Raw genomic sequence first — 56,335 nt, 5'->3', positions numbered from 1 at the left:
ATCGCATGGCTGTCCCTGCCAGCACCGCAGCGCCGATCACCACAGCGAAAAAATCTGCCGAACCAGCGCCCTTTCGTTACGACATGCTGCGCATTCTGATCCCGGAGCCCGATGCCACTTTGCGCAGCAGCGCTGGCGAGCTGATCGTCAGCGTCACCAGCGAGCCCGGCCTGCAAAGCGGCCATCGTTATCGCCTGCTGCTGGATGGCAAGGCCACTGGCGAGCCCGGCGTCAGCCCGGTATTTGCGCTGAGCAATATCGATCGCGGCAGCCACAGCCTTTCGATCGAAATCCTCGACGCCGCCGGGCGTACCGTGGAACGCACCGCCAATCAGCCGTTCCACATGCTGCGCATTTCCCTGGCGCAGAAACGTCAGGTCAAACCCTGTGTCGCCGACGATTACGGCGTGCGCCCGGAATGCCCGCTCAAGAACAAACCTGAAGAATCGAAAAATCCATTCCTGCGCTTCTTTTAACGTCCGCCGGGCACGCGCACCCTATTGGTGCACTAAACTGCATCTCGCCCACAACCCAACCCATTTTGGTTCGAAACTTCCCGTTTGAGCTGGCTCCGTGCCATACAAACGCGCGTCAAACGCCTGTTTCAGGGCTTAAACGCTTCTTTTCGGAGCCTTGGTTTGGTTTTTGCATTTTCCCGACATCAGCGCTTTGTTCTCGCGCACGCCTTGCTCCAAAAGGGGTCCAGATGACCATAAGCGACGCTATTCACCGTTTGCTGCTCGACAACCTGACCACGGCGACCATCCTGCTCGACGCCGAGCTGCGCCTGGAGTACATGAACCCGGCGGCGGAAATGCTGCTGGCGGTCAGCGGTCAGCGCAGTCACGGCCAGTTCATCAGCGAGCTGTTCACCGAATCCCCCGAGGCGCTCAATTCCCTGCGCCAGGCGGTCGAGCAGGCGCACCCGTTCACCAAGCGTGAAGCGATGCTCACCGCCCTCACCGGCCAGACGCTGACCGTGGATTACGCGGTCACGCCAATCCTCAGCAACGGCGAGACTTTGCTTTTGCTTGAAGTGCACCCGCGTGATCGCCTGCTGCGGATCACCAAGGAAGAGGCCCAGTTGTCCAAGCAGGAAACCAGCAAGATGCTGGTGCGCGGCCTCGCTCACGAGATCAAGAATCCCCTCGGTGGCATCCGTGGTGCGGCGCAATTGCTCGCCCGCGAGCTTCCGGAAGAGAGCCTGCGCGATTACACCAATGTGATCATCGAAGAGGCCGACCGCCTGCGCAACCTGGTCGATCGCATGCTCGGCTCGAACAAACTGCCGTCGCTGGCCATGTGCAACGTCCACGAAGTGCTCGAACGCGTCTGCCATCTGGTCGAAGCCGAAAGCCAGGGCTGCATCACCCTGGTGCGTGATTACGACCCGAGCATTCCCGACGTATTGATCGACCGCGAGCAAATGATTCAGGCGGTGTTGAACATCGTGCGCAACGCGATGCAGGCGATCAGCAGCCAGAACGAGCTGCGCCTGGGCCGCATCAGCCTGCGCACCCGCGCCATGCGCCAGTTCACCATCGGCCACATCCGCCATCGTCTGGTGACCAAGATCGAGATCATCGACAACGGCCCGGGCATCCCGGCGGAACTGCAGGAAACCATTTTCTTTCCCATGGTCAGCGGCCGCCCGGACGGTACCGGGCTGGGCCTGGCCATTACCCAGAACATCATCAGTCAGCACCAGGGCCTGATCGAGTGTGAGAGCCATCCAGGCCACACCACCTTCTCGATCTTCCTGCCACTGGAACAAGGAGCCACATCGACATGAGCCGTAGTGAAACCGTGTGGATCGTCGATGACGACCGTTCTATCCGTTGGGTCCTGGAAAAGGCCTTGCAGCAGGAAGGCATGACCACCCAGAGCTTCGACAGCGCCGATGGCGTGATGAGTCGTCTGGCCCGGCAGCAGCCGGACGTGATCATTTCCGATATCCGCATGCCGGGCGCCAGTGGCCTGGATCTGCTGGCGCGGATTCGCGAACAGCACCCACGGCTGCCGGTCATCATCATGACCGCTCACTCCGATCTGGACAGCGCTGTCGCCTCCTATCAGGGCGGCGCTTTCGAGTACCTGCCCAAGCCCTTCGACGTCGATGAAGCGGTATCGCTGGTCAAACGCGCCAATCAGCATGCGCAGGAACAGCAAGGTTTAGAAGTGGTGCCGGCGCTGACCCGCACCCCGGAAATCATCGGCGAAGCGCCGGCAATGCAGGAAGTGTTTCGTGCCATCGGGCGCCTGAGCCACTCCAACATCACCGTGCTGATCAACGGCGAATCCGGTACCGGTAAAGAACTGGTGGCCCACGCCCTGCACCGCCACAGCCCACGCGCGGCCTCGCCGTTCATTGCCCTGAACATGGCGGCGATTCCCAAGGATCTGATGGAATCGGAACTGTTCGGCCACGAGAAAGGCGCGTTCACCGGCGCGGCGAATTTGCGTCGCGGTCGTTTTGAACAGGCGGACGGCGGCACGCTGTTTCTCGATGAAATCGGCGACATGCCGGCGGACACCCAGACCCGTCTGCTGCGTGTGCTGGCCGATGGCGAGTTCTATCGCGTCGGCGGCCATGTGCCGGTGAAGGTCGATGTACGCATCATCGCCGCGACCCACCAGAATCTGGAAACGCTCGTCCACGCCGGCAAATTCCGTGAGGACTTGTTCCACCGCCTCAACGTGATCCGCATCCACATCCCGCGCCTGTCGGATCGTCGCGAAGATATCCCGACCCTGGCCCGGCACTTCCTCAGCCGCGCCGCGCAGGAACTGGCGGTCGAGCCGAAGCTGCTGAAAAGCGAAACCGAGGAATACCTGAAAAACCTGCCGTGGCCGGGCAACGTGCGCCAGCTGGAGAACACCTGCCGCTGGATCACCGTCATGGCCTCCGGCCGTGAAGTGCACATCAGTGACTTGCCACCGGAACTGCTCAACCTGCCGCAGGATTCGGCGCCAGTGACCAACTGGGAACAGGCCCTGCGCCAGTGGGCCGATCAGGCCCTGGCCCGTGGCCAGTCGAGCCTGCTCGACAGCGCAGTGCCGGCGTTCGAGCGGATCATGATCGAGACTGCTTTGAAGCACACCGCAGGACGTCGGCGTGATGCGGCGGTGCTGCTGGGTTGGGGGCGCAATACCCTGACGCGCAAGATCAAGGAACTGGGGATGAAGGTTGATGGTGGGGATGATGATGAGGGGGAAGAGGGTTAACGCTTAAGGGTTGTCGTGTACTCAGGATCGATCCCCCTCACCCCAGCCCTCTCCCCCAAGGGGGAGAGGGGGAAGGGAGCAATCTCGGGTGGTTTCGAGGCCTGAGTTCGGCTCGGTATCTCAGGTCGGCGTAACTTGACCGGGCACCTCGGTCAGTCCCCTCTCCCTCTGGGAGAGGGTCAGGGTGAGGGCCACCGTGCACCGCATCAATGCACAATGACCCGCGATCGCGCACAGCCGTATCGCCACAATCACTCCTGAAAAAACTGAAAAACCCTTTATTCAAAAACGCGAAAGCCCCGAGTCCCGGGGCTTTCGCGTTCGCAAAGCGTTTTTTGTTTCAGCAAATTTAAACCTGGCACGCACCCTGCAATACCTATCTCAGGTGATTCGTTTCACCACCCGTTTCGGGGACCTTGGTACAGGCAGGCCGGGGATTCCCCTCTTTACATCGGGCTCAGACCGCAACGGATGAGTCCACCCTTTTGGGATCCTTGGTACAGGCAGGCCGGGGGTTCCCTCTTTATACCGGGCCGATGCTGAACGCGACGCCCATGCTTTTGGGAACCCTGATACAGGCAGGTCAGGGATTCCCGCTTTTACACTGCAGCGCCCCCGCCCCTACTCGAATCTCGGGCGCCCGGGCGCATGATGTGGGGGCTGGTTTTGCCACGTCGGGTCAGACTTCCTTATTTCCTCCTCCAGCCTGTCCAGCATTTTTCCAGGGCTGGCTTCATCAGTTGCAATACGCAGCAAACTTCTTTGCTCACCGTAACTGGCGTTTTGGAAACGCTCGATAAACGACCAGACCCGGCGCTGCAAAAGCAGCCGCTCAACCTGAAATTCCGGCGTACGCACCAGATTTCTGATTTGTTTCATCATTGCGGAGTTCGCTTCAAGGACAAATGCATCCCACAGCGCAGACTTTTCAGCGTGTCGCGCCTGGGGAACATGGTGCATCCAGTGATGGATCCCCAAATCAGCCTCGATTCTTCCCAGCCATAGATCGCTACCCGTCTGCCGACGTGCAGCTATCAGACGTCGCAGAGAAGCGGGGTCGGCAATCGGGCTGCCAGTGAGGTCAAAACCTTTTCTCAGCTCAATGTTTTCAGGAATTGCGCTGATCCCGGTATAGACCAGATCCAGACGCGTCCTGGGAATATCGGATGTAACGCCGTCCGGGAAACTCTTTATACGAGTACGGTTGAGATCGACCTCCAGCAACGCCGTCATTCCCCGCAGTGAAGGCGCCACAGCCAGCCGGCTTTGCGACAAATCCAGTTTCTCCAGCCGCGTCGGACCGCTGGGCAAATCAAGCCCGGGCGGCGGCGAAGATATGTAGCTATGGGCCAGATTCAACTCTCGCAATGCGGACATATGAGTCACATCAGGCGCGTCTGTCAGATCGGGGTTATGGAACAGATCAAGCACCTCCAACCTTGACGCCGCGGGCAATTCACCCAGCCCGTCAGGCGGACGACGCAGGCCACAGGAACGTGCGCGCAAGACCCGCAACTCGGTCATACCGCGCACCGAAAAAGGCGGCCAGATACTGCAGTGCGTCAGGCTCAGCTCCCGCAAACGGGTCAGTTGCGTGAAATGTTCAAGAGTGACCGACGGGAGCCAGAGTGTGGCTTCCTGCATCGTCAGGACTTTCAACGCCGGGAGTTTACCGATTTCGCTTAACAGTTCATGACTCTTGCCTTTGAATCTGCGTACTTCGAGGGTTTCAATGTGGGAAAGCATCGAGAACACATTGCCCAGACTTCTTGAGGGACTTCCCTCCAGGACCAGGGATACGACGGCTCTGAGCGGAACCGAAAAACCCGGCGGCGCGAGATTGCCCCGACTTCCCAGGTCGAGCTCCAGCTTGAAACCGACCAGCCGCCCATTTCGGTAGACTTTTTCCGAGTGTTCTCCCTGCCACTTGAACAACCGGCGCATGTTGGCACCTATTGCCAGCCGGCGCCTGCGCTCTGCATTGTCCTTGCCTTTGTAGCCCGTCTCCCAGGCAGTGATCTCACGGTCCAACCGAGGAAACTCCAACTGAAGCCGCTTGAGTTCCACTTCCGCCAACCCCGCTTCTCCATATCGCGCAATGAAATCATCGGCATGTTGATCCGTCGCGTCAGCAAAATAGCGTTTGACCTGCGCCCGTGTGGTCGCAACCAGAACCGGCGGTTGTGCCCCTGAGGGGCCGGCGCCGGTGAGCCAGGGGCGGTGAAAGTTGAACGGGTTGGCAGGCGCCTGTGCACCGCCGTCCATCCCACCGCGCAAACCGGTGAGCATGGAAACCCAAGTGTTCTGCTCGCTGCGGGTGATAGCCAGGGTTTCACCGCCAAGGCTGGCGCGGTAGATATTCGCGCTGTCGGCAGCGACGGGATCGTTGGGTTTGACCAGGCGCCAAACCCTGTATTCCGGGCGGGAGGCATCCAGATCCTGCATGACCTGATACGCCTGTTCATGGATGACCACATAGAGCCTGCCTTCGTGACGTATCACGCCGTCGCTGCCCGATTGCGCGCCGCTGAGATCCGGCCCGGCATGAAAGCCGTCCAGGCTTTTGGCGGTCAGGGAGTTGGTGCGGGTGCTGAAGTCGCTGTGCGGATGCCAGATGCCGCTCTCGCTATCGCGCAACATCCATGGGCCGGAAGGGAACAACTCGCTGGAATGTCGAGCGCGATACCACCCCGTATCCGGATCCACTGCGACGAGAACGAGGCCACTGTCAGGTACGTCAACATAACAGCGATTTTTGTACATCCTGAAGCCTTCGCTATCAGCATCAGGCAGCTCGATCGCTGACGTTATCCGGTAGGTCTCCAGTGACCGGTTTATGACAGCGGGGCTTGCAGCAAGGTGCGGCGCCGGGCGAACTTCGAGCACCGGCGCCGGCAGGATCGCAACCGGGCCTGCGTCGTCGCCAGGTTTGGTGCTTCGCGACGTCAGATCATCGAGGCCAGCCCAGGGGACCGTGCCATCGCGGACGGGCATATCCGCCGGTATGAAATCCTTGTCGGAGCTTCGCTTCGGGAACGTGTGGACATCCGTATCAACGTGGGTGCTGCCCCCGCGAGGTGGTTTTACTGGCATGTTTTTTCATCCTTGAAAAGTTGCCCCGGCTTTTGTGCAGGGGGTAGTAGTGTCGGCATCGTGCCGCCCGCTGTTCACATCCCCCTAAGCAATACGCGGACGCTTGGGCAGAGGGTGCAGCGGTTGATTCTGTCGCCCTGCGTCATAGCTGCGGATTTCATTCTCCAGCCGGTCCAGCATCCTCCCGGGACTCGTTTCCGTATGAAGAATGGCGTCGAGCCTGGCCCGCTCGGTGACGTCGGCCCTGTCATACATTTCCAGAAACCACCACACGCGCCGCTGCAGCAGCGGGCGTTCGACGTGAAACTCGGGCGTTCGACTCAGCCGACGAAGAATGCCGGTCACTGCCAGTGGCATTGCGGCGTTATGCCTGTCCCACAGCGCTTGTTTTTCCGTTATCTGGTCCTGTGGCACGTTGCGTAGCCAGAGATCGGCAGTTACATCGCTGCTTTCCTGCCCAAGCCAGATATCGGTGCCTGTCTCGGCACGTGCTCGTATCAACCGCCGTAGCGAGGCCGGGTCCGTGATCGGATTGCCGATGAGATTGAAGCCCGCTCTGAGCTCCACGGATTCGGGAATCGACCTGATGTGATTGTCCGCAAGATTCAGTTCTCTTGCGGGAATCCTGTCGGTAATGCCCTCGGGAAATCTTTGCAATCGTGTATTGGAAAGATCCAGCTCCTGCAGTGCGGTCATGTTTTCGAGTGAAAGGCTGTCCGCAAGCGGATTGCCCCCCAGTCTCAACACTTCAAGCTTCGACGCCACGTCGATGGCCTCAAGACCGGAAGGCAGCAGGTGTATTCCGGTGCGGCTCAGATCCAGCACTCGCAGTTCAGTCATCCCTCTGAGGTCAGCTGCCACTTGCAAAAAGGTGACTTGCTCCTGATGCCGCATTTGCATGTCGAGGCTATTCACCGGGGCCTCGAATGTATTGCAAAGCCATAGCTCATGTAGCCTGGCAAGGCCTCGTACGGAAAAGTCAGACGTCAATTCACAGTCCTGCAAGTGCAGCCTTTGCAGACGCGGGAATCTTTTCAATTGCTCGGCAAAGCGCGAATCCAGACTGAATTTTGAATGCACCCAATTAATCACGTCCCATCCTTGAAACCGGCCTTGCACTGCGATTTCCTGACTGGTAATCGTCAGGCTTTCAAGGTTGGGAAATTGTGCGCAAAACACGTCCGGATCCAGCCGGCCACGGCCTCTTAAAGTCAGAGAAACCACTGAGCCGAACTTCAAGGAAAGCGGCTTTGCAACTGGCCAAATCGTCAGATCGATTTCCAGCTTGAAGCCCACGAGCCGCCCATCACGGTAGACGCGCTGCTCGGGCTGGCCCTGCCATCGGTACAACTGGCGAAACGTCGCCCACATATTTCGCGCCTCATGAAACTCGTTGCCCGATGAAATGGAACCTCGACTGATCGGCAGGTCAAAATCCGTCGAGTTCAATAGCGCAAGCCCAAGCTGGATATGCTTGAGCTCAAGCTCTGCCACGTCCTTGTCATCAAACCGGGCGATGAAGGCATCCGCGTCCTCGTCGGTCGCGTCGGGAAGGTAGGTGCGGATCTGTTCCCGGGTAGTTGGCTCCGCGACTTCACGCGCATACCAGAGTCCGCTGTCCACATCGCGCAGCATCACCGGGCCGGATGGGAGCAACTCGCTTGGCCGCCGGGCTCGATACAAACCCGTCGCAGCATCCACGGCGACAGGCACCAGGTCACCGTTGGCCAGGTCTGCGTAGGTTCGCCGACTGATCACCCGCAAACCTTCGCTGTTGACCTGTGGAAGTATCGCTCGGGCGTTGGTGACGTAATTGTCCAGCGAAGGCTGGCTGGCTGTCGGGCCAATACCCTCCGCGATTGCGCGAACTACAACGGCCGCGGCGGGGGGCACGGCATCCAGGGTGGCGTCGGTGGATGATCCGGCGCGCGGCAGCAAATGGTGCTGAGCAATATCCACATCGACGCCTGTGCGACCCAAGTGGCCGGGAAGCGAAGTGTCCACGTCCGCAGACCGATGCGGGCTGCCCGAGGCGTCCACGTGGGTACCGCCACCGCGAGGGGGTTTGACTGGCATATTTTCATCCTTGAAAAAGACGCCCCCTGCATTCCTGCAAGGGGACGACGGGTTTCGGCATCCTGCCGTTTGAAGGGGCGAACGATAACGTGCATGAGCACGTGCTGGAGATGGGAAAGGAAGACGGTCGCAGTGGGAAACGACCTCAAAAAGTGTGGGAGCGCGCCCCAGTGATGAAGAAGTGCCGCTAGGGCTCGCTCAAACGGATCTCCAGTCGCCAGCGATCATCGACCTCGCTGCCGACCCAGTCGCCCCGCAACGGACGCGCTGCCAGCACCGTCAGCAACAATCCGCCATCACTCTTGCGCGTGCGCCAGTTGACGTCCTTGCCGTTGAGCCTGAGCTGGCCTTTCTGCGGTCGACCTTCGGCCTGAAACAGCAGCGCGACGGTGCCGTCGATGATCTCGCCGTGCAGCTTCGGCTCATTGTTGAACCACACCACCAGGCCGCCATCGGTAACCTCGACCTGCTCCAGCACGCTCGGATCCGGCGTGGTCAGCCGGCCGATCATCAAGCCGATCATCAAGCCGACAATCGCCAGCGAGCCGATGACGCGCGGGAATAGTTTCGAACGGTTGTCCACAGGCGGCGTAGAATGCCGCTCATCTTTACCTTCGGAGCCGTGCATGTTTCACGTCATCCTTTTTCAACCAGAAATTCCGCCGAACACCGGCAACGTTATCAGGCTGTGCGCCAACAGCGGCTGCCACCTGCATTTGATCGAACCACTGGGTTTCGAGATGGACGACAAGCGCCTGCGCCGTGCCGGTCTCGACTACCACGAATATGCCACGTTGCAGCGTCACGCTGATCTGGCCAGTTGTCTGGAAAGTCTGGGCAACCCGCGTGTGTTCGCCTTCACCACCAAGGGTTCGCGGCCGTTCCATGATGCCGCGTTCGTGCCCGGCGACGCGTTTCTGTTCGGCCCGGAAAGCCGTGGCCTGCCAGCGGACGTGCTCGACGCCCTGCCCGCCGAACAGCGCCTGCGCCTGCCGATGCGCGAAGGCTGCCGCAGTCTGAACCTGTCCAACACCGTGGCGGTCGCCGTGTACGAAGCGTGGCGGCAGAACGACTTCAAATAGTTTTCGCCTGACCAAAACAATCGCGGGCAAGCCCGCTCCCACAGGAATGTGCAAGACCTGTGGGAGCGGGCTTGCCCGCGATGCGTATCCGAGCCTTTATTGAACGGTCGGAGTCTCGCCGCTTTCCTGCATGCGCTGCAGCTCTTGCGCGTACAGGGCATCGAAGTTCACCGGGGCCAGCATCAGCGCCGGGAACGAACCGCGGGTAACCAGGCTGTCCAGAGTTTCGCGGGCGTACGGGAACAGGATGTTCGGGCAGAACGCACCCAAGGTGTGGCTCATCGAAGCCGCGTCCAGATTCTTGATCAGGAAGATACCGGCCTGTTGCACTTCAGCGATGAAGGCCACTTCTTCACCGTTTTTCACGGTGACGGAAAGAGTCAGCACTACTTCGTAGAAATCGCCTTCCAGCGCTTTCTGGCGAGTGTTCAGATCCAGACCGACCGCCGGATCCCACTGCTGGCGGAAAATCGCCGGGCTTTTCGGGGCTTCGAAGGACAGGTCGCGTACGTAGATGCGCTGCAAGGAAAATTGCGGTGCGGTTTCTTCTTCGCTGGCTGCAGTGTTCTGTTGGTCAGTCATCTCAGATCCTTATCGATCTTGGGTCTTTTAGGGAGTGCTGTACGTGGGTGCAGCCGTTCAGCCCTTGAGCAGCGCGTCGAGTTTGCCGGCGCGCTCCAGGGCGTATAAATCATCGCAACCGCCGATGTGCTTTGCGCCGATCCAGATCTGCGGCACGGACGTGCGCCCGGCCTTTTTGGTCATTTCGGCACGCAGCTGCGGCTTGCCATCGACCTTGATCTCTTCGAAGGCCACGCCTTTGCTGGCGAGCAGATGCTTGGCGCGCGAGCAGTAAGGGCAGTAATCGCTGGAGTAGACGATGACTTCGCTCATGTCATTTCACCAGCGGCAGGTTGTCGCCTTTCCAGCTGGAAATCCCGCCGGACAGCTTGGCGGCGGTGAAGCCGGACTTCATCAGCTCGCGGGCGTGAGTACCGGCGGTCTGACCGAGGGCATCGACCAGAATGATGGTCTTGGCCTTGTGTTTTTCCAGCTCGCCGACGCGGGCAGCCAGTTTGTCTTGCGGGATGTTCACCGCGCCGACGATGTGGCCAGCGGCATAATCCTTGGCCGGACGGATGTCCACCACCACGCCTGCGTCTTTATTGACCAGTGCGGTCAGTTCGCCGGTGCTCAGGCTCTTGCCGCCGCCCTGCATCGTGTGCGCCAGCAACAGAGCCAGAAGTACGACGAAGATACCGACAAGAATGTAGTGGTTAGTGGCAAATTCAATCAGGTGAGCAACCATCGAAGGAGGTTCCAGGGCGTTAAAATGTCGGCCAGTATACACAGCCACTATGGTCGGCCAAACCCCGTCCGGCGGTGACGCGGTCGGAACTTCGCTTTAAACTCCAACTCCGTTTTCCATCGCCCTCTTCTTTATCAGCCACGAGTGGATTCCATGACGACTACGCCCAAACCTTTGGTCCTGATGATTCTCGACGGCTTCGGTCACAGCGACAGCCCCGAATCCAATGCCGTGTTCGCGGCGAAGAAACCTGTGCTGGATCGTCTGTGGGCCACGGTGCCGAACGGCTTGATTTCGGGCAGCGGCATGGACGTCGGCCTGCCGGACGGCCAGATGGGCAACTCCGAAGTCGGCCACATGAACCTCGGCGCCGGGCGCGTGGTGTATCAGGACTTCACCCGCGTGACCAAAGCGATCCGCGACGGCGAATTCTTCGAAAACCCGACCATCTGCGCCGCTGTCGATAAAGCCGTGGCCGCCGGCAAAGCCGTGCACTTCATGGGCCTGCTGTCCGATGGCGGCGTGCACAGCCACCAGGATCACCTGATCGCCATGGCCGAACTGGCCTTCAAGCGCGGCGCCGAAAAAATCTACCTGCACGCCTTTCTCGATGGCCGCGACACGCCGCCGAAAAGCGCCGCTTCGTCGATCGAACTGCTCGACGCGACTTTCCAGGCCTTGGGCAAAGGCCGGATCGCCAGCATCATCGGCCGCTATTTCGCCATGGACCGTGACAACCGTTGGGATCGCGTCGCCCAGGCCTACAACCTGATCGTCGACGGCAACGGCGAATTCAACGCCGCCACCGCTCAGGAAGGTCTCGAAGCTGCCTACGCCCGTGGCGAAAGCGACGAATTCGTCAAAGCCACTTCCATCGGTGAGCCGGTAAAAGTTGAAGACGGCGACGCCGTGGTGTTCATGAACTTCCGCGCCGACCGCGCCCGCGAGCTGACCCGCGTGTTCGTCGAAGACGATTTCAAGGACTTTGCGCGCGCCCGCCAGCCAAAACTGGCCGGTTTTGTCATGCTGACCCAGTACGCCGCAAGCATTCCGGCACCGTCGGCCTTCGCCGCCGGCAGCCTGGAAAACGTTCTCGGTGATTACCTGGCGAAAAACGGCAAGACCCAGCTGCGCATCGCTGAAACCGAAAAATACGCCCACGTGACCTTCTTCTTTTCCGGCGGTCGTGAAGAACCGTTCCCGGGCGAAGAGCGCATCCTGATCCCGTCGCCGAAAGTCGCGACTTATGACTTGCAGCCGGAAATGAGCGCCCCGGAAGTGACCGACCGTATCGTCGACGCCATCGAAAACCAGCGTTACGACGTGATCGTGGTCAACTACGCCAACGGCGACATGGTCGGCCACAGCGGCGTGTTCGACGCGGCGGTCAAGGCGGTCGAGTGCCTGGACACCTGCGTCGGTCGCATCGTTGAAGCGCTGGAAAAGGTCGGCGGCGAAGCACTGATCACCGCTGACCACGGCAACGTCGAGCAAATGGCCGATGAATCCACCGGTCAGGCGCATACCGCGCACACCACCGAGCCGGTGCCGTTCATCTACGTCGGCAAACGCGACCTGAAAGTGCGCGAAGGCGGCGTGCTGGCGGACGTAGCGCCGACCATGCTGATGCTGTTGGGTCTGGAAAAACCGGCGGAGATGACCGGGACTTCGATCCTGGTCTGAGCCGAATCCGGAAAACACCGCAAAAACCCTGTGGGAGCTGGCTTGCCAGCGATAGCAATCTGACAGCCAGCATTTATGTTGAATGTGCAGCCGCCATCGCTGGCAAGCCAGCTCCCACAGTGGTTTGTGCTGGGTTCGAAGATTATTTTCAGCTGTATCTCCAGCCAGTTATCACACAGCCCCAATTGGGCGTTTTTTTTGCAGCCTCGGGCGGGCATACTAGGCCGTCCTCTACCCTGGTGCCGCCCGCCCCTATGCTTCGCGTCCTGATCGCCCTTGCTCTGACCTGTCTGCTCCAGCCGGCCTTCGCCGACGAGCGCGCGCAAACCCAACAGCAGTTGGACGCCACGCGTCAGGATATCGCCGAGCTGAAAAAACTCCTGGGCAAGCTGCAGGAAGAAAAGTCCGGCGTGCAGAAAGAGCTCAAGGGCACTGAAACCGAGATGGGCAAGCTGCAGAAGCAGGTCGACGCGCTGCAGAAAGAACTGCAGAAAAGCGAATCCGAGCTACAGCGGCTCGATGCAGAGAAAAAAAAACTCCAGAGCGCGCGCACTGAACAGCAGCGACTGATCGCCATTCAGGCCCGAGCGGCGTATCAGAACGGCCGCCAGGAATACCTCAAGCTGCTGCTCAATCAGCAGAACCCCGAGAAGTTCGCCCGCACCCTCACCTATTACGACTACCTGAGCCAGGCACGCCTGGAGCAGTTGAAGAACTTCAACGAAACCCTGCGCCAGCTGGCCAATGTCGAAAAAGACATCGGCCTGCAGCAAGCGCAGTTGCTGGTGCAGAAAAGCGACCTCGACACGCAGCGCGAAGCACTCGAGAAAGTCCGCAAGGAACGCCAGCAGGTCCTTGCCAAACTCAATGACGACGTCAAGGCCCGCGACCAGAAACTTGCCGCCCGCGAGCAGGATCAGGCAGACCTGTCTAAAGTCCTTAAAACCATTGAAGAAACCCTGGCCCGTCAGGCTCGTGAGGCAGAAGAAGCGCGGCAGAAAGCGCTGATCGCCCAGCAGGAAGCGGAAAAAAAGCGTTTGCGTGAGGCGCAGGCTGATAACAGCGACGCCCCACGAAAACCCGCCAGATCAAGCCCCGGCGCGCTGGTATCGAGCAGCGGCGAAACCTTTGGCGGGCCTTTTGCTGCAACCCGGGGAAAACTTCCGTGGCCGGTTGATGGTCGATTACTCGCGCGCTTCGGTGAAAGCCGTGGCGACGACGCCCGCACCAAGTGGGATGGCGTGATGATCAGCGCCTCCGCCGGCAGCCAGGTGCACGCCGTACACGGTGGGCGCGTGGTGTTCGCCGATTGGCTGCGCGGTGCCGGTTTGCTGGTGATCCTTGATCATGGCAACGGTTTTCTCAGTCTTTACGGCCACAACCAGACGCTGCTCAAGTCGGCGGGTGATGTGGTCAAGGCTGGCGAGTCGATTTCCACTGTCGGTAACAGTGGCGGTCAGGACACGCCAGCGCTGTATTTCGCAATTCGTCAGCAGGGTCACCCGAGTGATCCGGCGCAATGGTGTCGTGCGCAAGGATAAGCGCACCATCTAATTCAGGAGTTCGTTCGACATGCTGCATTTGTCCCGCCTTACCTCGCTGGCCCTGACGATCGCCCTGGTGATCGGCGCGCCTCTGGCGTTCGCCGCACAACCGGCCCCGACCGTCGCTCCGGCAGGCACTGCCGCGACCGCCAAGGCGCCGTTGCCGCTGGAAGAGCTGCGCACCTTCGCCGAGGTCATGGACCGGATCAAAGCCGCGTACGTCGAGCCTGTGGACGACAAGACTCTGCTGGAAAACGCGATCAAGGGCATGCTCAGCAACCTCGATCCGCATTCGGCCTACCTTGGCCCGGAAGATTTCACCGAGCTGCAGGAAAGCACCAGCGGTGAATTCGGCGGCCTGGGCATCGAAGTCGGCGCCGAGGACGGCTTCATCAAGGTTGTCTCGCCGATCGACGACACCCCGGCGTCGAAGGCCGGCATTCAGGCTGGCGACTTCATCGTCAAGATCAACGGCCAGCCAACCCGCGGCCAGACCATGACCGAAGCCGTCGACAAGATGCGCGGCAAGATCGGCCAGAAAATCACCCTGACCCTGGTTCGCGATGGCGGCACGCCGTTCGACGTGACCCTGGCCCGTGCAGTGATTCAGGTGAAAAGCGTCAAGGCGCAACTGCTGGAATCGGGCTACGGCTACATCCGCATCACCCAGTTCCAGGTCAAGACCGGCGAAGAAGTCTCCAAGGCTCTGGCCAAACTGCGCAAGGACAACGGCAAGAAGCTCAACGGCATCATTCTCGACCTGCGCAACAACCCGGGCGGCGTACTGCAATCGGCAGTGGAAGTGGTCGACCACTTCATCACCAAAGGCCTGATCGTCTACACCAAGGGCCGCATTGCCAACTCCGAATTGCGCTTCTCCGCCACCGGCAAGGACGAAAGCGAAGCGGTGCCGATGGTCGTGCTGATCAACGGTGGCAGTGCCTCGGCTTCGGAAATCGTCGCCGGCGCCCTGCAGGACCAGAAGCGTGCCGTGGTCATGGGCACCACCAGTTTCGGCAAGGGTTCGGTGCAGACCGTGCTGCCGCTGAACAACGACCGCGCGCTGAAGATCACCACCGCGCTGTACTTCACGCCGAACGGCCGCTCGATCCAGGCTCAGGGCATCGTGCCGGACATCGAAGTGCGCCGCGCGAAGATCACCAACGAAGCCGACAGCGAATACTTCAAGGAAGCCGATCTGCAAGGTCACTTGGGCAACGGCAACGGCGGCGCCGACAAACCGAGCGGTTCCGGCGGCAAGGCCAAAGCGATGCCGCAGGATGACGATTACCAGCTGGCCCAGGCCCTGAGCCTGCTCAAAGGCCTGAGCATCACCTCCGGCCGCTGAGGATGTTGCTCCGCGCACTCTGCGTCCTGTTGTGCTGTCTGGCGGGTTTTGCCCAAGCAGAGCCCGCCAGCTCCTCGCCGCACAAAGCCTACCTGACATTGATCATCGATGACCTGGGGCAGAACCTGCCCCGGGATCGTCGCGTGCTCGCCCTGCCCGGCCCGGTCACGGCGGCGATCATGCCCGACACCCCCCACGCCAGCGAATTTGCCCGCGAAGCCCATCGCGCCGGCAAGATCGTCATCCTGCACATGCCCATGGATCCGGCCACCGGGCCGTACGCCTGGCACCCCGAACTGCCCATCGAAGAGCTGCAGAAACGCCTGAATGCCGCGTTTGAAAAAGTCCCGTTCACCGCCGGCATCAACAATCACATGGGCAGCCGCATGACCGCGCAGCCTGCGGCCATGGCGTGGTTGATGGGCGAATTGCAGCGTCGGCACAAGTTCTTCGTCGACAGCCGCACCAGCGCTCAAACGGTCGCTGCGCAGCAGGCGCAGAAAATCGATCTGGCCAGCGTTTCCAGAGACGTGTTTCTCGATGATGAGCGCACCGAAGCGGCCATTGCCAATCAGTTGCAGACCGCGATCACCCTGGCGCACAAACAGGGCTCAGCGGTGATGATCGGCCACCCGTATCCGCAGACCCTGGCGGTGCTGGAGCGCGAATTACCCAAGCTCAAAGCGCAAGGCATCGACTGGATCGATATCCGGCAGATGATCAGCGTGCGCAGCAACCGCGCCATGGCTGGGCATGGCAAGGATGGCGTTTACCGGTAAAACCCTGTGACGCTGGCACATACATAGTTACCACCCGATAACCGTCCCCGTTTCCGATAGTGCGACCTGCAACAGGTCGCGACGCCCTCGCGTCGCTTTCAACTATCAGGAATCATCATGACTATCGAAGACAATATCGCAGCGCTGCCACGGCAAATGGAACCGATCATCCAGGACAGCCTGCTGATCAACTTCACCACGGAATTCAATCGGGTCTGGAGCAGCAACGGCTCGAAAGCGAAACCCGCCACCTTCTGGCGCCCTGCCCCCGCTCCGGATGCACTGCCGGGCTATTTCCCGCTGGGCGATATGCTGATCCCCGGCGATGCCAATATCAACGGCGAAGTAGTCGCGGCCGTGGTCTGCGAGAGGGATTTGAAAGGAGTCGAAAACGCCAGAGGCAAGGCACTGGCGCGTCCGATCGATTTTGAACTGGTCTGGAAAGAAACCGGGGCGCCCAATGTTGCGCGCCTGTCGATCTGGCGCCCTTTGGCACCTGTCGGTTACGTCGCCTTGGGACAAGTCTGCACCACCGATCATTGCAAACCTTCGCTCAACTCAGTGCGTTGCGTCAGGGTCGACCTCGTCGTCGCGGCGAACCTCGGCGAGTTGATCTGGAATGACAAAGGTAGCGGCGCCAAAATGAGTTTCAGTGCCTACGCCATCGAACCGCCGACTGCGGCAGCAGGCGAAATCCTGTTTGCAGCGGGCACATTCGCCGGCATTCAGGGCTACAGCAAGCCTGCGGCACCTTCATCGGCGTACGCGTTGCGCATGCAGATCCCTGTGCAACTGAGCGAACCACCGCAGGTTCCGGTTCTCGGTGGCTATGCCAAGCCAGCCGAAAGCGAACCCGCCACAGTCACACATGTTGCCCGCCTGCCCTGGTTCGCGGTGCGAGACCATGCGCATCCCGGTGAGCAGTTTCGCAACTCACCTTACTACGCACTCAAAAGGACCGACCAATACGTGCTCATCGGTTATGAGCGCAATGAGGCAGACACATACCGCGCGAGAAAATGGACTGCGCCGCGCGCGCAGAGCGCCGTGACGATGCGGATGTTCCATAGCTTCACCGCGATGGAAATTGTAAAAGCCTGGCCATCCGCGCCTTTGAGCGACATCCGCATGACCAGATTCTCGGCTTGCCTGCCGAAGGCCCTGACCCACACTGAAGCGTCTTCCAACGGCTGGCACGAGCTGCGACCGCAGATCGTGATTGCCATGGTGCCAAAACAATCAGCCGTAGCGGTCTATCAGATGCAAAGCCATTACGAACTGGTGAGGGAAGACGGTACTCAAGTGGCGGTCGATTTCGGCTATACCGACGACTCCAGCGTTCTGCTGACGCAATACCCGCCGCAATCCATCGAGTCAGTCAGTTCGTGCCCATCGCTGACGTCGGATATCCCCGCTGAAACAGGCATCGACAGCACCAGCGTAGAAGCGCTGCCATCGCCTGATGTGGATGTGGTCACAGATAGCGCGCCATGATTTCATCGACCACGCCTTCCTTGCGCAACTGATCCAGCGCGGTCTGAAGCTTGTTGACCACCTCATCGGAAACATCCTTGTTCAGCGCCAGGTACAACTCGGCGCTGTTGAAGCGCAGCACGGTCTTCAGGCCGGTCACGCCATCCTGCCGTGCCAGATAACGGCCGGCAGGATCACCCGTGGCCCACAGATCGATCTGGCCATTGAGCAGCTTTCTAGCGTTGTCCTGATCGCGCAGCACCACCACCGGTTTGAGGCCTTGCTTGGTGAGTGTCTCGGCAATCGCATCCCCCTTGTAGGCGCCGATCTTGTATTTGCGCGCGTCGTTGAGGGTGTCGAGGGTGATCTTGCTGTCAGCCTTGGCCAGCAGAATCCAGTCATCCGGGCCGATCGGGCCGACCCATTTGAACAGTCTTTCGCGATCGGGCAGGCGCGCCATGACGAAGGCCCCATAACCGGGATTTTCCAGGGCGAGCTTGTAGACACGTTCCCAGGGGAAACGCAGGGTCAGGCTGTAGGTGAGGCCGGCGCGCTGGAACATCTCGCGAACGATGTCCGTGGCAATGCCGTTGATGTTGTCGCCCTGGGCGAAATTCTTGCCATTCTTCGCCATGTTGTACGGCGGGAAGTTCTCGGTGAGCAGCACCAGATCGGTGTCGGGACTGGTTTCGGCCCGGGCATTGCTGATGAATAACAACGAGGCGCTGGCGAGAACAACAAGCAGGCGTTTGATCATGTCGGGCTACCGGAATCCATGGCGTGCCCAAGAGTGCCTTGGGCGCGCCATGCTGTCCACTGGCCTGTACGCTTTAGCGCATGACGATGCCGCGATGCGACATGTAGGCCTTGGCTTCCTGCACGGTGTATTCGCCGAAGTGGAAAATACTTGCCGCCAGCACCGCACTGGCATGGCCTTCGAGAATGCCGTCGGCCAGATGCTGCAAATTGCCGACGCCACCGGAAGCGATCACCGGAATGCCCAGCGCGTCGCTGATGGCGCGGGTCACGCCGAGGTCGAAGCCGTTTTTCATGCCGTCCTGATCCATGCTGGTCAGGAGGATTTCGCCAGCACCGAGGCCTTCCATTTTCTTCGCCCACTCGACCGCGTCGAGGCCGGTCGGCTTGCGCCCGCCGTGGGTGAAGATTTCCCAGCGCGGGGTTTCGCCGGGGCCGGAGACTTTCTTAGCGTCGATGGCGACGACGATGCACTGCGAGCCGAAATGCTGCGCGGCTTCGCCTACGAATTCCGGGTTGAACACGGCAGCAGTGTTGATCGACACCTTGTCCGCGCCGGCATTGAGCAGGTTGCGGATGTCCTGCACGGTACGCACGCCACCGCCGACGGTCAGCGGAATGAACACCTGGCTGGCCATGCGCTCGACGGTATGCAGCGTAGTGTCACGACCATCGACGCTGGCGGTGATGTCGAGAAAGGTAATCTCGTCGGCGCCCTGCTCGTCGTAGCGACGGGCGATTTCCACCGGGTCACCGGCGTCGCGGATGTTCTCGAACTTCACACCTTTGACGACCCGGCCGTTGTCCACGTCCAGGCAAGGGATGATGCGTTTGGCCAATGCCATAAGACTTAATCTCCGATTAAGAAGCTTCAAGCTTCAAGCTGCAAGAAAGGGCGGATTGCGGTCGCGCTTCTAACTTGCAGCTCGCAGCTTGCAACTTGAAGCTGCTTTTATCTGGCCGCGTAGCCATCACAAAAAGCTTGAGCCTCTGCAACATCCAAAGTGCCCTCATAGATCGCGCGGCCCGTGATCGCGCCGATGATGCCCGGTGCCTTGGCGTCGAGCAGCGACTTGATGTCACCCAGGTTATGGATGCCGCCGGAAGCGATCACCGGAATCCTGGTGGCAGCGGCCAGCGCAGCGGTGAACGGTACGTTGCAGCCCTGCATCATGCCGTCTTTGGCGATGTCGGTATAAACGATCGAGGACACGCCGTCGGCTTCGAACTGCTTGGCCAGGTCAATGACCTGCACGGTGCTGATCTCAGCCCAGCCGTCGGTGGCGACGAAACCGTCTTTCGCATCCAGACCGACAATGATCTTGCCCGGAAACGCACGGCAGGCTTCAGCAACGAACGCCGGATCTTTCACGGCTTTGGTGCCGATGATCACGTAGCTGACGCCGGCCTTGACGTAATGCTCGATGGTTTCCAGCGAACGGATGCCGCCACCGATCTGGATCGGCAGGGTCGGGTAGCGCTTGGCGATCGCGGTGACCACTTCGCCGTTGACCGGCTGGCCTTCGAACGCGCCGTTGAGGTCGACCAGATGCAGACGACGGCAACCGCCCTCCACCCACTTGGCAGCCATGCTCACCGGGTCATCGGAGAACACCGTGGAATCTTCCATGCGGCCCTGGCGCAGACGTACGCAGGCACCGTCTTTGAGATCGATAGCGGGAATAATCAGCATGCTTTTTCCTTCGTCAAAAGAGCGGCAAGCTGCAAGCCATAAGCTGCGAGCGCGCACGCGCGTCTATCTCTTGCAGCTTGCAGCTTGACGCTTGCCGCTGCTCTTAATTTTTTTCGAGCGCCCACAGGTCGCTTTCGATGCTTTCAAACCGTTCCTTGAGGTGGGTCTGCACATCGAAAATCGCCCTGTTGTAATAGTGCGGAGCAATCTCGCGGGTAAACAGCTCAAGAATTTCCGCCGCCTCGAACGAACCCAGGTCCAATTCGAAACGATCTTCCATGAACCGCTGAATCTTGCGACTGGCCTCGCTCTCCTGCTCGGGAGTGAGGGTCAGAATCGGCGGTTTGGATTTCTTGACAGCCATTTACCAGCGACCGTCCCACGCAGCGAAGTTCTGCAGCAGTTGCAGGCCGTGGGTATGGCTTTTCTCCGGGTGGAACTGCACGGCGAAACGCGAACCGTCGGCCAGCGCTGCGGCGAAATCGACACCGTAATGACCGCTGCCTACCACCTGCCGCGCATTGGCGGCGGCGATGTAGTAGCTGTGCACGAAGTAGAAACGCGCCAGATCCGGGATGTCATGCCACAACGGGTGACTGATGTTCTGCTTCACCTCGTTCCAGCCCATGTGCGGGACCTTCAGGTGCTCGCCGTCTTCGTGCAGATCCTTGCCGAAGAATTTCACCGCGCCCGGAAACAGGCCGATGCAGTCGACGCCGGCGTTCTCTTCGCTGGTATCGAGCAGGGCTTGCATGCCGACACAGATGCCGAGGAACGGCCGATCCTGGCTGACCTCACGGACCAGCGAATCGAAGCCGAGGCGACGGATCTCCGCCATGCAATCGCGAATCGCGCCAACGCCCGGGAATACCACGCGGTCGGCTTCACGAATTACGTTCGCATCGCTGGTGATCAGCACCTTGCCGGCGCCGACGTGCTCGAGCGCTTTGGCCACCGAGTGCAGATTGCCCATGCCGTAGTCGATAACTGCAACCGTCTGCATTACAGAACGCCTTTGGTCGACGGCATTTGCCCGGCCATGCGCTCGTCCAGCTCGACGGCCATGCGCAGCGCGCGGCCGAAAGCCTTGAACACGGTTTCGATCTGGTGGTGGGTGTTGGTGCCGCGCAGGTTGTCGATGTGCACGCTGACCAGCGCGTGGTTGACGAAGCCCTGGAAAAACTCCTGGAACAGGTCAACGTCGAAACCGCCGACGGTAGCGCGGGTGTACGGCACGTGCATCTGCAGGCCCGGGCGACCGGAGAAATCGATCACCACGCGCGACAGCGCTTCATCGAGCGGCACGTAGGCATGGCCGTAGCGACGGATGCCTTTTTTGTCGCCGATGGCTTTGGCAAACGCCTGGCCGAGGGTGATACCGACGTCTTCCACCGTATGGTGGTCGTCGATATGCAGATCGCCCTTGCATTCGATATCCAGGTCGATCAACCCGTGACGGGCGATCTGGTCCAGCATGTGCTCAAGAAAAGGAACACCGATATCGAATCGGGCCTTTCCGGTGCCATCAAGGTTGATCGAGGCTTTGATCTGGGTTTCCAGAGTGTCGCGCTCGACAGACGCCTTACGTTCGGCCATCACCAGCTCCGCAAAATCATTGGGCGAAAAAGGCAGCCATTATAGGCACGCAGGAGGCAAACAGAAACACGAGAGGTGAGATGCCTGACGGATAGAACGCCCGGCTGTCGCGGGTAGACATGTCCATACAAGCAAAAAGATCGCAGCCCCCGGGAGCGACTACAGTTTCATCATGCGAACACTGACTGTAGGAGCTGCCGAAGGCTGCGATCTTTTCGGCTTGAAACCAATGCACCTGACACTACCTCTCAGGTGCACCAATGCTTAGTGAAACAGTACCGCCGTCTTCTGCAGGGTCACCCACACACCCCACGCCAACGGAATACCTACAACCAGCCAGGCAGCGATTGCCAGCGGCTTGGTGCCCGGCGCCGCTTTCCACTCCAGAACGGTGCTGGCATCGGCACCCTTGTCGTGGCCCAGCGCCTGTTCGGCGGCCAGTTCGGCGTCGGTCATGAAGTACTTGTCGGCCACCGGGCGCACCATCAGATTGCACAGGAAGCCCAGCACCAGCAGGCCGGCGAGGATGTACAGGGTGATGTCGTAAGCGGCAGCGCGTTCCACGCCGATGCTCAACTGATATTCACGCAGGTAGTTGACCAGCACCGGACCGAGCACGCCGGCAGCGGCCCAGGCAGTCAGCAGACGACCGTGGATCGCACCGACCATCTGTGTACCGAACAGGTCGGCCAGATACGCCGGAACGGTGGCAAAACCACCGCCGTACATCGACAGGATGATGCAGAACGCCGCCACGAACAGCGCAACGTTGCCCAGATGGCCCATGTTCGGAATCAGCGCGTACAGGGCAAAACCCAGCGCGAAGAACACGAAGTAGGTGTTCTTGCGGCCCAGGTAGTCGGAGAACGAGGCCCAGAAGAACCGGCCACCGATGTTGAACAGGCTCAGCAGACCAGTGAAGCCCGCTGCGATCGCCGCGATCGAGGCCAGTTGGCCAGCGTCGAGTTGACCGAACGGTACATCGACGCCCAGCAGTTTGCCGCCGAACACTTCCTGCAACAGTGGCGAAGCCATGCCGAGGATACCGATACCCGCCGACACGTTCAGGCACAGCACCAGCCAGACCAGACGGAATTGCGGGGTTTTCCACGCTACGTTCACGTGGACGTGACGGTTGGTGATCATGGCGTTGGAAGCTTTCTTCGCCGGAGCGGTCCAGCCTTCAGGTTTCCAGCCGGTTGGCGGCACGCGGTAGGACAATGCGCCACCGATCATGAACACGAAGTAAATGGCCGCCATGGCCACGAAGCTCTGCCATACGCCCACGCCTTCTGGCGATGCGAAGTGGCTCATCAGTGCAGTCGCCAGTGGTGCACCGACCATCGCGCCGCCACCGAAGCCCATGATCGCCATGCCGGTCGCCATACCGCGCTTGTCCGGGAACCACTTGATCAGGGTCGACACCGGCGAGATATAGCCCAGGCCCAGACCGATACCGCCGATCACGCCGGAGCCGATCCACATCAGCCAGATCTGGTGGGTATAGATACCCAGCGCGGAAATCAGCAGACCGCCGCACCAGCACAAGGCCGAGACCACGCCCGCTTTACGAGGCCCGGCGTGTTCCAGCCAGCCACCCCAGATCGCTGCCGAGCAGCCGAGGAAGATGAAGAACAGCGTGTAGATCCAGCCGAGCATGGAGATCGGCCAGTCGCAGTTCGACGAAAATACCTGCGCGATGAAGCTCATGTCCGGCGCGCAAGCCACCGGCGCGGTAACGCCAAGCGCCTTGGACAGCGGCAACCAGAACACCGAGAAGCCGTAGGCCATGCCGATGCACAGGTGAATGGCCAAAGCGGCCGGTGGAACCAGCCAGCGGTTGAAACCGGGCTTGGCGATGATGCGTTCCTTGGACAGGAACGCAGGCTGGTCGGCTCTGAGGCCGTCCGCCGTGATGCTCGTGCTCATTGTGTATCCCCCAATTGTTAGTATGGTTCGCCAGCCACTGCTCACCCTCGGCCTTATGCACGCAGGCATGACCGTTTTTTTAGGTGAAGCTCCTTGAAGGCGCGACGTTAAGTCGCAGACGGGCGGACGAACTGGCGAAGGTTACCATTCTCAGGTGACAGAAAAACCAAACTGATATCACCTTTTTTCTGTCAACTGTGTTCGCCCCCTGTAGGAGCTGCGGAACGCTGCGATCTTTTGATCTTTTTGAAAATGCCAAAATCAACAGATCGCAGCGTTCCGCAGCTCCTACAGACGGCATTTCAACGGGGTTACCATGCCGGATGTTGTTCAGGTGCCTGACACCGATATGTGCATTTGCTACTTGTCCCATTTATGCGTGCGAAAAGTTACCCGTCGCCTTGGCGTGACTGAACGACGGGTGAACCAAGCGCAAAAAATGGCGTCGCAAGCGGGGGCCGGATTGCACCCTCTGGCGCCCGCCGGGCATCCTCAAGCGCAGGCCCTGTGGCGAAGTTGCAGGTGCCGCCGCCGACCCTCGGCAGATGACGCCACACCGAACCGGGTGCCGGCAGCGCTATACTCCCCGGCCATATGACCAATTCGACTAACTACAAGGACTCGCCCATGAAAGCGTTCGGCAAAATCCTGGGTCTGGTACTTCTCGGGCTGTTGCTGATCATTGTGGCGGCAGGCTTTGCCCTGACCCACCTCTTCGATCCCAACGACTATAAAGACGAGATCCGCCAGATTGCCCGCGACAAGGCCCACATCGAGCTGACGCTCAATGGCGATATCGGCTGGAGCCTGTTCCCGTGGCTCGGCCTGGAATTGCACGAAGCCAGCGTCGCCACCCTGGCCAAACCTGCCGAACCGTTTGCCGACTTGCAGATGCTCGGCCTGTCCGTGCGCGTGCTGCCGCTGTTGCGCCGCGAAGTACAGATGAGTGACGTGCGCGTCGAAGGCCTCAACCTGCGCCTGAACCGCGACAAGAACGGCCACGGCAACTGGGAAGACATCGGCAAGGTGCCAGTGGCACCCGGCTCGACGCCACCCGCCACACCGGGCACGACCGCCAGCGAGCCGACCGTCGCCGTGGAAAAACCGGCGCAACCGATCCGCCTCGACATCGACAGCCTGACCGTCAACAACGCCCGCGTTGAATACACCGATGAGCTGACCGGCAAGCAGTTCAGCGCCGAAAGCATTCAGTTGAGCACCGGCCCGGTACACGATTCGACCAATATCCCGGTGAAAGCCACCGCGTTCCTTGGCACCAACCAACCGGTGCTGCGCGTGCGCACCGAGCTTAACGGTGAGCTGCGCTTCGAGCGCGCCTTGCAGCGTTACAAGTTCGAAGACCTGAAGCTGACCGGCGAACTCGCTGGCGATCCGCTGCAAGGCAAGACCATGACCTTCTCCGCTCAGGGCCAGTTGTTGCTGGACAAGGCAGCGAACGTCGCCGAATGGACCGGCATCAAGATTTCCGCCAACCAGTTGCGCGCCTTGGGCGAGCTGAAAGCCAACGACCTCGACAAGACGCCACAGATCAGCGGCGGCATTTCCATTGCCCAGTTCGATCTGGCGAAATTCGTCGACAGCATCGGCCAGACACTGCCGGCGATGGGCGAAGGCAGCCTGAGCAAGGTCGAACTGGTCAGCCGCGTTGCTGCCACTCCGACCAGCCTGTCGTTCGACAACATCAACCTGAAACTCGATGACAGCAGCTTCAGCGGCCGCATCGCCATCGAGGACTTCGCCAAACAATCGCTGCGCGCGATTCTCAAGGCCGACACGTTCAACGTCGACCGTTACCTGCCACCGAAATCGGCCCAGGCCAACAGCGCCACGCAGACGCGTCAGGCCGAAGTCGCCAGCACCGAGGCCGGCGCCGTCGCAGGCACCACGCCGCTGCCGGACAAACCGAGCAAAACCGCCTGGAGCACCGAGCGTCTGCTGCCGGTCGAACGCCTGGCCAAACTCGACGTGGACGCCGATCTGACTTTCGGCCAACTGACCCTCGACAAACTGCCGATCCAGAACGCCGCGCTCAAAGCCACCGGCCAGGGCGGCTTGCTGACGCTGACTAACCTGAGCGGTGATCTGTACAACGGCGGCTTCGTCGCCAACGGCACACTCGACGTGCGCCCAAGCGCGCCGGTGCTCAACCTGCAGACCCGGCTCAACCGCGTGCCGGCGGAAAAAATCATCGAAAGCCAGGGCAAGAATCCGCCGGTCAAAGGTCTGGTAACGCTGACCAGCAGCCTCACCGGCAGCGGCAACAGCCAACAGGCGCTGATCGACACGCTCAACGGCAACGCCAGTTTCGTCATCAACAACGGCGTGCTGCTCAACGCCAACCTTGAACAGCAATTGTGCAAAGGCATCGCCACCCTCAATCGCAAATCCCTCAGCGGCGAGCCACGGGGCAAGGACACGCCGTTCGAAGAGCTCAAGGGCAACCTGACCGTGCGCAACGGCGTCGCCAGCAACCCCGACCTGAAAGTGCGCATCCCCGGCATGACCGTCAACGGTGACGGCGACATCGACCTGCGCGTGCTCGGCATGGATTACCGCGTCGGCATCATCGTCGAGGGGGACACCAGCGCCATGCCCGACCCGGCCTGTCAGGTCGGCGAGAAGTTCGTCGGCATCGAGTGGCCACTGCGCTGCCGTGGCCCGCTGGAACTGGGCGCCAAGGCCTGCCGCGTCGACAATGACCGTCTCGGTCAGGTCGCCAGCAAGATGGCTGGCAACAAGCTCAGCGAGAAAATCGACGAAAAACTGGGCGACAAAGTCAGCCCGGAATTGAAAGACGCGTTGAAGGGGCTGTTCAAGCGATGACAGCGGAGCAATTTTCCACGGCGGTGCTGGAGTGGTTCGACCGCCATGGCCGCCACGACTTGCCGTGGCAGCAGGACATCAATCCGTACCGGGTCTGGGTGTCCGAGATCATGTTGCAGCAGACTCAGGTCAGCACCGTGCTCAACTATTTCGAGCGTTTCATGGCGGCGCTGCCAACAGTCCAAGCGCTGGCCGCAGCGCCGGAAGACGAGGTGCTGCACCTGTGGACCGGGCTGGGTTACTACACTCGCGCACGCAATCTGCAGAAGACCGCGAAGATCGTCGTCAGCCAGTACGCTGGCGAATTCCCGCGTGACGTGGAAAAACTCACCGAGCTGCCAGGCATCGGCCTGTCCACCGCCGGGGCGATCGCCAGCATCAGCATGGGCCTGCGCGCGCCAATCCTCGACGGCAACGTCAAACGCGTACTGGCGCGCTTCACCGCGCAAGAGGGCTACCCCGGCGAACCGAAGGTGGCCAAACAACTCTGGGCCAACGCCGAGCGCTTCACCCCGCACGATCGGGTCAACGCCTACACCCAGGCGATGATGGATCTTGGCGCAACACTCTGCACGCGCAGCAAGCCGAGCTGCCTGCTGTGCCCGCTCAAGCGTGGCTGTGAAGCGCACATGCTTGGACTGGAAACCCGTTATCCGATTCCCAAGCCGCGCAAGGCCATCCCGCAGAAACGCACGCTGATGCCAATGCTGGCCAACGGCGAAGGTGCGATTCTGCTTTATCGCCGCCCTTCGACGGGACTGTGGGGCGGTTTGTGGAGCCTGCCGGAACTGGATGATCTGGAAGATCTGCAGCATCTGGCCGATCAGCACTCGCTGACCATGGGCCAGCAGCAGGCGCTGCCGAGCCTGATTCACACCTTCAGCCATTTCCAGTTGTCCATCGAACCGTGGCTGGTCCAGGTGCAGGAAGCCAGCCATCACGTGGCCGAGGCCGACTGGCTCTGGTATAACCTCGCCACCCCGCCGCGCCTGGGCCTTGCTGCCCCGGTCAAGACCTTGCTCGAACGCGCGGCCGCCGTCTTGAATGCAGGAGAATCGTCATGACCCGCACCGTAATGTGCCGCAAGTACAAAGAAGAACTGCCCGCGCTGGAGCGCGCCCCTTTCCCGGGTGCCAAGGGCCAGGACATTTTCGACCACGTCTCGGCCAAGGCTTGGGCCGACTGGCAGAAACACCAGACCCTGCTGATCAACGAAAAGCGCCTGAACATGATGAACGCCGAAGATCGCAAATACCTGCAGGGCGAAATGGACAAGTACTTCTCCGGCGAGGAATACGCCAAGGCCGAAGGCTACGTGCCGCCAGCCGAATAACCCGCAGATTTCGTAAGCGACGGAATTAATTTAAGAAATTTTCAAAAAGTCGTTGACGTAAATCCGAAAAACCCTTTTAATGCGCCCCGTTGCCCAGATAGCTCAGTCGGTAGAGCAGGGGATTGAAAATCCCCGTGTCGGCGGTTCGATTCCGTCTCTGGGCACCAAATACCGAAAACCCTGAATCGCAAGATTCAGGGTTTTTTTATGCCTGCGATTTGATCCCCCTCCTCTCTTCGTCCTTCGATACACCCGGATTCCAGCTGTACTGGAAAAAACCCGAAATCTGTATCTCTCCGCGCAGATGGCGTTTCGCCAATACTTTGCGCAAGCCTTGGCGAGCCAATGACTGGCTCTACTTTGCGCCACGCAACACTCTGGACTCCTGTAGCCCTCAGAGCGCAAAACCCTGATTTTTTGAATCGATCGGCGTCGCCCGCAAGGTCACTTCCTGTCCAGCAAAAAAATCTGAACCCAACCCACAGGCGAACTGCAGTCAGTGCTTTTCAAACATTCCAGGATGAATGCTGGCGCCCCCGTGCGCCCGGCAAAAGAGCGAAACGGACGACGTATGATCAAGCAACTCATCAATGAAAACAGTTATGTGCAGATCGGCGATCTTTGCAGCGCAACGATCCAGCTGAAAATCGAAGGACTGAATCCCGCCGGCTCCATCAAGCTGAAGACCGCGCACGCGCTGATCACTGATCTTGAAGTCCGCGGACTGATCAACCACAAGACCCGCCTCATCGAATCCTCATCGGGCAATCTGGGCGTTGCGCTGGCCATGGTCTGCGCCGCCAAGGGTTACCAGTTCGTTTGCGTAATCGACCCGAATATTTCCGCGCCGAACCGCAAGCTGATTCAAGCCCTTGGCGCGCAAATGCTCATGGTCGATCAGCGTGACGAGAACGGCGGTTACCTGAATTCGCGGATTCGCCTGATCGAACAACTGGTCGCTGACAACGCCGACTACATCTGGCTCAACCAGTACAAGAATCCGACCAACCCCCTCGCCCACTATCAAGCGACTGCCAGGTCCATCGCGCGCAAATTTGCGCACGTGGATTACCTGTTCGTCGGCGCGGGAACCACTGGCACGCTAATGGGCTGCAAGAACTACTTCGCCGAACATCATCCACAGACCAAAGTCATTGCCGTCGATACCGTCGGCTCGGTGACGTTCGGCCTGCCGGGCGGCACGCGCCATATTCCGGGGCTCGGCACCAGCCGCCTGCCGGAGATATTCGAGTCGTCGGGCATTCACGACTTCCTGTCGATTCCCGAGGACCAGACGATCAAGGTCTGCCGTTGGCTGGCGCAACGCTACGGCCTGCTCTTCGGCGGCTCCACCGGCACTGTGCTCGCCGGCATCCGCCAGTGGGCGCCGCATATCCGGCCCGACGATATCGTGGTGGCGATCTCCCCCGACATGGGTGAGCGCTATCTCGAAACCATCTATTCCGACGACTGGGTCACCCAGCGGATCGGCGCAACCGCACTGCAGCCCCTCTTCCCTGAAATCGCTCTGGCACTCTCGGCGTAATCCTCATGACCACACAGAATCTGATCCAGCCGTTCCACGTCATCCCCGGCGCTGTCGTCAAAGACATCCTCAACGGGCTGCGGCATGCAACCATCGACATGGTGGCGCAGACCTACCTGACCCACGAGCGTGACGAAACCGTTAACCCCGACAGTTATTTCCTGCGTTTCCCTGCGCAACCGGCGAACCGGATCATTGCGCTGCCGGCGGCCATCGTCGACAGCGAGGGCGATCAATCCGTCTCCGGAATCAAGTGGATTGCCAGTTATCCCGACAACATCAAGTCGGGCATTCCGCGCGCATCTGCGGTGCTGATTCTCAACGATCCCGAGACCGGTTACCCCTACGCGCTGCTCGAAGGTGCGCTGATCAGTGCCGTGCGCACGGCAGCCTCGGCAGTCTTGGGTGCCTGGTGGCTGAATGGCCAGAACCGCCACGCGGCGACACTTTCGATCATTGGTGGCGGGGTAATCTCAAGAAATATCCTCGAGACTTTCGTCGCCGACGACTGGTCCTTCGACAGCGTGGGCATTCACGATCTCAACGCGGAATCGGCGCAAGCCCTCGCGGAATTTGGTGAACAACTGGGCCTGCCGGATGTACGCCTGCTGTCGCTCGAAGAAGCGCTGACTGCCGACATCGTGGTGTTCGCCACCAGCGCGGGCGAGCCGTACGTAAAAGGCCAGGGCACGTTCCGCCCGGGGCAGATTGTTCTGAACATCTCGCTGCGGGATATCGGCGCTGAAATCATCGCGGAAAGTTACAACCACTTCGACGACATCACCCATTGCCTGAAGGCCAATACCTCACCGCATCTGGCCGAGCAGCAATACGGCCATCGCGACTTTGTCACCGGCACAGTGGCGCAGCTGATTCGCGGTGACCTGCATGTCGCCCAGGACAAACCGCTGATCTATTCGCCATTCGGCATGGGCATTCTCGATCTCGCGATTGGCCGGATGATCCACGACATTGCGGTGGCGGCCGGTACGGCAATTGCCATCCCGTCATTTTTTGGCGAGGAGCGCAGATGGTGAAGGCGCCTGTGCACATCGGCCTGATCGGCTGCGGTTCGCGCGGATTGTCGGTATTCGAGCGCCTGTTGAGCCGCGCCGAGGAACGCCCGCAACAACCGGTGTTCATCGACATCTTCGAGCCCAACGTGCTCGGCAGCGGCGCGCACTGGCCCGATCAACCGGACTATCTGTTGCTCAACACCGTCGCCGGTCAGCTCGGAGTATTTCCCGACGCAGCAGCGTTCGGTGATCTGACCGACGCCCGGGAACGACCAGGGCCGGACTTTCTCGCGTGGTGCAGAGCCCGGCGCGTCAAGGTTGACCCCGACAGTGGCCTGCTCGCCGCCGACGGTCGCGACGTCGAGCCGGAGGATTTTCTGCCACGGCACCTGCTCGGCGCCTATCTGGCCGACGCCTTCACGCGGATCCTAGCGACCGCACCCGCCTGGGTAACGGTCAATCTGCATCGGCATCAGGTCACGGCGGTCGAGCGCAACGAGAACCAGCAATACCTTCTGCTAACCGCCGACGGCGCTGCGGTGACGGTGGATCGTCTGGTGCTGACCGTCGGCCACACCGGACGCTCGCGCCTGGCGGGGCAGAACCGGGTCGACAACGTTTACCCGCTGCCGGGCAGCCTCACCACCGTCGAGCCCGGCGAAACGGTGTTGATCGAAGGGTTGGGCCTGGGCGCCATGGACACCCTGGCGGCGCTGACGGCTGGCAGAGGCGGGATCTACAAACCCATGGCCGATGGCAGTCACACTTACCAGCCGTCGGGTCAGGAGCCGGTGATCTTCATTCAGTCGCGGGACGGGCTGCCGTTTCGCACGCGTCCCAATGGCTTGATCGGCTGCCCCCGCCATAGCGCCGTGCTGCTCACGAGCGAGCGCATCGAGTCGTTGCGGGTCAACGCGCACAACCGCCGACTGGATTTCGAACGGGACATTCTGCCGCTGATGCTGCTGGAGATGCGTGCCGCTGCGGTCGCCGTCCTGCATAAACCCTCAGCGCCACAACAGCTGCTTGAGCAGCTCAGAACCGTCAGCGTTGCCGGCCCAGCAGGTGTGGCCGCTTGTGAAGCCTTGCTGCGCGAGTTCGAAGCGATTGCCGGCGCAATCAGTCCGCTGGAGCTGATCAGCCACAAACTGCCCGACAGCGTCACGCCTTACAACTATCACGCATGGATTTACGACACCCTCGAAGCCGACTTGCATGAAGCACACCTGGGACGCGGCGCGTCGCCGATCAAAGCCGCCATCGAAGTCTGGCGCGACTTGCGGGACCGGCTGCGTGAGGCGGTCGATTTCGACGGGCTCACCGAAGATTCGCATCGGCAGTTCTATGGCCGCTGGCACAAGGCGATCAACCGTCTGGTCGCCGGCCCGCAGAAGGAGCGCCACGCCGATCTGCTCGCGCTGTGTGACGCCGGTTTGCTGACCTTCCTCAAGCCCGGCTCACGCCCGGCTATCGAACACTTCAAGCGAGTCGCCGGCTACGTCCAGAGCAGCGGCGTCACCCACAGCGACTGCGCACCTGTGCGCGACCTCGCGCGCCTGGGCCTTGTGCGTCCGCGCACCGATGTGCCGGGCATCGACGGCATCGATGTCGACGCGGCGTCCAACCCCAAGTCGAACAGCGGCGAAACGGTGCATGACATCTGGGTGTTGGGTCCGCTCGCTGAAGGCTCCTGTTATTACAACCACTACGTCACCTCGGCGGGCGCACCTTCGCGGCTGTTCATGGACGCCCATCGAGTCGCCACCGCCATCCTTGAGACAGGAACTCGCGCATGAAACTCTACTATCAGACGCATTCGCCGTACGCCCGCAAGGTGTTGGTGCTGGCTCACGAACTTGGCATCGCATCGAGCCTTGAGGTGATACATCACGAGACCAGCCCGACTTCACCGAACGCGACCATTTACCAGGCCAACCCCTTGGGTAAAGTGCCGGTGCTGATGCTGCCCGACGACAGCGCACTGTTCGATTCCATCGTGATTTGCGAATACCTCGATGACCTGAGCAACGGCCGTAAATTCATCCCGGCCAGCGGCCCCGAGCGCTACAAGGCGCTACGCCTGCAAGCATTGGCGCAGGGCATGTGCGACGTCGGCATCAAGCTGCGCTGGGAAGTCGAGCGGCGCCCCGAGGCCCTGCGCTATCCAGCGTACGCCGAGGGTCAGGCGTACAAACTCAAGGAGGCGTATCGCTTCATCGAAGAGCACGTCGACCTCAATGGTCCGATCACCGTCGGCCACATCGCCTTGGCGACCGCGCTGGACTGGATCGCTTTCCGTCAACTCTCGGACTTCTCGGCGCAAGCACGCCTGAGCGAGTGGTATCAGACGTTCTGCCAGCGCGCGTCCATGCGGGCGACCGAGTACAGCGGACAGACGCACGATTAAGCCAAGGAAACCGCTATGAGCTCTCTCTTCCTGCAAATGTCACCGATCGCGCTGGTGATCGCGCTGATCCTGATCCTCCGGCGTCCACCAGTACAAGCGGCGCTGGCCGGTGTGGTGCTGGTGCTGGTGCTGTGGGCTCTGGGCGCTGCCGGGCCGGTGTCAGCGGCCATCTCCTCGGCGATTTTTCAAGACACCACGATCCTGTTTCTCAGCACCGCGTGCGTCATCGTCCCGGGGCTGGCCTTCGTCATTCTGGTCGAGCGCGGCGGCGCGCCACAGGCCATCGGCGCGTGGGTCAAGGAACTCGGCTGGACACCGCCGGCGCAGGTGATTTTCATCGTGCTGGGCCTGGCGCCGCTGCTGGAAGCGATGACCGGCTTCGGCGTTTCGCTGATCGCCACGGTGCCGCTGCTGATGGGGCTTTTCACTCGCCAGTCGGGGATGAAAATCGCCCTCGCCGGCATGGTCATCATGCCGTGGGGCACACTGGGTCTGGCAACGGTGATCGGTGCCTTGCTGGCGCATTTGCCGGCGCAAACCCTCGGCAGCCATTCGGCGCTGATCAGCGCGCCGGTGTTCCTCTTCCTGGCGTCGCTGGCCTTGTGGCAGGCCGGCATCCGCAGGATCACAGCGTGGCTGGGGCTGCTTGTCGTGACGGCCCTGTTCGTTGCCGCGCTATTTGGCGTCAACCTGTGGCTCGGCCCGGAAGTTTCCGGTGTGCTGGCCGGGCTGGCCGTGGCTTGCGTTGGCCTGGGCATCTCCTGGGCGCAACGGAAAAAACTGGTGCGCTGGCCGAGCGCGGCATGGCCTTATCTGGCCTTGCTGGGAGTGATTGTGGCGTCGCGCGGACTGTTCGTGCTGTCGGGCTGGGATGGCCTGTGGGTCGTCAGGGGCGAACACGTTTCATGGAAGCCGCTGGCGTCTCCAGGGCTGGCGCTGCTGATCGTGACCGTGCTGATGGCGTTCAGGCAAACCGCGGGCGGCGGCTTCCCGTGGCAAGCGCTGTTCAACCGGGCGAAGTTTCCGGTCACGACAATCTTCCTGTTCCTGCTGCTCTCCCAGGTGATGGTCAACGCCGGATTCCTCGTCGAGGCGCAAAGCGCATTGCAATCCATGTCGGGTCTTTCGCTGGCGCCGACGATCGCCCTGCTGGCGGGGATTGCCGGTTATGTCACCGGTTCCAACGTCGGCGGCAACACGCTGGTGATGCCGTCCATTGCCGCGCTGAGCAGCGAACACGGGGCGTGGCTGGCGGCAATGGTCAACAGCGCCGCCGGCCATGGCGCACTTGGCTCGCTGTCGATCCTGTCATTGATCACCGGACTTGCCGGTGCCAACCGCCAGGAAGAAAACAGCCTGATCCGCTTCGCCTTCGGTCTGGTGGCGCTGAACATCGTCATAGTTGCTGCAACGGGGATCGTTTTGCTCTACTTTCTGTGAATTGTTTCGAATCATCACAGAGAACTTATGGACAGGTTTGATTTGCCGGACAAGCGCTGGCGGATAGTCAAGGACTGGATTATTCGCCAGATCGACAGCGGTGACCTGGCGGCCGAAGCGAAACTGCCGTCAATCCGCGTTCTGGCGCGGATGTTCGAGACCAGCATCACCACGGTGCAGCGGGCGCTGGCCGATCTCGAGGCCGACGCCTACGTGACGACGGTGCCGCGCGTCGGCTACTTCGTCTCGGCGTCAGGGCGGGCAAAACCGTCCGGCGCTTTCGATTTCTCCAGTGTCACCGTCAACGTCAATCATGCGGTGGTCGCGATGCTCTCCGAAGCAGCGTCGCGCACCACTGCATCGCTGAATTCGGCGGTTCTGCACAGCGATCTCACGCCCAACGTGTTGCTCAACAAATGCCTCTCGGTGCTGGCCGCCAGGACTGACAACGCGCTGAGCGGTCTGGTCGCGCCACCCGGCCTACCGGCGCTGCGACGGCGCATCGCCGGGCTGATGCTGACCCGCGGTGTAGTCTGCGGGCCGGACGATATTCTGGTGACGTCGGGCGACACCATCGCTCTGGAACTGGCCCTCGAAGCCGTCGCGTCGAAAGGCGCTACAGTCGCCATCGAAACCCCGACCTATTACGGCATTCTGCAGACCATCGAACGCCTGGGCATGCGCGCCTTGCCGATCCGCACCCACGGCCGCACGGGCCTGGATGTCGATCATCTGGAAGAAGCGCTGAAGCAAAAAAAGGTCGCGGTGATCTTTCTCAACCCGACGCTGCAGAATCCGCGTGGCTTCATCATGCCCGACGAAGCGCGCGCGCGACTTTCAAGGATCGCCCGGGAAGCGGATGTGCCGATCATCGAAGACGACATCTTCTTCGACCTGGTGCCCGAAGCTGATCGACCGCGCGCCCTCAAGAGCTACGACAGCAGCGGCCAGACGATTTACTGCTCGTCCTTTTCGAAAACCATCGCGCCGGGTTATCGCGTCGGCTGGTGTCTGGCCGGCAAATACCGCAATGCCATCCTCGCGCAGATGTTTTCGCGCAACCTGGCCGTTTCCAGCCTTGCGCAAAACGTCCTCAATGAATTTATCGGCCGTGGCTACATGGACGAACACTGCGCCAGATTGAGATCGCAACTGTCCTCGCTGGCGAGTTTTGTCGAAGCGCTGGTGCGCACGGATTTCCCGACCGGCACTCTCTACGTCCCACCGCGCGGCGGCTTCATCCACTGGATCGAAATGCCGGCACACACCGACATGCCGACGCTGCAGCAATTGGCCACGGAGCGTGGTTGCCACGTGGCTGGCAGCGGCATCTTTTTCGCCGACGGCCAGGCTTCCACAGGCGTGCGCATTTGCCTCGGCACTGCGCTGACGCCGGCGGTGATCGGCATTCTCAAGGTGATCGCTGAATGCGCCCACCTTGCCGCACGCCCGACGAGCCTGCGGCAGATGCCGACTGAACAATTGCAAGAGCCGGCAGTTTTCTGACCGGCTCACGCGAGCCTCGCTTATGAATCAGAAAAGAACCCGTATTCGCTTGCCGCATCCTCCGCCGTATCGCCCGAGCCGCTGGACATTCTGGCTGACGGTGCTCGCGGGAGTGCTGATCGCCTTTGCCGTGTGTCTGTCGATCTACATGCTTATCGAGAGCTGGGTCAGCGGTTCCATCACCACCAACAATCGCGGACCGCGCAGCACCTACACCTTGGCACTGCAACCTCGGCGATACTGGTTCGAGTTCGTCTGGCAGAGCTTCTGGACCGCGTTCATGTTGGCCATCGGTGTGTTCGGGCTGTGGATTTATCGCAAAGGGCGGATGCGTGAGCAGAGGCCGAAGGGCAAGCGCTCGCGATGATGCAACTGGGGCGCTTTTTTGAAGCAGCCTCTTACCTGCCTGTTCCTTTCATTCCAGCGCAACACCAGATCGCTCACCGCAGCGCCGCCAACTCTGCGGCGATTGACTGGGCAAAAAGTACGAAATGGACTACGGACATTTACCCTGTTACGCGCCTTCCGGTGGCAATGTCCTGCAACGCCTGTCCCGCCCTTCCTTCCGAACTCGCAGGTTCGCCCGACATACCTGCGCCGCCTTCCCCGGCATGCTTGCGTCTCTGTTTCCAGAATGCGGAAGACCCGATGAGCCAGCTCAAACCTGCTGATACGCAAGACCATAAAATCGATTCACTGCTGGGCGAACTGGGCGAACTGATTCGCCAGGCGCGGCAAAAAGTGCTGCGCGCGGTCGATACGATCCAGGTGCAGACCTGTTGGCAAATCGGCCGGCATATCGTCGATTTCGAACAGAAAGGCGCTCAGCGTGCCGGTTATGGCCAGCAGTTGCTCGCGCTGCTGGCGAAGGATCTAACGGGGCAATTCGGGAAGGGATTTGATGAGCGCAATCTGCGATATATGCGTAGCTTTTATCAGTCTTTTCCAATTTGGAACGCAGTGCGTTCCGAATTGAGCTGGACCCACTACCGCCGGCTACTGCGGGTCGAAAGCGAGAAAGCGCGCCTGTGGTACATGAACGAATGCGCCGACCTCAACTGGTCAAGCCGCGCCCTTGATCGTCAGATCCTGACGCTCTACTACGAGCGCCTGCTGATGAGTCCGGACAAAGCCGAGGTGGTCGAGGAAGCCACGACCAACATCGACGCGATGAAATGCAATCCGCGGGAATTCATTCGCGATCCGGTCATGCTCGAATTCCTCGGCCTGCCCTCGGCAGGCAAAGTCAGGGAAAGCGGACTCGAACAAGCCCTCATCGATCACTTGCAAAGTTTTCTGCTTGAACTTGGCAAAGGCTTTTCCTTTGTCGCCCGCCAACAACGCATCAGCACTGACGGCGTCGACCTCTATATCGATCTGGTGTTCTACAACTACCTGCTCAAGTGCTTCGTGATCATCGACCTGAAACGCGGCAAGCTCAGCGCCCGCGATGTCGGGCAGATGGACATGTATGTGCGCATGTACGACGAGCTCAAGCGCAGCGAAGGTGACAAGCCAACCGTAGGTATCATTCTCAGCGCGGAAAGCAATGACTCGGTGGCGCGCTATTCCATGCTCAAAGGCAATGAGCAACTGTTCGCCAGCAGCTACAAGACGATACTGCCGAGCGAAGAAGAGTTACGTGCTGAACTCAACCGCGAACAGGCGTTGATCGAAGAACGCATGCTCATTCAATCCAGTGAATGAACCGGCCGGATTGTTCTTGATCAGCGCGGCGACTATGGTTGGCACCTAACCGCCGAGGTCAAGCACCATGAGCTGTCAGCAGACATCCGATGTGGGCGATCCAGAGTTGAGCCAAGCAGCTTTGACTGTAACTAACGCTACGCCCTTCAAGGAAACCGCAGTCGACGGCTACACACTCGGCGGCTTCACCTGGCGCCACAGTTCGCCCGATCCTCAGCGCCCGGTGGTCATCATCAACGCCGCCACCTCGGTGCGCTGTCGGCACTATTCACGGTTCGCGGCCTACCTGTTCAGCCATGGCTGCGATGTGATGACCTACGATTACCGGGGCATTGGCGAATCACGCAGCGAATCGATCAAAGGGCTGCGTGCCTCGTGGACCGACTGGGGCGCGCTGGATTTCGAAGCGATGCTCACACGCGCGCAGCAGGAGTTTCCCGGTCAGCCAATCGATGTGGTTGGCCACAGCTTCGGTGGTTGCGCGGCGGGCTTGGCGGAGTCGGGCAAAGTGATCCGACGGTTGGTAACCGTCGGTGCGCAGTTCGCTTATTGGCGCGATTACGCCCCTGAACAGCGCTGGCGGATGTTCGGCAAGTGGCATGTAGTCATGCCTTTGATGACGCTGCTCTGCGGCTATTTCCCCGGCAAACGGCTAGGTTGGCTGGAGGACACGCCAACCGCCGTAGTCCGCGACTGGAGCACACCCACTGCACGGTTCGAGGATCGTCCAAGCGGTCGGGTGCTGATGAAAAAGGCGGGCGCCCTGCCCTTCGATGGCGTCCGCGCGCAGACCCTCGCCATCAGCCTCAGCGATGATCCTTACGGAACGATCCCGGCGATCGAACGCCTGCTCGGCTACTTCAGCAACGCGGCAAAAACCCATCTGCGCATTGCGCCGCAGGACATCGGCGAACGACAAGTCGGACATTTCGGCTTTTTTCGCAGCGCATACCAAGCCACACTATGGCCCATTGCTCTGACCTGGCTGCAGACCGGCGCACTGGCCGCCGATACACCCGGCCGACAAGTGCCACGCAGCTGAGCCCCTCTCAACGCACGACGGAACACATCATGGCCTCCGCCAACAAGCAGCAAAAACGCGCCACCCGGGCCAAAGCCAAGGGCAAGCAGAACCGCACCAAGCGTGCCGAAGCGCCGGTCGAGCTCGACCCGAACGACGACCGCATCGATTTCGAATCGGTGGACCTGACCGAGCTGTTCAAGAAAATGATCGACGCCGAGAAGATCAGCCAGCAAGCCATGTGCACCGCGTTCCTTGAAGATCCGCTGCTGGAACTGGTCTATGAGCAGGAAGGTGAAGAAGGCGCGATGGATTTCATCCTCGCCGCGCTGATCGAGTATCGCCAGTGGTCGCAGGAAACCGACGAGGCTGGCGCACTGGCGTGGATCGAATCCCCGGCATTCCAGGCTGACTATGTAGCGGCATCCGACGCGATCGCCGCACAAACCCAACAGAAGAACTGAGCTCCCATGGCATCCCTGAACAAGCAACAGAAACGCGCCAAACGCGCCAAGGCCAAAGCCAAGCAGATCCGCATGGTCGGGCGCAAACCGCTGGATCAGGACGAAGATCTCGGCCACCTCGCCGAGCCGATCCCGGAATACACCCTGGCGATGTTCAGTAAAATGCGCGACGCCGAAGCGGTCAGCCGCAACGAAATGCTGCTGACCCTGCTGCGCGAACTGGCCTTCATCATCGTCGACCATCCTGAACTGCTCGACATGGAAAACGCCGACAACGAAGGCATGGCCGCCACCCACCTGGCCGCCGATATGCTCATCGACTACCGCATGTGGGCCGACGGCATGACCATCGAACAGGCCCAGGCCTGGCTGAGCGAGCCGCAGTTCATTACGGATTTCGGCGTGGCGCTGGATGCTTATGGCAAGTCGGTAGAGCCCCAGGAAGACAAGAGCGAATAAGCCCTTCTCAGAAACAAAAAACGGCCGCTAGTCATCCCTGACAGCGGCCGTTTTTGTTTGGATGACCTAGCTACTCTTTGTCCGGTGACGATGTATATCCCATTGACATATCCCCAGCACGATCTATCCTGAGCTAATCACAGGAACAGACCCAGGAGCCCGAATATGGAGCAGACCACAATTTTCATGAGCAACAGAAGTCAGGCAGTCCGACTGCCAAAGGCAGTTGCGATGCCCGGCGACGTTAAACGAGTGGAAGTCATCGCGATTGGCAGAACACGCGTCATTACGCCTGCTGGAGAAAGCTGGGATAGCTGGTTTGATGGCGACAGCGTCAGCCCTGATTTCATGGCTAACCGTGAGCAACCCACTGAACAGGAGCGCGAGTCGTTCTGATGATCAAGTACATGCTGGATACAAATATCTGCATCTTCACCATCAAGAACAAACCACAAATTGTCCGGGAAGCCTTCAATCGACATTCCGGGCAGTTGTGCATCAGCGCTATCACGCTTATGGAGCTTATTTACGGTGCTGAAAAGTCGGCGGCCCCGGAGAAAAATCTGGCAATTGTTGAAGGATTTGTCGCGCGACTGGATGTCTTGCCTTTCGATAACGACGCAGCCGCACAGGCCGGGATGGTTCGATCTGAACTCGCGAAGGCTGGAACGCCGATCGGGCCATACGACCAAATGATCGCTGGCCACGCACGCTCACTTGGACTCATTGTAGTGACGAACAACGTACGGGAGTTTCAACGCGTTTCCGGTTTGCGAATCGAGGACTGGGTTTAACCTGACTGGAAAGCTCAGAAACAAAAACGGCCGCTAGTCATCCCTGACAGCGGCCGTTTTTACATCACGCGTTACGACTCAGTTCAACACCACCGCACCACGCTTCTCCAGCTTGCGACGGCGCGACACCAGCAGACCAGCCGCTACCACCATAAGGCTCAGCAGACCGGTGGCGAGGATTTCCACGCGGTGGGCTTCCTGGAACAGCATGATGGTCAGCGCGGCGACGATGAAGATGATTACCGCCCAGGTCAGCCCCGGGAACAGCCACATGCTGAAGACGATCTTCTCGCCGCGCGCCATGCGCTGTTTCCGCATGCGCAGTTGCGAGAAGGCGATCACCAGGTAAACCAGCAGGGCGATGGCGCCGGAGCTGGCCAGGAGGAACTCGAACACCGCTGCCGGAGCCACATAGTTGGCGAAGGTGCAGAGGAACGCAGCGCCGGTGGACAGCATCACCGCCCAGTAAGGCGTGCCGCTCTTGTTAGTGCGGGTCGACATGGCCGGGGCATCGCCGCGCTTGCCGAGGGAGAACAGCATGCGCGACGAGGTGTACAGCGCCGAGTTCAGGCAACTGGTCACCGCCACCAACACAACGATGTCGACGATCATCTTCGCATTGGGAATACCCATGCGCTCAAGCACGGTCTGGTAGGAACCGAGGTTGGCCAGGGTAGGATCGTTCCACGGCACCAGCGCCACCACGATGAAAATCGAAACCAGATAAAACAGGCCGATCCGCCAGATCACCGAGTTGGTGGCCTTGGAGATCTGCTTGCCTGGGTCCTTCGATTCCGCCGCCGCGATGGTGACGATCTCGGTGCCCATGAACGAGAACATGGTGGTCAGGATCGCGCCCAGCACAGCGCCCATGCCGTTGGGCAAGAAGCCGCCACTGTCGAACAGATGCGACACACCGCTGACCTGACTGGTCGGCAGGAAGCCGAAAATCGCCGCCAGACCGAGGCCGATGAAGCCGATGATCGCCAGCACCTTGATCAGGGCGAACCAGAACTCGAACTCGCCGTAATTCTTCACGCTGAACAGGTTGGTCACGGTCAGCAGCATGGTGATGACCAAAGCGAAAGCCCAGATGTCCACCCCCGGGAACCAAGCGTGCAGGATGGTTGCGGCGGCGTTGGCTTCCAGCGGAATCACCAGCACCCAGAACCACCAGTACAGCCAGCCGATGGTAAAACCGGCCCAGTGACCGATCGCGCGGTCAGCGTAAGTCGAGAACGAACCGGTGTCCGGCGAAGCCACGGCCATCTCGCCGAGCATGCGCATCACCAACACCACCAACGTACCGGCGGCGGCGTAAGCCAGCAGCACGGCCGGGCCTGCGGCAGCAATGGCGTGGCCGGAGCCGACGAACAGACCGGCGCCGATCACACCGGCGATCGACAACATGGTCACATGACGCGGTTTGAGCCCCTGTTCGAGGCCTGTGGAGCTTGGGGTACTGCTCATAGAGACTACCTTTGCAAGGAAAGCGAGTGCGTCCGGCGCGTCTGAAAATTCTTTCTCGTAAAAAGAATCCAACGGCCTGTTCCTTATTCTGCACGCAATATTTGCGCCAAAATGTTTCAAGTCCTTGAGTGCCGGGGGCTCCGGCATCCGATGCAAGTCATTGAGTTTAATGGCTATTCGCCAGAACGTTACCCGGCGACTCACATTCAAGACGAATCCGCGCACCAGAAACACACAGAAAAAGTGTGCGACACACAGAAAAAGGGCGAATAAGGAACGTTCGGCCGGATAGCGCTTCCAACACCCCGCCAAAGCTGGCAACATCGCGCCTTTTTTTACGCGGCACCCACGGGTTTGCATGATCAAACACCCGTTCGGTTGTTGATGGGGCGACAGTCTGCTGCGCCGATGCGACAACCCGCCACATGCCACCCGTTTACCGCTCGTAGCGCTGTTGGCTGCCATTGAAACGCTATGCTAGCTTGGCCGCCTCGCCAGGAAGGCCCGCCAACAGCAGGAGCGCAACATATATGAGGAACGCACATGGCTGAGGCCACGCCCGCGCTTGAAATCCGCAACTTGCACAAACGCTACGGACAGCTGGAGGTGCTCAAAGGCATCTCGCTGACCGCCCGCGACGGCGACGTGATCTCGATCCTCGGCTCTTCCGGTTCCGGCAAGTCCACGTTCCTGCGCTGCATCAACCTGTTGGAAAATCCGCATCAGGGCCAGATCCTCGTGGCCGGTGAAGAACTCAAGCTCAAGGCCGCGAAGAACGGCGAACTGGTCGCCGCCGACGGCAAACAGATCAATCGCCTGCGCTCGGAGATTGGTTTTGTATTTCAAAACTTTAATCTGTGGCCACACATGAGCGTGCTCGACAATGTCATCGAGGCCCCGCGCCGCGTGCTCGGCCAGAGCAAGGCCGAGGCCATCGAAGTCGCCGAAGCGTTGCTGGCCAAGGTCGGCATCGCTGACAAGCGCCACGCCTATCCGGCGCAATTGTCCGGCGGCCAGCAACAACGCGCCGCCATCGCCCGCACGCTGGCAATGCAGCCGAAGGTGATCCTGTTCGACGAACCGACCTCCGCGCTTGACCCGGAAATGGTTCAGGAAGTACTTAGTGTCATCCGCGCATTGGCCGAAGAAGGCCGCACCATGCTGCTCGTGACCCACGAAATGGGCTTCGCCCGCCAGGTCTCCAGCGAAGTGGTGTTCCTTCATCAGGGCCTTATAGAAGAGCAAGGATCGCCACAGCAGGTGTTCGACAACCCGCTTTCGGCGCGCTGCAAACAATTCATGTCCAGCAACCGCTAACGGAGCAACATGCATGCAGAATTTCAAGAAGATCTTCCTGGCCGCAGCCGTCACCCTCGCATTCAGCGCCGGTGCCATGGCTGAAACCCTGAAAATGGGCATCGAAGCGGCCTACCCGCCGTTCAACAATAAAGACGCGAGCGGCCAGGTGGTCGGCTTCGACAAGGAAATCGGCGACGCCCTGTGCGCGAAGATGAAAGCCGAATGCTCTGTCGTCACCTCTGACTGGGACGGCATCATTCCGGCGCTGAACGCGAAGAAATTCGACTTCCTGATCTCCTCGCTGTCGATCACCGAAGAGCGCAAAGCCGCGGTGGACTTTACCGACCCGTACTACTCGAACAAATTGCAGTTCATCGCGCCGAAAAACGTCGACTTCAAGACCGACAAGGACTCGCTCAAGGGCAAGACCATCGGCACCCAGCGCGCAACGCTGGCCGGCACCTGGCTGGAAGACACCTACGGCGACGACATCAAGGTCAGCCTCTACGACACCCAGGAAAACGCCTACCTCGACCTGACTTCCGGTCGCGTCGACGCGATCCTCGCCGACAAGTACGCCAACTATGACTGGCTGAAAACCAAGGCTGGCCAGGACTATGAGTTCAAAGGCGACCCGGTAGTGGAAAGCGACAAGATCGGCATCGCCGTGCGCAAGGGTGACAACGAGCTGCGCAACAAGCTGAACGCAGCCCTGAAGGAAATCGTCGCTGACGGTACCTACAAGAAAATCAACGACAAGTACTTCCCGTTCAGCATCTATTGATCTGACCTGTGGGACCGGCGCCGTGATCAAGCGGCACCGGCTCCCGACTTTGCCTGCCGCAATTTGAACAGAAACCCATGATTATCGACCTCTACGGATTCGGCCCGGCGCTCGCCGCTGGCGCGCTGATGACCGTCCAACTGGCCCTCACCGCCCTGTGCCTGGGCCTGGTGCTCGGCCTGCTCGGCGCCTTGGCCAAGACTTCCCCGTACAAGCCGCTGCAATGGCTTGGCGGCACTTATTCGACGCTGGTACGCGGCGTCCCCGAATTGCTCTGGGTGCTGTTGATCTACTTCGGTACGGTCAACCTGATGCGCACCCTCGGTGAGTACTTCGGCAACCCCGACCTGCAACTCAACGCCTTTGCCGCCGGTGTGATCGCACTGGGCCTGTGCTTCGGCGCGTACGCCACGGAAGTGTTTCGTGGCGCCCTGCTGGCCATTCCCAAGGGTCACCGTGAGGCCGGCCAGGCCCTGGGCCTGTCGAAGTGGCGGATTTTTACCCGACTGATCATGCCGCAGATGTGGCGCATCGCCCTGCCCGGCCTGGGCAATCTGTTCATGATCCTGATGAAGGACACCGCGCTGGTATCGGTCATCGGTCTGGAAGAAATCATGCGTCACGCGCAGATCGGTGTGACCGTGTCGAAACAACCGTTCACCTTCTATATGGTCGCCGCGATCATGTACCTCGGCCTGACGGTGCTGGCGATGACGGGCATGCACTTGCTGGAAAAACGCGCCGCTCGCGGCTTTGCGAGGAGCGCGCAATGAACTGGGAAGTCATCATCAAGTGGCTGCCGAAACTGGCACAGGGCGCGACGCTGACACTGGAACTGGTCGCCATCGCGGTCATCGCCGGCCTGCTGCTCGCCATTCCGCTGGGCATCGCCCGGTCTTCGAAGCGCTGGTACGTGCGCTCGCTGCCTTACGCGTACATCTTCTTTTTCCGCGGCACGCCGCTGCTGGTGCAGCTGTTCCTGGTCTATTACGGCCTGGCGCAGTTCGACGCGGTGCGTGAAAGCGCTTTGTGGCCCTACCTGCGCGATCCGTTCTGGTGCGCGACCGTGACCATGACGTTGCACACGGCGGCGTACATCGCCGAGATTCTGCGCGGTGCCATTCAGGCAATTCCACCCGGTGAAATCGAAGCCGCGCGGGCCTTGGGCATGTCCAGGCCCAAAGCGATGTTCTACATCATCCTGCCCCGTGCCGCGCGCATCGGCCTGCCGGCCTACAGCAACGAAGTGATCCTGATGCTCAAGGCCAGCGCCCTGGCCAGCACCGTGACCCTGCTGGAACTCACCGGCATGGCCCGCACGATCATCGCCCGCACTTATCTGCCGGTGGAGATCTTCTTCGCCGCCGGTGTGTTCTATCTGGTCATGGCTTACGTGCTGGTACGCGGCTTCAAGCTGCTGGAGCGCTGGCTGCGCGTCGATGCCTGCCAAGGCCGCTGATACTTCCCACGTGCTGACGGGCGAGGCCCTACTCGCCCGCTTCACCGCGCTGGATGCTTTTTTGATTAAGCATCAGGCGCTGTGGAAACCTCGGCCGTTCACTCACCTACAACTTCCATGGGAAGCGTCCTACCCGGAGTTGTCTGCGTGGCTACGCGGGCGGTCGCTGGAAGATGCAGAACGCGCGCATAACCATCCTGCTGATCTTGTCGATGCGCCAGAGCCGTTCGCTTCATTGGCGAAGTTGTCGGCAGAGTTGAGTGCGGTCGCTGAGTTGCCGGGGCGTGCACTTGAAGCTGCCGGGCATCGCTTGAATGTCGATGTGCCCGGGCGCAAGTGGCAGCAGATCGAGGCGTTTGCCGGGCGCTTGTCCTTTGCCTCGCAGCCGATGCATTGGCTGGACTGGTGCTCCGGCAAAGGGCATCTGGGACGGCGCCTGTTGGGTGCCGGGCAAAAATTGACTTGCGTTGAATACGATCCTTTCTTGGTCGCCAGCGGCCAGTCACTGAGTCAGCGTCATCACTTGCAAGCCCTGCATGTCGAACAGGATGTACTCGCGGCAGACGCCCCGGCCGTATTGAACGCCGCCCACACCCCCATCGCCCTCCACGCGTGCGGTGATCTTCATGTGCGCTTGATGCAACTGGCCAGTGCCGCAGGTTGCCGGCAAATGGCGATCGCGCCCTGCTGCTACAACCGCACCAGTCGTAACGAATATCAGGCCTTGTCCTGCGCAGGATCGGCATCACTCCTACACCTGTCGCTGGAAGATCTGGCGTTGCCGATGAGCGAAACCGTCACCGCCGGTGCGCGCGTCCGACGTCAGCGCGACACCTCGATGGCTCGTCGCCTGGCTTTCGACCTGCTGCAACGGCAAGTGCGCGGCGTCGATGAATACCTGCCAACGCCCTCCCTGCCCAGCGCCTGGCTGGATAAACCGTTTGCGGACTATTGTCTCGATCTAGCAGCGCTGAAGGAGTTATCCACAGTCGGCTCGCCAGACTGGTCGACACTCGAAGCCGCCGGTTGGCAGCGGTTGGCCGAAGTGCGCAACCTGGAATTGCTTCGCGGATTGTTCCGACGACCGCTTGAGCTCTGGCTGAATCTGGATCGGGCGCTTTTCCTCGCAGAACAGGGATACGTCGTACGCCTCGGCACCATTTGCGACGCCTCACTCACACCGCGAAACTTACTGCTGCTCGCCGAACGCGCTGAAAACATCACAGCCTGTGGATAACTCTGTTGATGGATTTGCCGTGGATCCAATATCTGCGCCTGTTTCATCGCCTTAACGACACTGGTCATTTTTTGTTCACATAAATAAAAACCTGTAAGACAGGGATTTGCGAACAAGATGAGAATGGCTGCACAAAACCTCGCCCAAGCAGTCCTAGCGCCCCTCAGTTGTGCATAAGCTGCCAACCAAAACGACATAACCGACGAATATTGGGCTGGCCGAGTGAATAACTGCAGGGTCCCGAAATCCCAGACTCAACCGTACGCCCTGCATAAATGCCTTACTGCGCTTGAGGTACAAAAGCTGCGCATTAATTTGCGCAGGGCCTGATTTTTCCGGAATGCAAAAATAGTCTGAATTCAGGGGTTTACAGGATCTACCCAATCGCTATAATCGTCGCCCACACGCCGGTATAGCTCAGTTGGTAGAGCAACTGACTTGTAATCAGTAGGTCCCGGGTTCGACTCCTGGTGCCGGCACCATACAAAACAAAGCCCCTGCAGAAATGCAGGGGCTTTGTTGTTTCTGTCGTTTGGAGCTCACAAGGCCCTCGCGGATGCGAGGGCTTTTTGCGTTTCATACCTGACTGATCTCGAGCACATACGAAATCCTCTGCTCGTTTGCGCTCCAAACATAGCGCAAATGCTTGCCCTGCTTCGGAATCGATACCGCCGGCGGCCGAAACGCCGCAACGCACTCATGCCCGGGCAACCGCACGCTGTTATAGAGCAAGCCCCACGACTCGGCGTCGCGCAGTTGTCGCGCGAACAGTTGTGATGGGCCATAGGCTTCAGGATCAGGCTGATGCAGATGATCAAAGCCATGGCGAATATCATGCAGCGGCCTGATCACCTGGTTGAAGTAAGTACGCATGGTCAATTCGAGATCGGCTTCCCGGGTCGCCGCGAGAAAGCGTTCCTGATGAAAACAGGTTTCAGCGATGGCCGCACTCTGGCTGCTGGCGGCGTAATAGACGCCGAAGGTGCCGTCACTGAAACGGCTGCGTTTGCCGACGTGAGTGAACGCGGCCATCACCGGGCTGGAACCGGGGCCGGACAGGCGATCTTCGGGACGTACGCGGGCAAGGACGCCGGCCTGTTCGACCAGCCGATCATTGGTCAGTGCTTCGATGGCGTAGGCAACTTCGAGGTCCTCGGGGTCGAGGACGTCTTCGAACAGTGCAATCGGCGGGAAGCTGCTGTTGACGATGCGATACGCCCGCGGCCATGGCACATCCACCGGCGCCGGCGATTTCAACCGCGCACTCCGTCGAGGTAGCGGCGCACATCGGCGATATCGACCACCCGGCCTGCCAGCATGTAATCCAGGGCGGTTTTGCCATTGAACGGTGCCGCCGTGTTGGGGCTGCTGACCCAATCGTAGGCGCGCTCGCGGCTATTGCTGAAGATGATGCTCAGCGCCTTGTGAATGCCCATCAGATAAGAGATGCGCTCGAGGGTGTCATGGGGCAGGCGGATGTCTGGCAGGTGTTTGTATTTATAGAACGTGGTGTTGCCAACTCCACCGAGCAGGGTGCGTTGTTGCTCGGCGCTACAGCCCCAATGCTCCATGAGGCTGAAGAAGAACTTCAACGCAACGTGCCCGGCTTCGGGGGCGTCGAGTTGTTCGCGTGGGGTGAGAGCTGGGGATGAGGTAGGCATAGACGCCTCCTGATTTTTTGTCTTAGCTGAAGACTAGTACATAACTGTAATTTTTTAGCATTTTGGTACACAAACGAACGAATCGTAACAATCAAACGCACAGAAGCCGGAGTTAAGCCGGCTTATGTATTTCTGCGCTATTGAAACAGTTCTGAATGACTCCCTAAATCCACGAACGTGATCAAATCTGGACGTGTGTTCTCGTAAACCATCAAAAAATCGCCACCGATATGACACTCGCGGAATCCAGACCAATCTCCAATCAGCGCATGATCCAGATATTCTGCCGGTAACTGCTGCCCCAGGAACAACATTGCCACCACCTTCCGAACGTCGTTCATATCTCGCCTTCCGGCACGGTTATAACGATCCCAAGACTTCTTGAATTCAGAAGTCTGTGCACACTGTTTAGGTCGATCAGCGCGTTTTTGTGTTTTCTCCTGTTTCGCCATCAGCATTCCTCAGCATGTCGTCTATCGAGTCGAAACGCTGACGGATTTCTCGTGCTTCCATCATTGCGCGGGCCGTCTTCTCCGATGGAACTCGCACCTCGAAGGGAAGCCCCTGAGTAGCAACAACCTGCCGCAGAAAAAGTCGCATGGCGTCACTAATGCTCAGCCCGCAAGCGTTCAAGACTTCAGTGGCACGCGTTTTCAAATCCTCATCAATGCGGCAGCGCACATCGGTAGTTTTCAATAGTGCAGCCATTTCAATTACCTCATCGTGGTTTTGTAGCTACATCAGCGCTACCTCTGCATTGTGTTCGGAGTGATCTTCGTCGGTCAACGCGAAGTTGATCGGTGGTTATCTACCACCATGGCTCGCATGCCAGACATCCATTTCAACTCCTTTGACTGTTGGGCACTATCAGCTAGATCGTTACTTTACCTGAGACCTATCTGCGTAGGACGCAGGCAAAAAGCCAGGAAGATGTAAGCTGTTTCTCTTCGAAAAGAATCTCCCCGCGCACCAAAACCACGCACTTTTTTGACCTTCATCACCCCCACTTCACCAAAAACCCCGATCCTCTGTCAGCCTCCAGCCATCGGCGGGGAAATCAATTCGCTACTAAACCCGCGACAACTATGCTCAGGTGCAGGAATATAGCCGGCATATGGCGCCGTTTCGGTCGTTTCGTACACAACAATACCCAGCCCACTTCAGAGGGCATTACCCATGGATAGCAGAACCTTACGCAACCTCATGCGCATCGTGCAGACCGGCTCGTTGTCGGCCGCAGCCGAGCATTCGTGCCTGACCGTGCAGGCGTTGGCCGCACAGTTGAACAAGGTCGAAGAGCAGTTCGGTTTCCGCTTGTTTCGCCGTTCCAACAAGGGCCTGACGCTGACGCCGCAAGGCACGGAGCTCACGCCTTACATCGACAAAGTGCTGATTGCCACGCGACAGATGGAAGAAAAGGTCGAGGCGCTGAAGGTCCCCGGGCAGCGGACGTTGAAGGTGGCGTTGAACAACACCCTGTCGCCTGATTTCAACCGGCGCATGATCGGGCGCCTGATCGAGGTGTTTCCCGATTACCAGATGGAGTTCAGCTACGCCGAGTCGATGGAAAATCTCAGCAAGCTGAAGAACGAAGATTTCGACCTTGCCGTACTGATCGGCCCGCAGCGGCCGGGGCTGCCGAGCATCGTCCTTCCGGAGGTGCAGGTGCAGGTGGTCGGTGCGCATTGCGGTCAGGAAAACGATCCGCTGACGTTGCTGGGCAACAAGTTTCAAGTGCGTCCTGCGGAAGATTGTCCGTATTCCCACAGCTTTTTGCGTTTTCTCGACGCCGGGCTGGGCAATCACGAGAACGGCCAGCGCATGGTCTATTCCTGCAGCGAAACCCTGACGCTGTCGTTGATCACGCAGATGGATGCGGTCGGCATGGTCTCCCGTGAAGCGGCGCAGAAGAACGGCCTGACGATTTTTCCCGGTTTCGAGGATTTCCTCGAAGTCCGGCTGGCGGTAAACAACCCGGAGTTGTCCCACCAGGCGCTGAACGACGTCGTTGATCTGCCGCTACATGAACGAGCCGAGCGCAATGTACGCAGCCGTCCCCACCGCCACACTGAGAAAGAGGTTTTTGCTGAAATACGCACATAGCAACGTCGGAATCGCGGCATAGAATTCCGGGCGATCGAGCTGGATCTGCCGGTCCTTGATCAACAGGGGCGTGAGGCTGATCGCAGCGACGATCGCCACCGGCAGATATTCCAGTGCGCGCGCCACGAACGGCGGCCAGTGTTCGGTGTTGATCTGCAGCGGCAAGGCGCGCGGCAGGAAGGTCACCGCCATCATCAGCACCACCACCAGAATCAGGAACGTTTGGTCAGGCATACACCCACTCCGCAGCCCACAAACGTGGCGATAAATACGTTGAAGGGCGAACTGCCGATCAGGCTCAGCGCGCCCATGCAGACCACGGCAGCAGCGGCCGCAATCAATTTGTTACGCGTGTTGCACAGCGAGACCAGCACGTAGAGCATCATCGCCGTCAGCGCGTAATCGAGCTGATATTTGATCAAGTGCGCCGCGTACTGCGCGCAGACCGCACCGAGCAAACCGCCGAGCACCCACGAGGTGTGGCAGAACAGATTGAAACCGATCAGGTAACGCACGTTGACCGGTGCGCCTGTACCGAGCTTGACGCTGTGAAAGGCGAAGGATTCATCCGTCAGGCCACCGGCGTAAGCCCAACGCTCCATGCGGCTCAAGCCCAATGCACGCAGGGCTTTGGCCATGTACACCGACATCAGCATGTGCCGCGCATTGATCAGGAAAGTGGTCAGCACAATGGTGGTCAGCGATGCGCCGCTGGAGATCAGCGCCAGCGCGGCGAATTGCGAAGCGCCGGCATAGACAAACAAGCACATCGCCACCGGCAGCCACATCGGCAGGCCGGCGTTGACCGCCATCAACCCGAAGACAAACGACACGGTGAAATACCCGGCGACCACCGGGCTGGCTTCGGCAAACGTGCGCGACGGCTGATGAGTCGCCATCAGCGGCGCGCTGCCGGACCTTTCATTCATAGATCCCTCTCAAATGTTCTTTCGCCATGAGGCTCGCAAAAACCCTGGGCGGTCCAGAATCGCTTGCCCGCGAGGTTAGCATCGTCGACGAACAGAAACATCCGCAGCACCCCGACCCGTTTCATGTCGGACGACGCTGCTTCGACCAGACGCTGGCCCACGCCCTGGCTGCGGTAACGCGGGCTCACGGCCAGATGGTTGATCGTGCCGCGACTGCCGAGCATGCCGCCGAGCACCGCGCCGACGATCTCGCCCTCGACATCGAAAGCCAGGTAGGCCGTGGTGGTTTTCTGGATCAACACGCCGCGCAGGCATTTGGCGTCCTGCCATTCGCAGAACGACACTTCGTCGAACTGGCGGAAGAAGCGCTCCATGCGTTGCGCATCCTTGGCGGTGGCGCGGCGCAGTACCACTGGCGTCGAGCACTCGACGCCGTCGATTGGGGTGATCTGATTAGCGAACAATGTCGAAAGCGGTCCCGGGCCGCGAGAAGGAAATCGCCAGAATCTGCCGGTACGCCATGGCATGGGTGTGGGTGTTGCGCGCCGGGGTCACGTAATGGCGCATGTCGCGATCGAGGAAGTAGGTGGTATCGAGAATTTCCTCGTAGGTGGTCGCCGCCAGCTGTTGCTGATGAATGTCATACAAACGACTCTCAGCGCCCTCGACATTATTGCGCCCCCAGAAGTGCACGCCGCTGAACGGATAGCCGTCGCAATGAATGCCTTCAGGGGTGATTTCCAGCTGTTTGCCGGGTTTGATCTCGATGCGGATCTGATGGATCTGGCACTGCCAGATTTCATCGTGCAACTCTTCCGGCAGGACACTTTTGTACACTTCGAAATCGGTGTCGATCAGGCTGCGCATCACCGGCGAAGAGATCACTTCTTCGGAGAAGTCCTGAAAGTGTCGTACCACGCCACCGACGTAAGCGTTGTTCTCTTTCGATTGCACGTAAGCGCGGTGCTCAAGTTGCTTGAGTTCACGGGTTTTCGGGTTGTATTCAAAGTCGCTGTAACGACGGTAGCGCATGCCGGCTTCGGCCTGACCGTAGTAGCTGTCAGGCTCCATGTTTTCCCAACTCTTGGTCAGTCTGACGAAGTCGGCAAAATGACCGTAGAGATTGAAGTCACCACCCTGGACGTTGACAAACTTGTCGCGCCGTAGCGATTCGCCCACTTCTCTGTTCAAAACGATCATTACCAAATTCTCCGCTGCGTTGAACGCCCTAATCTATTGGGTGGAGAATTTGCGTCCATGAGAAAGAATTTCAGGCATTTGAAGCACTGCTTGAAACGGAATCTGCAGCGCTTGAAAAACGACTTTTACATGACAAGAACACCGGTTATTTGCGGTTTTCGCTGAAAAACCGGCGAAAAAAAACCCCGAACGAATCGGGGTTTTCTCATTTTTCTTACAGCGGATCGATCATCAGAAGATGTTGATCGGATAGTCCACGAATACACGCAGCTCGTTACCGCTGACGTTGTACTCGCTGGATTTCTGCGACACGCGCAGGATCGAACTGCGCAACTTCACGCTCAGGTCTTTGGCCGGGCCACTCTGCACGACGTACTTGAACTGGTTGAAGATTTCGCGCTCGGTGCCGCCTTCGCTGGTGGACGTGGTGATGTTGTCGCCGCGCACGTAAGCGAAGTTGTAGCTCAGACCCGGAACGCCGAACGAACCAAAATCCAGGCCATAACCCAGCTGCCAGCTGCGTTCGTCTTCGGCGTTGAAGTCAGACCAGAAGGAGTTGGCCAGGTAGATGGAGTTACCACCGTCGCCGACACGACCCTGGTCTTTCTGGTAGCCGCCATAGGCGTAGCCCAGGTTGCTGTCGCCAGTGGAACGCTGATGCGCCACGGTGAACGAGTGCGGGCCAGTGGCGAAGGTGGCTGCCAGGCTCCAGATCTTGTTGTCGTCGCCAGTTACACCGTTTTCGCGGACATAGGAGCTGTCCAGCTTGGTGCGATAGCCGTTGAAGTCCAGGGTCAGGGACTGATCCTTGTTGAACGGAATCACATAGTTGGCGTTCACGTACTGTTTCTTCAAGACGTCTTCAACGTCGGACGCATACAGCGCGCCTTTGAAGTGTTCGGTGAACTGATAGCTGCCGCCCAACACGTTGATCGACTTCAGACCGCCGCTGTCACGGCCTTCATCGCTCTTGCGCGACTCGGCGGTGAATCGGCCGGCGTTCAATTCCAGGCCTTGGATCTCACGGGAGGTGATCAAAGTACCGGTATAGCTTTCCGGCAGCAGACGCACGTTGTCGTAGCTCAGCACCGGCAGGGCCGGCATCTGGTCGCCGTAGGTCAGTACGGTGTTGGATACGCGAAACTTGACCGCAGCACCGCCCTTGGCGATGTCGTGGTTCGCACGACCGTCATTTTCCTGTTTGAAGAAGTCGATGCCGCCGGCGCCGCTACGGCCCTTGCCGCCGTCCAGGCGCAATGCGTACAGACCGAAAGCGTCCACGCCGACACCGACGGTGCCTTGAGTGAAGCCCGACGAGAACGTACCGATGGCCGCTTGGCCCCATTCGGCCTTGTCCTTGTTACCGTCTTTGTAATCACGATTGATGTAGGCGTTGCGCAACAGTACTTTCAGGCTGCTGTCTTCAACGAAACCCTTGGATTCGGCCTGGTCGTTAGCCATGGCCTGTGTAGCACTCAACATCCCCAGTGCGATCAGACTGATTCGCTTGTTCAACATTTTGTTTTCCTTATTACGGGTTGAAACGCGCTGTGTCGAACGGCTGAAACGGCGCTTTCTGCACTCTTGTATTCACCCCGAAACAAAAAAGCCCGCCGACGTTAACGTCATGGCGGGCCTGCTCCTTATTTTGAGTCATGGCGGTTAGCCACAGGCGTTGGGCCGAATCGTAGCCGCGCCCTGAACTGTGTGTCAATTTCAAGAATCGTCTTTAAATAGGCGAAAAACGTCTAAGAAACGTAATTTTTTTGCTCGGCGGTTGCAGAAAAAACGGATTAAACAGGCAGTTTGAACTGTGGGAGCGAGCCTGCTCGCGAAGCGCTGGATCAGTCAACAAAGTCACTGGCAGTGCTGACGCCTTCGCGAGCAGGCTCGCTCCCACTTTTGAATACCTGTGGATAAAAATCAGGCAAAAAAAGCGCCGCCATCCCGGCAGCGCTTTTACCAATCCCTATTGTTTTTATCCTTCCATCACATCCCACAAGGCTTCCAGCTCGGCCTCGCTGAACAGGCCAGCGGGGTAGCGCTCGATCATCATCCGGCGCGGATCAGGTTGTCTGATCTGACGCGTTCCATTGGACTTCAACCAGTGCGCGACAAGCTGGAGCGACTCGCCGTTGACGGCCATGGGATGCACAGTCCGCTCGCTGATTACGTTCACTTCGGCGTTCATTTCAGCGCTCTCTCCCCGTTCGTGAGCGGCTACGTTATCCAAGGTTTGTGACAGAACTGTTGAAGTTCCCCTCCCTCCCTAGTGCATCAGGAGCAATACAAGAGCTATGCCAAGGCGACCCGAATGTCGACCGGCGGATACAAACAAGCCCGCGGTCCTGACGGGCCGCGGGCTTGCTTTGATGCTGAGCGAGCTAATCGTTGCCTGGCTGATTTGTGAATCAACTCAAGCTGTTACGACTCAACTCACTCTTTGTGCGGCGCTGGCTGCTGTTGGGTAAGGCAGTGAATATTGCCGCCACCCAGTAACAGTTCGCGGCCCGGCACCATCACTACTTCGTGCTGTGGGAACAGCGTCTGCAGGATTTCCCTGGCCGGGGCATCCATCGGGTCGTCGAAGCTCGGCGCGATGATGCCACCGTTGACGATCAGGAAGTTCACGTAGGAACCGGCCAGACGCACGGAAGGATTGCGCTCCTGCGAACCGTCCACCGCATCGACGCCGGCACACTCTTCTTCGGTCGCGTACAGCGGCCCAGGAATCGGCATTTTGTGCACCGTGAACGGGCGGCCCTTGGCGTCGGTGCTGCTTTGCAGCACTTTCATTGCCGCCTGGCAGCGCGGGTAGTTCGGATCCTGCGGATCATCGGTCCACGCCAGCAGCACTTCGCCCGGACGCACGTAGCAGCAGAAGTTATCCACATGGCCGTCGGTTTCATCGTTGAACAAGCCATCCGACAACCAGATGATCTTGTCCACAGACAGGTTGTCGCTGAGTACGGCTTCGATTTCTTCGCGGCTCAGGTGCGGGTTGCGATTGCGGTTGAGCAGGCATTCTTCGGTGGTGATCAGCGTGCCTTCGCCGTCGACATGAATCGAACCGCCTTCGAGCACGAAACCTTCGGTGCGGTAACGCGGGCTGCGCTCGATCTCGAGGATCTTGCCGCCGACCTGCGAATCACGGTTCCACGGTGCATACAGGCCACCATCGAAACCGCCCCAGGCGTTGAAATCCCAGTTCACACCGCGCACTTCACCATGGTTATTGATAACAAAGGTCGGGCCGCTGTCACGAACCCAGGCGTCGTCGCTGGACATTTCCACCACGCGGATATTCGGCACATCGAGGCGCGCGCGGGCGTTTTCGTATTGGCCGGCGGAGACGGCAACGGTGACCGGCTCGAAGCGGGCGATGGCCTTGGCCACCGTGGCGTGCGCAGCCTGCGCCGGTTTGCCGCCCAGACGCCAGTTGTCCGGGCGCTCGGGCCAGATCATCCAGGTCTGGGTTTGTGGCGCCCACTCGGCCGGCATGTAGAAGCCATCGGCGCGTGGGGTACTTTTCAATGTGGTCATCAGGACTCCAGGGAACCGTCGAGGGTTTTCAACGCGCCGTACAGATTCGGCCGGCGGTCGCGGAATGAACCCCACGCGCTGCGAATATGTTCCAGCTCGTCGAGGTTGAACGTATGCACAAGAATACCTTCTTCGGTTTTATTCAGCTCCTGCACTTTTTCGCCGAACTGGTTGGCGATGAACGACGAGCCGTAGAAGGTGATGTCGTAGCCGTCCTGCTCTTCATTGCCGATGCGGTTGCTGGCAATCAGCGGCATCAGGTTGGCGCCGGCATGGCCCTGCTGCACCCGCTGCCAGTGATCGCGTGAAGAGATGGTCTTGTCGTGCGGCTCGCTGCCGATCGCGGTTGGATAAAAGAGAATTTCCGCGCCTTGCAGGGCCATGCTGCGTGCCGCTTCCGGGAACCACTGGTCCCAGCAGATGCCAACGCCGATTTTCGCGTAACGGGTGTTCCATACCTTGAAGCCGGTGTCGCCCGGGTTGAAGTAATACTTTTCGTGATAGCCCGGGCCGTCGGGGATATGGCT

At 59.8% G+C, this 56,335-nt stretch carries 57 protein-coding genes, 2 tRNA genes and 1 pseudogene (1 of these 60 cut by a window edge); 34 read left to right on the top strand and 26 right to left on the bottom strand.

The genetic code is table 11. The features are described from left to right. The 3 genes from D8U60_RS16125 to ntrC all read left to right on the top strand — a co-directional run. Positions 1-476, top strand: partial view of a DUF4124 domain-containing protein gene (locus D8U60_RS16125; RefSeq protein ID WP_122699874.1) — the 3' portion only. It extends 148 nt beyond the left edge of the window; 476 of the gene's 624 nt are visible here — the last part of the coding sequence; its start codon lies beyond the left edge, outside the window; it ends in the stop codon at positions 474-476. Between the two features lie 230 nt (positions 477-706). Further along, entirely contained in the window at positions 707-1,792 is a 1,086-nt protein-coding gene (gene glnL / locus D8U60_RS16120) for a nitrogen regulation protein NR(II) (RefSeq protein WP_024011230.1), read from the top strand. After that, positions 1,789-3,225, top strand: a complete 1,437-nt coding sequence (ntrC, locus tag D8U60_RS16115; protein ID WP_016772108.1) for a nitrogen regulation protein NR(I) — start codon at positions 1,789-1,791, stop codon at positions 3,223-3,225. The genes glnL and ntrC overlap by 4 nt, the downstream gene beginning before the upstream one ends. 621 nt (positions 3,226-3,846) lie before the next feature. Here the strand turns inward: ntrC and D8U60_RS16110 are convergent. The 3 genes from D8U60_RS16110 to D8U60_RS16100 all read right to left on the bottom strand — a co-directional run bounded on the left by D8U60_RS16110 (position 3,847) and on the right by D8U60_RS16100 (position 9,022). Then, entirely contained in the window at positions 3,847-6,318 is a 2,472-nt protein-coding gene (locus tag D8U60_RS16110) for a leucine-rich repeat domain-containing protein (RefSeq protein WP_130900480.1), read from the bottom strand. Between the two features lie 84 nt (positions 6,319-6,402). After that, complete coding sequence (locus tag D8U60_RS16105; RefSeq protein WP_241663544.1) at positions 6,403-8,394, bottom strand: leucine-rich repeat domain-containing protein; 1,992 nt, start codon at positions 8,392-8,394, stop codon at positions 6,403-6,405. A gap of 187 nt (positions 8,395-8,581) precedes the next feature. Continuing rightward, the gene (locus D8U60_RS16100) at positions 8,582-9,022 is read right to left on the bottom strand and encodes a hypothetical protein (RefSeq protein ID WP_024011226.1); all 441 of its coding nucleotides are present in this window, start codon (positions 9,020-9,022) and stop codon (positions 8,582-8,584) included. Here D8U60_RS16100 and D8U60_RS16095 point away from each other — a divergent pair. After that, positions 9,021-9,476, top strand: coding sequence for a tRNA (cytidine(34)-2'-O)-methyltransferase (locus tag D8U60_RS16095; RefSeq protein WP_016772113.1), 456 nt, complete (start codon positions 9,021-9,023; stop codon positions 9,474-9,476). The genes D8U60_RS16100 and D8U60_RS16095 overlap by 2 nt on opposite strands. 96 nt (positions 9,477-9,572) lie before the next feature. On the opposite strand, the gene secB is transcribed toward D8U60_RS16095, so the two are convergent. From secB to D8U60_RS16080, 3 genes are read right to left on the bottom strand one after another with little or no spacing between them, the layout of a single operon-like run. After that, positions 9,573-10,058, bottom strand: a complete 486-nt coding sequence (secB, locus tag D8U60_RS16090) for a protein-export chaperone SecB (protein WP_016772114.1) — start codon at positions 10,056-10,058, stop codon at positions 9,573-9,575. A 57-nt stretch (positions 10,059-10,115) separates the two neighbouring features. Then, on the bottom strand, positions 10,116-10,370 hold the full coding sequence (gene grxC / locus D8U60_RS16085; protein WP_016772115.1) for a glutaredoxin 3: 255 nt from the start codon (positions 10,368-10,370) through the stop codon (positions 10,116-10,118). A gap of 1 nt (position 10,371) precedes the next feature. Continuing rightward, on the bottom strand, positions 10,372-10,785 hold the full coding sequence (locus D8U60_RS16080) for a rhodanese-like domain-containing protein (protein WP_016772116.1): 414 nt from the start codon (positions 10,783-10,785) through the stop codon (positions 10,372-10,374). A 153-nt stretch (positions 10,786-10,938) separates the two neighbouring features. Between D8U60_RS16080 and gpmI the strand changes: the two genes are divergently transcribed. From gpmI to D8U60_RS16055, 5 genes are all read left to right on the top strand, one after another. Continuing rightward, a complete protein-coding gene (gene gpmI, locus D8U60_RS16075) occupies positions 10,939-12,468 on the top strand; it encodes a 2,3-bisphosphoglycerate-independent phosphoglycerate mutase (RefSeq protein WP_071174113.1) in 1,530 nt (509 codons plus the stop codon). 254 nt (positions 12,469-12,722) lie between these two features. Continuing rightward, the gene (locus D8U60_RS16070) at positions 12,723-14,009 is read left to right on the top strand and encodes a murein hydrolase activator EnvC (RefSeq protein WP_093105956.1); all 1,287 of its coding nucleotides are present in this window, start codon (positions 12,723-12,725) and stop codon (positions 14,007-14,009) included. Between the two features lie 31 nt (positions 14,010-14,040). Beyond that, positions 14,041-15,360: a S41 family peptidase gene (locus D8U60_RS16065; protein WP_039756590.1), complete on the top strand. Its 1,320-nt coding sequence runs from the start codon at positions 14,041-14,043 to the stop codon at positions 15,358-15,360. Between the two features lie 2 nt (positions 15,361-15,362). Further along, positions 15,363-16,139 (top strand): divergent polysaccharide deacetylase family protein, encoded by a 777-nt coding sequence (locus tag D8U60_RS16060; protein ID WP_130900479.1) that lies wholly within the window; start codon positions 15,363-15,365, stop codon positions 16,137-16,139. A 117-nt stretch (positions 16,140-16,256) separates the two neighbouring features. Continuing rightward, a complete protein-coding gene (locus D8U60_RS16055; protein ID WP_130900478.1) occupies positions 16,257-17,633 on the top strand; it encodes a Vps62-related protein in 1,377 nt (458 codons plus the stop codon). Here D8U60_RS16055 and D8U60_RS16050 read toward each other — a convergent pair. The 7 genes from D8U60_RS16050 to D8U60_RS16020 all read right to left on the bottom strand — a co-directional run bounded on the left by D8U60_RS16050 (position 17,614) and on the right by D8U60_RS16020 (position 23,586). Further along, complete coding sequence (locus tag D8U60_RS16050) at positions 17,614-18,369, bottom strand: ABC transporter substrate-binding protein (protein WP_125925791.1); 756 nt, start codon at positions 18,367-18,369, stop codon at positions 17,614-17,616. The two genes, D8U60_RS16055 and D8U60_RS16050, sit on opposite strands and share 20 nt — an antisense overlap. A 73-nt stretch (positions 18,370-18,442) precedes the next feature. Continuing rightward, on the bottom strand, positions 18,443-19,213 hold the full coding sequence (hisF, locus tag D8U60_RS16045) for an imidazole glycerol phosphate synthase subunit HisF (protein ID WP_016772122.1): 771 nt from the start codon (positions 19,211-19,213) through the stop codon (positions 18,443-18,445). Between the two features lie 107 nt (positions 19,214-19,320). Then, on the bottom strand, positions 19,321-20,061 hold the full coding sequence (gene hisA / locus D8U60_RS16040; RefSeq protein ID WP_039756586.1) for a 1-(5-phosphoribosyl)-5-[(5-phosphoribosylamino)methylideneamino]imidazole-4-carboxamide isomerase: 741 nt from the start codon (positions 20,059-20,061) through the stop codon (positions 19,321-19,323). Between the two features lie 103 nt (positions 20,062-20,164). Then, entirely contained in the window at positions 20,165-20,425 is a 261-nt protein-coding gene (locus tag D8U60_RS16035) for a DUF2164 domain-containing protein (RefSeq protein ID WP_016772123.1), read from the bottom strand. Beyond that, entirely contained in the window at positions 20,426-21,064 is a 639-nt protein-coding gene (gene hisH, locus D8U60_RS16030; protein WP_016772124.1) for an imidazole glycerol phosphate synthase subunit HisH, read from the bottom strand. Then, positions 21,064-21,657 (bottom strand): imidazoleglycerol-phosphate dehydratase HisB, encoded by a 594-nt coding sequence (gene hisB / locus D8U60_RS16025; RefSeq protein ID WP_016772125.1) that lies wholly within the window; start codon positions 21,655-21,657, stop codon positions 21,064-21,066. Before hisB ends, hisH begins: the two co-directional genes overlap by 1 nt. Positions 21,658-21,921: 264 nt before the next feature. Next, positions 21,922-23,586 carry an OFA family MFS transporter gene (locus D8U60_RS16020; protein ID WP_024011221.1) on the bottom strand — a complete coding sequence of 555 codons (1,665 nt, stop codon included), beginning with the start codon at positions 23,584-23,586 and terminating at the stop codon, positions 21,922-21,924. 355 nt (positions 23,587-23,941) lie between these two features. On the opposite strand from D8U60_RS16020, the pseudogene D8U60_RS16015 reads away from it, so the two are divergent. The 18 genes and pseudogenes from D8U60_RS16015 to vapC all read left to right on the top strand — a co-directional run. Further along, positions 23,942-24,135, top strand: a pseudogene (locus D8U60_RS16015) (acetyl-CoA sensor PanZ family protein); the annotation flags it as partial. A 78-nt stretch (positions 24,136-24,213) separates the two neighbouring features. Next, entirely contained in the window at positions 24,214-26,430 is a 2,217-nt protein-coding gene (locus tag D8U60_RS16010) for an AsmA family protein (protein WP_130900477.1), read from the top strand. Continuing rightward, the gene (gene mutY / locus D8U60_RS16005; RefSeq protein WP_130900476.1) at positions 26,427-27,494 is read left to right on the top strand and encodes an A/G-specific adenine glycosylase; all 1,068 of its coding nucleotides are present in this window, start codon (positions 26,427-26,429) and stop codon (positions 27,492-27,494) included. The genes D8U60_RS16010 and mutY overlap by 4 nt, the downstream gene beginning before the upstream one ends. Continuing rightward, the gene (locus tag D8U60_RS16000; RefSeq protein ID WP_016772129.1) at positions 27,491-27,763 is read left to right on the top strand and encodes an oxidative damage protection protein; all 273 of its coding nucleotides are present in this window, start codon (positions 27,491-27,493) and stop codon (positions 27,761-27,763) included. Before mutY ends, D8U60_RS16000 begins: the two co-directional genes overlap by 4 nt. A gap of 91 nt (positions 27,764-27,854) precedes the next feature. Next, positions 27,855-27,930: transfer RNA gene (locus D8U60_RS15995), tRNA-Phe, on the top strand. Positions 27,931-28,334: 404 nt separating this feature from the next. After that, the gene (gene sbnA / locus D8U60_RS27910) at positions 28,335-29,309 is read left to right on the top strand and encodes a 2,3-diaminopropionate biosynthesis protein SbnA (protein WP_241663543.1); all 975 of its coding nucleotides are present in this window, start codon (positions 28,335-28,337) and stop codon (positions 29,307-29,309) included. A 5-nt stretch (positions 29,310-29,314) separates the two neighbouring features. After that, positions 29,315-30,346, top strand: coding sequence for a 2,3-diaminopropionate biosynthesis protein SbnB (gene sbnB / locus D8U60_RS27905; protein WP_241663542.1), 1,032 nt, complete (start codon positions 29,315-29,317; stop codon positions 30,344-30,346). Continuing rightward, positions 30,340-32,121 (top strand): FAD/NAD(P)-binding domain-containing protein, encoded by a 1,782-nt coding sequence (locus D8U60_RS15985; RefSeq protein WP_130900475.1) that lies wholly within the window; start codon positions 30,340-30,342, stop codon positions 32,119-32,121. The genes sbnB and D8U60_RS15985 overlap by 7 nt, the downstream gene beginning before the upstream one ends. Continuing rightward, positions 32,118-32,732, top strand: coding sequence for a glutathione S-transferase (locus D8U60_RS15980; protein ID WP_130900474.1), 615 nt, complete (start codon positions 32,118-32,120; stop codon positions 32,730-32,732). Before D8U60_RS15985 ends, D8U60_RS15980 begins: the two co-directional genes overlap by 4 nt. Positions 32,733-32,747: 15 nt before the next feature. Further along, positions 32,748-34,172, top strand: coding sequence for an L-lactate permease (locus D8U60_RS15975; protein WP_130900473.1), 1,425 nt, complete (start codon positions 32,748-32,750; stop codon positions 34,170-34,172). 27 nt (positions 34,173-34,199) lie between these two features. After that, positions 34,200-35,678, top strand: coding sequence for a PLP-dependent aminotransferase family protein (locus tag D8U60_RS15970; protein WP_130900472.1), 1,479 nt, complete (start codon positions 34,200-34,202; stop codon positions 35,676-35,678). A gap of 22 nt (positions 35,679-35,700) precedes the next feature. Beyond that, on the top strand, positions 35,701-36,045 hold the full coding sequence (locus tag D8U60_RS15965) for a hypothetical protein (RefSeq protein WP_130900471.1): 345 nt from the start codon (positions 35,701-35,703) through the stop codon (positions 36,043-36,045). A 281-nt stretch (positions 36,046-36,326) separates the two neighbouring features. Continuing rightward, positions 36,327-37,385 (top strand): PDDEXK nuclease domain-containing protein, encoded by a 1,059-nt coding sequence (locus tag D8U60_RS15960; RefSeq protein WP_123444053.1) that lies wholly within the window; start codon positions 36,327-36,329, stop codon positions 37,383-37,385. Between the two features lie 121 nt (positions 37,386-37,506). After that, entirely contained in the window at positions 37,507-38,427 is a 921-nt protein-coding gene (locus D8U60_RS15955) for an alpha/beta fold hydrolase (protein ID WP_240997366.1), read from the top strand. A 29-nt stretch (positions 38,428-38,456) separates the two neighbouring features. Continuing rightward, positions 38,457-38,870: a hypothetical protein gene (locus tag D8U60_RS15950; protein ID WP_130900470.1), complete on the top strand. Its 414-nt coding sequence runs from the start codon at positions 38,457-38,459 to the stop codon at positions 38,868-38,870. Positions 38,871-38,876: 6 nt separating this feature from the next. Continuing rightward, positions 38,877-39,329, top strand: a complete 453-nt coding sequence (locus D8U60_RS15945) for a hypothetical protein (protein ID WP_016772138.1) — start codon at positions 38,877-38,879, stop codon at positions 39,327-39,329. 165 nt (positions 39,330-39,494) lie between these two features. Next, complete coding sequence (gene vapB, locus D8U60_RS15940) at positions 39,495-39,725, top strand: type II toxin-antitoxin system VapB family antitoxin (protein WP_024011210.1); 231 nt, start codon at positions 39,495-39,497, stop codon at positions 39,723-39,725. Further along, positions 39,725-40,123, top strand: coding sequence for a tRNA(fMet)-specific endonuclease VapC (vapC, locus tag D8U60_RS15935; RefSeq protein ID WP_016772140.1), 399 nt, complete (start codon positions 39,725-39,727; stop codon positions 40,121-40,123). The genes vapB and vapC overlap by 1 nt, the downstream gene beginning before the upstream one ends. Positions 40,124-40,201: 78 nt before the next feature. Here the strand turns inward: vapC and gabP are convergent, their stop codons facing one another. Beyond that, complete coding sequence (gene gabP, locus D8U60_RS15930) at positions 40,202-41,593, bottom strand: GABA permease (RefSeq protein ID WP_016772141.1); 1,392 nt, start codon at positions 41,591-41,593, stop codon at positions 40,202-40,204. Between the two features lie 543 nt (positions 41,594-42,136). On the opposite strand from gabP, the gene D8U60_RS15925 reads away from it, so the two are divergent. From D8U60_RS15925 to D8U60_RS15900, 6 genes are all read left to right on the top strand, one after another. Continuing rightward, complete coding sequence (locus tag D8U60_RS15925; RefSeq protein ID WP_024011209.1) at positions 42,137-42,910, top strand: ABC transporter ATP-binding protein; 774 nt, start codon at positions 42,137-42,139, stop codon at positions 42,908-42,910. A 13-nt stretch (positions 42,911-42,923) separates the two neighbouring features. Further along, positions 42,924-43,676: an ABC transporter substrate-binding protein gene (locus D8U60_RS15920; protein WP_130900469.1), complete on the top strand. Its 753-nt coding sequence runs from the start codon at positions 42,924-42,926 to the stop codon at positions 43,674-43,676. Positions 43,677-43,753: 77 nt separating this feature from the next. After that, complete coding sequence (locus tag D8U60_RS15915; protein WP_024011207.1) at positions 43,754-44,449, top strand: ABC transporter permease; 696 nt, start codon at positions 43,754-43,756, stop codon at positions 44,447-44,449. Then, entirely contained in the window at positions 44,446-45,135 is a 690-nt protein-coding gene (locus D8U60_RS15910) for an ABC transporter permease (RefSeq protein ID WP_016772145.1), read from the top strand. Before D8U60_RS15915 ends, D8U60_RS15910 begins: the two co-directional genes overlap by 4 nt. Next, positions 45,116-46,372, top strand: a complete 1,257-nt coding sequence (locus tag D8U60_RS15905; protein WP_130900468.1) for a methyltransferase — start codon at positions 45,116-45,118, stop codon at positions 46,370-46,372. Before D8U60_RS15910 ends, D8U60_RS15905 begins: the two co-directional genes overlap by 20 nt. Before the next feature lie 406 nt (positions 46,373-46,778). Then, positions 46,779-46,854 (top strand) — tRNA-Thr (locus D8U60_RS15900). A gap of 94 nt (positions 46,855-46,948) precedes the next feature. Here D8U60_RS15900 and D8U60_RS15895 read toward each other — a convergent pair. From D8U60_RS15895 to D8U60_RS15880, 4 genes are all read right to left on the bottom strand, one after another. Further along, positions 46,949-47,629, bottom strand: a complete 681-nt coding sequence (locus tag D8U60_RS15895) for an RES family NAD+ phosphorylase (RefSeq protein WP_130900467.1) — start codon at positions 47,627-47,629, stop codon at positions 46,949-46,951. Continuing rightward, positions 47,626-48,033, bottom strand: a complete 408-nt coding sequence (locus D8U60_RS15890; protein WP_130900466.1) for an MbcA/ParS/Xre antitoxin family protein — start codon at positions 48,031-48,033, stop codon at positions 47,626-47,628. The genes D8U60_RS15895 and D8U60_RS15890 overlap by 4 nt, the downstream gene beginning before the upstream one ends. Before the next feature lie 137 nt (positions 48,034-48,170). Then, a complete protein-coding gene (locus tag D8U60_RS15885; protein WP_130900465.1) occupies positions 48,171-48,485 on the bottom strand; it encodes a type II toxin-antitoxin system YafQ family toxin in 315 nt (104 codons plus the stop codon). Then, positions 48,451-48,741, bottom strand: coding sequence for a type II toxin-antitoxin system RelB/DinJ family antitoxin (locus D8U60_RS15880; protein WP_071174090.1), 291 nt, complete (start codon positions 48,739-48,741; stop codon positions 48,451-48,453). Before D8U60_RS15880 ends, D8U60_RS15885 begins: the two co-directional genes overlap by 35 nt. 468 nt (positions 48,742-49,209) lie before the next feature. Here D8U60_RS15880 and D8U60_RS15875 point away from each other — a divergent pair, with 468 nt between their 5' ends. Then, positions 49,210-50,136 (top strand): LysR family transcriptional regulator, encoded by a 927-nt coding sequence (locus D8U60_RS15875; RefSeq protein WP_122611119.1) that lies wholly within the window; start codon positions 49,210-49,212, stop codon positions 50,134-50,136. On the opposite strand, the gene D8U60_RS15870 is transcribed toward D8U60_RS15875, so the two are convergent. From D8U60_RS15870 to D8U60_RS15835, 8 genes are all read right to left on the bottom strand, one after another. Beyond that, on the bottom strand, positions 50,053-50,370 hold the full coding sequence (locus D8U60_RS15870) for an AzlD domain-containing protein (protein WP_024011198.1): 318 nt from the start codon (positions 50,368-50,370) through the stop codon (positions 50,053-50,055). The two genes, D8U60_RS15875 and D8U60_RS15870, sit on opposite strands and share 84 nt — an antisense overlap. Continuing rightward, positions 50,349-51,065, bottom strand: a complete 717-nt coding sequence (locus D8U60_RS15865) for an AzlC family ABC transporter permease (RefSeq protein ID WP_016772152.1) — start codon at positions 51,063-51,065, stop codon at positions 50,349-50,351. Before D8U60_RS15865 ends, D8U60_RS15870 begins: the two co-directional genes overlap by 22 nt. Next, the gene (locus D8U60_RS15860; protein WP_003220700.1) at positions 51,062-51,439 is read right to left on the bottom strand and encodes a GNAT family N-acetyltransferase; all 378 of its coding nucleotides are present in this window, start codon (positions 51,437-51,439) and stop codon (positions 51,062-51,064) included. The genes D8U60_RS15865 and D8U60_RS15860 overlap by 4 nt, the downstream gene beginning before the upstream one ends. Before the next feature lie 79 nt (positions 51,440-51,518). Then, positions 51,519-52,265, bottom strand: a complete 747-nt coding sequence (locus D8U60_RS15855; protein ID WP_016772154.1) for a 2OG-Fe dioxygenase family protein — start codon at positions 52,263-52,265, stop codon at positions 51,519-51,521. A 231-nt stretch (positions 52,266-52,496) separates the two neighbouring features. Beyond that, a complete protein-coding gene (locus tag D8U60_RS15850; protein WP_130900464.1) occupies positions 52,497-53,783 on the bottom strand; it encodes an OprD family porin in 1,287 nt (428 codons plus the stop codon). 460 nt (positions 53,784-54,243) lie between these two features. Continuing rightward, positions 54,244-54,456, bottom strand: coding sequence for a hypothetical protein (locus tag D8U60_RS15845; RefSeq protein WP_016772156.1), 213 nt, complete (start codon positions 54,454-54,456; stop codon positions 54,244-54,246). A 245-nt stretch (positions 54,457-54,701) separates the two neighbouring features. After that, complete coding sequence (aguA, locus tag D8U60_RS15840; RefSeq protein WP_130900463.1) at positions 54,702-55,808, bottom strand: agmatine deiminase; 1,107 nt, start codon at positions 55,806-55,808, stop codon at positions 54,702-54,704. Then, the coding region (locus tag D8U60_RS15835; protein ID WP_277751557.1) for a nitrilase-related carbon-nitrogen hydrolase at positions 55,808-56,335 on the bottom strand (528 nt) is incomplete at its 5' end. The genes D8U60_RS15835 and aguA, both read right to left, overlap by 1 nt.

Origin of the sequence: Pseudomonas sp. Sample_11, assembly GCF_004307505.1 — a bacterium.
Taxonomy (GTDB): Bacteria; Pseudomonadota; Gammaproteobacteria; order Pseudomonadales; family Pseudomonadaceae; genus Aquipseudomonas; species Aquipseudomonas atacamensis.
The sequence above is the reverse complement of the archived record's forward strand: the minus strand, read 5'-3'. Positions and strand labels throughout refer to the sequence as shown.

Bases quoted from the DNA above. Each gene is read 5' to 3' on its own strand.
- glnL (WP_024011230.1), top strand. From the start codon at position 707: ATGACCATAAGCGACGCTATTCACCGTTTGCTGCTCGACAACCTGACC.
- ntrC (WP_016772108.1), top strand. From the start codon at position 1,789: ATGAGCCGTAGTGAAACCGTGTGGATCGTCGATGACGACCGTTCTATC.
- D8U60_RS16110 (WP_130900480.1), bottom strand. From the start codon at position 6,318: ATGCCAGTAAAACCACCTCGCGGGGGCAGCACCCACGTTGATACGGAT.
- D8U60_RS16105 (WP_241663544.1), bottom strand. From the start codon at position 8,394: ATGCCAGTCAAACCCCCTCGCGGTGGCGGTACCCACGTGGACGCCTCG.
- D8U60_RS16095 (WP_016772113.1), top strand. From the start codon at position 9,021: ATGTTTCACGTCATCCTTTTTCAACCAGAAATTCCGCCGAACACCGGC.
- D8U60_RS16100 (WP_024011226.1), bottom strand. From the start codon at position 9,022: ATGCACGGCTCCGAAGGTAAAGATGAGCGGCATTCTACGCCGCCTGTG.
- secB (WP_016772114.1), bottom strand. From the start codon at position 10,058: ATGACTGACCAACAGAACACTGCAGCCAGCGAAGAAGAAACCGCACCG.
- grxC (WP_016772115.1), bottom strand. From the start codon at position 10,370: ATGAGCGAAGTCATCGTCTACTCCAGCGATTACTGCCCTTACTGCTCG.
- D8U60_RS16080 (WP_016772116.1), bottom strand. From the start codon at position 10,785: ATGGTTGCTCACCTGATTGAATTTGCCACTAACCACTACATTCTTGTC.
- gpmI (WP_071174113.1), top strand. From the start codon at position 10,939: ATGACGACTACGCCCAAACCTTTGGTCCTGATGATTCTCGACGGCTTC.
- D8U60_RS16070 (WP_093105956.1), top strand. From the start codon at position 12,723: ATGCTTCGCGTCCTGATCGCCCTTGCTCTGACCTGTCTGCTCCAGCCG.
- D8U60_RS16065 (WP_039756590.1), top strand. From the start codon at position 14,041: ATGCTGCATTTGTCCCGCCTTACCTCGCTGGCCCTGACGATCGCCCTG.
- D8U60_RS16060 (WP_130900479.1), top strand. From the start codon at position 15,363: ATGTTGCTCCGCGCACTCTGCGTCCTGTTGTGCTGTCTGGCGGGTTTT.
- D8U60_RS16055 (WP_130900478.1), top strand. From the start codon at position 16,257: ATGACTATCGAAGACAATATCGCAGCGCTGCCACGGCAAATGGAACCG.
- D8U60_RS16050 (WP_125925791.1), bottom strand. From the start codon at position 18,369: ATGATCAAACGCCTGCTTGTTGTTCTCGCCAGCGCCTCGTTGTTATTC.
- hisF (WP_016772122.1), bottom strand. From the start codon at position 19,213: ATGGCATTGGCCAAACGCATCATCCCTTGCCTGGACGTGGACAACGGC.
- hisA (WP_039756586.1), bottom strand. From the start codon at position 20,061: ATGCTGATTATTCCCGCTATCGATCTCAAAGACGGTGCCTGCGTACGT.
- D8U60_RS16035 (WP_016772123.1), bottom strand. From the start codon at position 20,425: ATGGCTGTCAAGAAATCCAAACCGCCGATTCTGACCCTCACTCCCGAG.
- hisH (WP_016772124.1), bottom strand. From the start codon at position 21,064: ATGCAGACGGTTGCAGTTATCGACTACGGCATGGGCAATCTGCACTCG.
- hisB (WP_016772125.1), bottom strand. From the start codon at position 21,657: ATGGCCGAACGTAAGGCGTCTGTCGAGCGCGACACTCTGGAAACCCAG.
- D8U60_RS16020 (WP_024011221.1), bottom strand. From the start codon at position 23,586: ATGAGCACGAGCATCACGGCGGACGGCCTCAGAGCCGACCAGCCTGCG.
- D8U60_RS16010 (WP_130900477.1), top strand. From the start codon at position 24,214: ATGAAAGCGTTCGGCAAAATCCTGGGTCTGGTACTTCTCGGGCTGTTG.
- mutY (WP_130900476.1), top strand. From the start codon at position 26,427: ATGACAGCGGAGCAATTTTCCACGGCGGTGCTGGAGTGGTTCGACCGC.
- D8U60_RS16000 (WP_016772129.1), top strand. From the start codon at position 27,491: ATGACCCGCACCGTAATGTGCCGCAAGTACAAAGAAGAACTGCCCGCG.
- sbnA (WP_241663543.1), top strand. From the start codon at position 28,335: ATGATCAAGCAACTCATCAATGAAAACAGTTATGTGCAGATCGGCGAT.
- sbnB (WP_241663542.1), top strand. From the start codon at position 29,315: ATGACCACACAGAATCTGATCCAGCCGTTCCACGTCATCCCCGGCGCT.
- D8U60_RS15985 (WP_130900475.1), top strand. From the start codon at position 30,340: ATGGTGAAGGCGCCTGTGCACATCGGCCTGATCGGCTGCGGTTCGCGC.
- D8U60_RS15980 (WP_130900474.1), top strand. From the start codon at position 32,118: ATGAAACTCTACTATCAGACGCATTCGCCGTACGCCCGCAAGGTGTTG.
- D8U60_RS15975 (WP_130900473.1), top strand. From the start codon at position 32,748: ATGAGCTCTCTCTTCCTGCAAATGTCACCGATCGCGCTGGTGATCGCG.
- D8U60_RS15970 (WP_130900472.1), top strand. From the start codon at position 34,200: ATGGACAGGTTTGATTTGCCGGACAAGCGCTGGCGGATAGTCAAGGAC.
- D8U60_RS15965 (WP_130900471.1), top strand. From the start codon at position 35,701: ATGAATCAGAAAAGAACCCGTATTCGCTTGCCGCATCCTCCGCCGTAT.
- D8U60_RS15960 (WP_123444053.1), top strand. From the start codon at position 36,327: ATGAGCCAGCTCAAACCTGCTGATACGCAAGACCATAAAATCGATTCA.
- D8U60_RS15950 (WP_130900470.1), top strand. From the start codon at position 38,457: ATGGCCTCCGCCAACAAGCAGCAAAAACGCGCCACCCGGGCCAAAGCC.
- D8U60_RS15945 (WP_016772138.1), top strand. From the start codon at position 38,877: ATGGCATCCCTGAACAAGCAACAGAAACGCGCCAAACGCGCCAAGGCC.
- vapB (WP_024011210.1), top strand. From the start codon at position 39,495: ATGGAGCAGACCACAATTTTCATGAGCAACAGAAGTCAGGCAGTCCGA.
- vapC (WP_016772140.1), top strand. From the start codon at position 39,725: ATGATCAAGTACATGCTGGATACAAATATCTGCATCTTCACCATCAAG.
- gabP (WP_016772141.1), bottom strand. From the start codon at position 41,593: ATGAGCAGTACCCCAAGCTCCACAGGCCTCGAACAGGGGCTCAAACCG.
- D8U60_RS15925 (WP_024011209.1), top strand. From the start codon at position 42,137: ATGGCTGAGGCCACGCCCGCGCTTGAAATCCGCAACTTGCACAAACGC.
- D8U60_RS15920 (WP_130900469.1), top strand. From the start codon at position 42,924: ATGCAGAATTTCAAGAAGATCTTCCTGGCCGCAGCCGTCACCCTCGCA.
- D8U60_RS15915 (WP_024011207.1), top strand. From the start codon at position 43,754: ATGATTATCGACCTCTACGGATTCGGCCCGGCGCTCGCCGCTGGCGCG.
- D8U60_RS15910 (WP_016772145.1), top strand. From the start codon at position 44,446: ATGAACTGGGAAGTCATCATCAAGTGGCTGCCGAAACTGGCACAGGGC.
- D8U60_RS15905 (WP_130900468.1), top strand. From the start codon at position 45,116: ATGCCTGCCAAGGCCGCTGATACTTCCCACGTGCTGACGGGCGAGGCC.
- D8U60_RS15890 (WP_130900466.1), bottom strand. From the start codon at position 48,033: ATGCCTACCTCATCCCCAGCTCTCACCCCACGCGAACAACTCGACGCC.
- D8U60_RS15885 (WP_130900465.1), bottom strand. From the start codon at position 48,485: ATGGCGAAACAGGAGAAAACACAAAAACGCGCTGATCGACCTAAACAG.
- D8U60_RS15880 (WP_071174090.1), bottom strand. From the start codon at position 48,741: ATGGCTGCACTATTGAAAACTACCGATGTGCGCTGCCGCATTGATGAG.
- D8U60_RS15875 (WP_122611119.1), top strand. From the start codon at position 49,210: ATGGATAGCAGAACCTTACGCAACCTCATGCGCATCGTGCAGACCGGC.
- D8U60_RS15870 (WP_024011198.1), bottom strand. From the start codon at position 50,370: ATGCCTGACCAAACGTTCCTGATTCTGGTGGTGGTGCTGATGATGGCG.
- D8U60_RS15865 (WP_016772152.1), bottom strand. From the start codon at position 51,065: ATGAATGAAAGGTCCGGCAGCGCGCCGCTGATGGCGACTCATCAGCCG.
- D8U60_RS15860 (WP_003220700.1), bottom strand. From the start codon at position 51,439: ATGGAGCGCTTCTTCCGCCAGTTCGACGAAGTGTCGTTCTGCGAATGG.
- D8U60_RS15855 (WP_016772154.1), bottom strand. From the start codon at position 52,265: ATGATCGTTTTGAACAGAGAAGTGGGCGAATCGCTACGGCGCGACAAG.
- D8U60_RS15850 (WP_130900464.1), bottom strand. From the start codon at position 53,783: ATGTTGAACAAGCGAATCAGTCTGATCGCACTGGGGATGTTGAGTGCT.
- D8U60_RS15845 (WP_016772156.1), bottom strand. From the start codon at position 54,456: ATGAACGCCGAAGTGAACGTAATCAGCGAGCGGACTGTGCATCCCATG.
- aguA (WP_130900463.1), bottom strand. From the start codon at position 55,808: ATGACCACATTGAAAAGTACCCCACGCGCCGATGGCTTCTACATGCCG.